The organism is Vibrio sp. 10N.222.47.A9 (assembly GCF_963872585.1).
In the GTDB taxonomy this organism is placed as follows: Bacteria; Pseudomonadota; Gammaproteobacteria; order Enterobacterales; family Vibrionaceae; genus Vibrio; species Vibrio splendidus.
The window spans coordinates 1-57,388 of record NZ_CAWNBB010000093.1 but is presented as its reverse complement, the minus strand read 5'-3'; the positions used below and the strand labels follow the sequence as shown (position 1 = coordinate 57,388).

General features: G+C 44.4%; 56 protein-coding genes and 1 riboswitch. Of the genes, 17 read left to right on the top strand and 39 right to left on the bottom strand.

Going from position 1 to position 57,388, the window contains the following annotated elements; translation table 11 throughout:
* The first annotated feature begins 494 nt into the window (after window positions 1–494).
* Window positions 495–947, top strand: coding sequence for an RNA recognition motif domain-containing protein (locus tag AACT19_RS24035; protein WP_004736687.1), 453 nt, complete (start codon window positions 495–497; stop codon window positions 945–947).
* Here AACT19_RS24035 and murI read toward each other — a convergent pair.
* Genes murI through AACT19_RS24020 form a run of 3 tightly spaced genes read right to left on the bottom strand, consistent with a single transcriptional unit; the run spans window position 910 to window position 4,329 of the window.
* Window positions 910–1,716 carry a glutamate racemase gene (murI, locus tag AACT19_RS24030; protein ID WP_076649121.1) on the bottom strand — a complete coding sequence of 269 codons (807 nt, stop codon included), beginning with the start codon at window positions 1,714–1,716 and terminating at the stop codon, window positions 910–912. The two genes, AACT19_RS24035 and murI, sit on opposite strands and share 38 nt — an antisense overlap.
* Window positions 1,717–1,776: 60 nt before the next feature.
* Window positions 1,777–2,442, bottom strand: a complete 666-nt coding sequence (locus AACT19_RS24025; RefSeq protein ID WP_076649117.1) for an ATPase — start codon at window positions 2,440–2,442, stop codon at window positions 1,777–1,779.
* A gap of 48 nt (window positions 2,443–2,490) precedes the next feature.
* Entirely contained in the window at window positions 2,491–4,329 is a 1,839-nt protein-coding gene (locus AACT19_RS24020; protein WP_017091172.1) for a TonB-dependent receptor domain-containing protein, read from the bottom strand.
* 40 nt (window positions 4,330–4,369) lie between these two features.
* Window positions 4,370–4,573, bottom strand: a riboswitch (cobalamin riboswitch).
* A 155-nt stretch (window positions 4,574–4,728) separates the two neighbouring features.
* Between AACT19_RS24020 and trmA the strand changes: the two genes are divergently transcribed.
* Window positions 4,729–5,838: a tRNA (uridine(54)-C5)-methyltransferase TrmA gene (gene trmA, locus AACT19_RS24015; protein ID WP_004736694.1), complete on the top strand. Its 1,110-nt coding sequence runs from the start codon at window positions 4,729–4,731 to the stop codon at window positions 5,836–5,838.
* Between the two features lie 86 nt (window positions 5,839–5,924).
* Here the strand turns inward: trmA and AACT19_RS24010 are convergent, their stop codons facing one another.
* The 3 genes from AACT19_RS24010 to AACT19_RS24000 are packed head-to-tail and all read right to left on the bottom strand — an operon-like array spanning window position 5,925 to window position 7,125.
* Window positions 5,925–6,296 (bottom strand): YijD family membrane protein, encoded by a 372-nt coding sequence (locus AACT19_RS24010; RefSeq protein WP_004736696.1) that lies wholly within the window; start codon window positions 6,294–6,296, stop codon window positions 5,925–5,927.
* Window positions 6,296–6,937 carry an HTH-type transcriptional repressor FabR gene (fabR, locus tag AACT19_RS24005; protein ID WP_004736697.1) on the bottom strand — a complete coding sequence of 214 codons (642 nt, stop codon included), beginning with the start codon at window positions 6,935–6,937 and terminating at the stop codon, window positions 6,296–6,298. Before fabR ends, AACT19_RS24010 begins: the two co-directional genes overlap by 1 nt.
* A complete protein-coding gene (locus tag AACT19_RS24000; RefSeq protein ID WP_076649115.1) occupies window positions 6,934–7,125 on the bottom strand; it encodes a pyridine nucleotide transhydrogenase in 192 nt (63 codons plus the stop codon). Before AACT19_RS24000 ends, fabR begins: the two co-directional genes overlap by 4 nt.
* Before the next feature lie 139 nt (window positions 7,126–7,264).
* Here AACT19_RS24000 and sthA point away from each other — a divergent pair, with 139 nt between their 5' ends.
* Window positions 7,265–8,665 carry a Si-specific NAD(P)(+) transhydrogenase gene (sthA, locus tag AACT19_RS23995; RefSeq protein ID WP_004736699.1) on the top strand — a complete coding sequence of 467 codons (1,401 nt, stop codon included), beginning with the start codon at window positions 7,265–7,267 and terminating at the stop codon, window positions 8,663–8,665.
* A 184-nt stretch (window positions 8,666–8,849) separates the two neighbouring features.
* On the opposite strand, the gene dinF is transcribed toward sthA, so the two are convergent.
* The 4 genes from dinF to AACT19_RS23975 form a co-directional block, all read right to left on the bottom strand.
* A complete protein-coding gene (gene dinF, locus AACT19_RS23990; protein WP_207551978.1) occupies window positions 8,850–10,205 on the bottom strand; it encodes an MATE family efflux transporter DinF in 1,356 nt (451 codons plus the stop codon).
* Window positions 10,206–10,322: 117 nt separating this feature from the next.
* Window positions 10,323–11,201: a class I SAM-dependent methyltransferase gene (locus AACT19_RS23985; RefSeq protein WP_076649113.1), complete on the bottom strand. Its 879-nt coding sequence runs from the start codon at window positions 11,199–11,201 to the stop codon at window positions 10,323–10,325.
* A 97-nt stretch (window positions 11,202–11,298) separates the two neighbouring features.
* On the bottom strand, window positions 11,299–11,919 hold the full coding sequence (lexA, locus tag AACT19_RS23980) for a transcriptional repressor LexA (protein WP_004736702.1): 621 nt from the start codon (window positions 11,917–11,919) through the stop codon (window positions 11,299–11,301).
* Between the two features lie 94 nt (window positions 11,920–12,013).
* Window positions 12,014–12,376, bottom strand: coding sequence for a diacylglycerol kinase (locus AACT19_RS23975; protein WP_076649111.1), 363 nt, complete (start codon window positions 12,374–12,376; stop codon window positions 12,014–12,016).
* A 220-nt stretch (window positions 12,377–12,596) separates the two neighbouring features.
* On the opposite strand from AACT19_RS23975, the gene plsB reads away from it, so the two are divergent.
* A complete protein-coding gene (plsB, locus tag AACT19_RS23970) occupies window positions 12,597–15,020 on the top strand; it encodes a glycerol-3-phosphate 1-O-acyltransferase PlsB (RefSeq protein ID WP_076649109.1) in 2,424 nt (807 codons plus the stop codon).
* A 103-nt stretch (window positions 15,021–15,123) separates the two neighbouring features.
* Here plsB and ubiA read toward each other — a convergent pair whose 3' ends face one another.
* The gene (ubiA, locus tag AACT19_RS23965; protein ID WP_076649107.1) at window positions 15,124–15,978 is read right to left on the bottom strand and encodes a 4-hydroxybenzoate octaprenyltransferase; all 855 of its coding nucleotides are present in this window, start codon (window positions 15,976–15,978) and stop codon (window positions 15,124–15,126) included.
* Entirely contained in the window at window positions 15,979–16,521 is a 543-nt protein-coding gene (locus AACT19_RS23960; RefSeq protein ID WP_004736706.1) for a chorismate lyase, read from the bottom strand. It lies immediately after the preceding gene.
* A gap of 162 nt (window positions 16,522–16,683) precedes the next feature.
* Between AACT19_RS23960 and AACT19_RS23955 the strand changes: the two genes are divergently transcribed.
* Window positions 16,684–17,091 (top strand): flagellar basal body-associated protein FliL, encoded by a 408-nt coding sequence (locus AACT19_RS23955; RefSeq protein WP_004736708.1) that lies wholly within the window; start codon window positions 16,684–16,686, stop codon window positions 17,089–17,091.
* A gap of 86 nt (window positions 17,092–17,177) precedes the next feature.
* Here the strand turns inward: AACT19_RS23955 and glpG are convergent, their stop codons facing one another.
* From glpG to ftsY, 6 genes are all read right to left on the bottom strand, one after another.
* Complete coding sequence (glpG, locus tag AACT19_RS23950; RefSeq protein ID WP_076649105.1) at window positions 17,178–18,023, bottom strand: rhomboid family intramembrane serine protease GlpG; 846 nt, start codon at window positions 18,021–18,023, stop codon at window positions 17,178–17,180.
* Window positions 18,024–18,082: 59 nt separating this feature from the next.
* Window positions 18,083–18,403 carry a thiosulfate sulfurtransferase GlpE gene (gene glpE, locus AACT19_RS23945; protein ID WP_017104726.1) on the bottom strand — a complete coding sequence of 107 codons (321 nt, stop codon included), beginning with the start codon at window positions 18,401–18,403 and terminating at the stop codon, window positions 18,083–18,085.
* A gap of 430 nt (window positions 18,404–18,833) precedes the next feature.
* Window positions 18,834–19,691: an RNA polymerase sigma factor RpoH gene (gene rpoH / locus AACT19_RS23940; RefSeq protein ID WP_026012297.1), complete on the bottom strand. Its 858-nt coding sequence runs from the start codon at window positions 19,689–19,691 to the stop codon at window positions 18,834–18,836.
* Window positions 19,692–19,868: 177 nt separating this feature from the next.
* Window positions 19,869–20,837, bottom strand: a complete 969-nt coding sequence (gene ftsX / locus AACT19_RS23935) for a permease-like cell division protein FtsX (RefSeq protein WP_004736584.1) — start codon at window positions 20,835–20,837, stop codon at window positions 19,869–19,871.
* Window positions 20,824–21,501, bottom strand: coding sequence for a cell division ATP-binding protein FtsE (ftsE, locus tag AACT19_RS23930; protein ID WP_004736585.1), 678 nt, complete (start codon window positions 21,499–21,501; stop codon window positions 20,824–20,826). The genes ftsX and ftsE overlap by 14 nt, the downstream gene beginning before the upstream one ends.
* A gap of 77 nt (window positions 21,502–21,578) precedes the next feature.
* The gene (gene ftsY / locus AACT19_RS23925; protein ID WP_076649101.1) at window positions 21,579–22,844 is read right to left on the bottom strand and encodes a signal recognition particle-docking protein FtsY; all 1,266 of its coding nucleotides are present in this window, start codon (window positions 22,842–22,844) and stop codon (window positions 21,579–21,581) included.
* A gap of 230 nt (window positions 22,845–23,074) precedes the next feature.
* Here ftsY and rsmD point away from each other — a divergent pair, with 230 nt between their 5' ends.
* Window positions 23,075–23,677: a 16S rRNA (guanine(966)-N(2))-methyltransferase RsmD gene (gene rsmD / locus AACT19_RS23920; RefSeq protein ID WP_076649099.1), complete on the top strand. Its 603-nt coding sequence runs from the start codon at window positions 23,075–23,077 to the stop codon at window positions 23,675–23,677.
* Window positions 23,678–23,687: 10 nt separating this feature from the next.
* On the top strand, window positions 23,688–23,954 hold the full coding sequence (locus AACT19_RS23915) for a DUF1145 domain-containing protein (protein ID WP_004736590.1): 267 nt from the start codon (window positions 23,688–23,690) through the stop codon (window positions 23,952–23,954).
* Window positions 23,955–24,071: 117 nt separating this feature from the next.
* On the opposite strand, the gene AACT19_RS23910 is transcribed toward AACT19_RS23915, so the two are convergent.
* The 4 genes from AACT19_RS23910 to AACT19_RS23895 form a co-directional block, all read right to left on the bottom strand.
* Window positions 24,072–24,656, bottom strand: a complete 585-nt coding sequence (locus AACT19_RS23910) for a YhgN family NAAT transporter (protein ID WP_009848232.1) — start codon at window positions 24,654–24,656, stop codon at window positions 24,072–24,074.
* Window positions 24,657–24,895: 239 nt separating this feature from the next.
* Window positions 24,896–25,132: a YecH family metal-binding protein gene (locus AACT19_RS23905; protein WP_017084862.1), complete on the bottom strand. Its 237-nt coding sequence runs from the start codon at window positions 25,130–25,132 to the stop codon at window positions 24,896–24,898.
* Window positions 25,133–25,222: 90 nt separating this feature from the next.
* Window positions 25,223–25,843: a lysoplasmalogenase gene (locus AACT19_RS23900; protein WP_004736594.1), complete on the bottom strand. Its 621-nt coding sequence runs from the start codon at window positions 25,841–25,843 to the stop codon at window positions 25,223–25,225.
* 927 nt (window positions 25,844–26,770) lie between these two features.
* Window positions 26,771–27,145 carry a hypothetical protein gene (locus AACT19_RS23895; RefSeq protein ID WP_004736595.1) on the bottom strand — a complete coding sequence of 125 codons (375 nt, stop codon included), beginning with the start codon at window positions 27,143–27,145 and terminating at the stop codon, window positions 26,771–26,773.
* Between the two features lie 244 nt (window positions 27,146–27,389).
* On the opposite strand from AACT19_RS23895, the gene AACT19_RS23890 reads away from it, so the two are divergent.
* Entirely contained in the window at window positions 27,390–27,719 is a 330-nt protein-coding gene (locus AACT19_RS23890; protein WP_004736596.1) for a DUF2500 domain-containing protein, read from the top strand.
* Between the two features lie 59 nt (window positions 27,720–27,778).
* Here AACT19_RS23890 and AACT19_RS23885 read toward each other — a convergent pair whose 3' ends face one another.
* From AACT19_RS23885 to rhtB, 7 genes are all read right to left on the bottom strand, one after another.
* The gene (locus AACT19_RS23885; RefSeq protein WP_076649097.1) at window positions 27,779–28,792 is read right to left on the bottom strand and encodes an acyltransferase; all 1,014 of its coding nucleotides are present in this window, start codon (window positions 28,790–28,792) and stop codon (window positions 27,779–27,781) included.
* 169 nt (window positions 28,793–28,961) lie between these two features.
* A complete protein-coding gene (arsJ, locus tag AACT19_RS23880; protein WP_076649095.1) occupies window positions 28,962–30,182 on the bottom strand; it encodes an organoarsenical effux MFS transporter ArsJ in 1,221 nt (406 codons plus the stop codon).
* A 97-nt stretch (window positions 30,183–30,279) separates the two neighbouring features.
* A complete protein-coding gene (locus AACT19_RS23875) occupies window positions 30,280–30,771 on the bottom strand; it encodes a cyclin-dependent kinase inhibitor 3 family protein (protein WP_017079829.1) in 492 nt (163 codons plus the stop codon).
* A 172-nt stretch (window positions 30,772–30,943) separates the two neighbouring features.
* A complete protein-coding gene (locus tag AACT19_RS23870; RefSeq protein ID WP_076649093.1) occupies window positions 30,944–31,945 on the bottom strand; it encodes an ArsJ-associated glyceraldehyde-3-phosphate dehydrogenase in 1,002 nt (333 codons plus the stop codon).
* Window positions 31,946–31,985: 40 nt separating this feature from the next.
* Entirely contained in the window at window positions 31,986–32,327 is a 342-nt protein-coding gene (locus AACT19_RS23865; RefSeq protein ID WP_004736602.1) for a metalloregulator ArsR/SmtB family transcription factor, read from the bottom strand.
* A gap of 99 nt (window positions 32,328–32,426) precedes the next feature.
* Complete coding sequence (locus AACT19_RS23860) at window positions 32,427–33,647, bottom strand: EAL and HDOD domain-containing protein (RefSeq protein ID WP_004736603.1); 1,221 nt, start codon at window positions 33,645–33,647, stop codon at window positions 32,427–32,429.
* A 43-nt stretch (window positions 33,648–33,690) separates the two neighbouring features.
* The gene (gene rhtB, locus AACT19_RS23855; RefSeq protein ID WP_076649092.1) at window positions 33,691–34,308 is read right to left on the bottom strand and encodes a homoserine/homoserine lactone efflux protein; all 618 of its coding nucleotides are present in this window, start codon (window positions 34,306–34,308) and stop codon (window positions 33,691–33,693) included.
* An 81-nt stretch (window positions 34,309–34,389) separates the two neighbouring features.
* On the opposite strand from rhtB, the gene AACT19_RS23850 reads away from it, so the two are divergent.
* Both AACT19_RS23850 and AACT19_RS23845 read left to right on the top strand, forming a co-directional pair.
* Entirely contained in the window at window positions 34,390–35,370 is a 981-nt protein-coding gene (locus AACT19_RS23850; RefSeq protein ID WP_054548350.1) for an alpha/beta fold hydrolase, read from the top strand.
* Window positions 35,371–35,569: 199 nt separating this feature from the next.
* Window positions 35,570–36,397 carry a Cof-type HAD-IIB family hydrolase gene (locus tag AACT19_RS23845; protein WP_004736606.1) on the top strand — a complete coding sequence of 276 codons (828 nt, stop codon included), beginning with the start codon at window positions 35,570–35,572 and terminating at the stop codon, window positions 36,395–36,397.
* Window positions 36,398–36,484: 87 nt separating this feature from the next.
* Here AACT19_RS23845 and AACT19_RS23840 read toward each other — a convergent pair whose 3' ends face one another.
* Complete coding sequence (locus tag AACT19_RS23840) at window positions 36,485–36,952, bottom strand: EVE domain-containing protein (RefSeq protein ID WP_076649090.1); 468 nt, start codon at window positions 36,950–36,952, stop codon at window positions 36,485–36,487.
* 39 nt (window positions 36,953–36,991) lie between these two features.
* Between AACT19_RS23840 and AACT19_RS23835 the strand changes: the two genes are divergently transcribed.
* Both AACT19_RS23835 and AACT19_RS23830 read left to right on the top strand, forming a co-directional pair.
* Window positions 36,992–38,536 (top strand): COG3650 family protein, encoded by a 1,545-nt coding sequence (locus AACT19_RS23835; RefSeq protein ID WP_076649088.1) that lies wholly within the window; start codon window positions 36,992–36,994, stop codon window positions 38,534–38,536.
* Window positions 38,537–38,538: 2 nt separating this feature from the next.
* Complete coding sequence (locus AACT19_RS23830) at window positions 38,539–39,135, top strand: tRNA-uridine aminocarboxypropyltransferase (RefSeq protein ID WP_076649086.1); 597 nt, start codon at window positions 38,539–38,541, stop codon at window positions 39,133–39,135.
* A 178-nt stretch (window positions 39,136–39,313) separates the two neighbouring features.
* On the opposite strand, the gene AACT19_RS23825 is transcribed toward AACT19_RS23830, so the two are convergent.
* From AACT19_RS23825 to lptM, 8 genes are all read right to left on the bottom strand, one after another.
* Window positions 39,314–41,794 carry a bifunctional diguanylate cyclase/phosphodiesterase gene (locus tag AACT19_RS23825; RefSeq protein ID WP_076649084.1) on the bottom strand — a complete coding sequence of 827 codons (2,481 nt, stop codon included), beginning with the start codon at window positions 41,792–41,794 and terminating at the stop codon, window positions 39,314–39,316.
* A 192-nt stretch (window positions 41,795–41,986) separates the two neighbouring features.
* Window positions 41,987–44,485, bottom strand: coding sequence for a bifunctional diguanylate cyclase/phosphodiesterase (locus AACT19_RS23820; RefSeq protein WP_076649082.1), 2,499 nt, complete (start codon window positions 44,483–44,485; stop codon window positions 41,987–41,989).
* A gap of 170 nt (window positions 44,486–44,655) precedes the next feature.
* The gene (yigB, locus tag AACT19_RS23815; protein ID WP_076649081.1) at window positions 44,656–45,372 is read right to left on the bottom strand and encodes a 5-amino-6-(5-phospho-D-ribitylamino)uracil phosphatase YigB; all 717 of its coding nucleotides are present in this window, start codon (window positions 45,370–45,372) and stop codon (window positions 44,656–44,658) included.
* A 15-nt stretch (window positions 45,373–45,387) separates the two neighbouring features.
* Window positions 45,388–46,320, bottom strand: coding sequence for a tyrosine recombinase XerC (xerC, locus tag AACT19_RS23810; protein WP_017079841.1), 933 nt, complete (start codon window positions 46,318–46,320; stop codon window positions 45,388–45,390).
* Window positions 46,289–46,987 carry a DUF484 family protein gene (locus AACT19_RS23805; RefSeq protein ID WP_017080895.1) on the bottom strand — a complete coding sequence of 233 codons (699 nt, stop codon included), beginning with the start codon at window positions 46,985–46,987 and terminating at the stop codon, window positions 46,289–46,291. The genes xerC and AACT19_RS23805 overlap by 32 nt, the downstream gene beginning before the upstream one ends.
* A gap of 44 nt (window positions 46,988–47,031) precedes the next feature.
* Window positions 47,032–47,862 (bottom strand): diaminopimelate epimerase, encoded by an 831-nt coding sequence (gene dapF / locus AACT19_RS23800; RefSeq protein ID WP_004736615.1) that lies wholly within the window; start codon window positions 47,860–47,862, stop codon window positions 47,032–47,034.
* A gap of 11 nt (window positions 47,863–47,873) precedes the next feature.
* Entirely contained in the window at window positions 47,874–49,127 is a 1,254-nt protein-coding gene (gene lysA, locus AACT19_RS23795; RefSeq protein ID WP_004736616.1) for a diaminopimelate decarboxylase, read from the bottom strand.
* Between the two features lie 41 nt (window positions 49,128–49,168).
* Window positions 49,169–49,285 carry an LPS translocon maturation chaperone LptM gene (gene lptM / locus AACT19_RS25545; protein ID WP_407829960.1) on the bottom strand — a complete coding sequence of 39 codons (117 nt, stop codon included), beginning with the start codon at window positions 49,283–49,285 and terminating at the stop codon, window positions 49,169–49,171.
* 75 nt (window positions 49,286–49,360) lie between these two features.
* Here lptM and cyaY point away from each other — a divergent pair, with 75 nt between their 5' ends.
* Window positions 49,361–49,675 (top strand): iron donor protein CyaY, encoded by a 315-nt coding sequence (gene cyaY / locus AACT19_RS23785; protein ID WP_010438796.1) that lies wholly within the window; start codon window positions 49,361–49,363, stop codon window positions 49,673–49,675.
* Between the two features lie 69 nt (window positions 49,676–49,744).
* Here the strand turns inward: cyaY and AACT19_RS23780 are convergent, their stop codons facing one another.
* Entirely contained in the window at window positions 49,745–52,273 is a 2,529-nt protein-coding gene (locus AACT19_RS23780; protein WP_017084846.1) for a class I adenylate cyclase, read from the bottom strand.
* A gap of 344 nt (window positions 52,274–52,617) precedes the next feature.
* Here AACT19_RS23780 and hemC point away from each other — a divergent pair, with 344 nt between their 5' ends.
* The 4 genes from hemC to AACT19_RS23760 are packed head-to-tail and all read left to right on the top strand — an operon-like array spanning window position 52,618 to window position 56,714.
* The gene (hemC, locus tag AACT19_RS23775; RefSeq protein ID WP_076649079.1) at window positions 52,618–53,556 is read left to right on the top strand and encodes a hydroxymethylbilane synthase; all 939 of its coding nucleotides are present in this window, start codon (window positions 52,618–52,620) and stop codon (window positions 53,554–53,556) included.
* A 2-nt stretch (window positions 53,557–53,558) separates the two neighbouring features.
* Window positions 53,559–54,287, top strand: coding sequence for a uroporphyrinogen-III synthase (locus AACT19_RS23770; RefSeq protein WP_004736624.1), 729 nt, complete (start codon window positions 53,559–53,561; stop codon window positions 54,285–54,287).
* Between the two features lie 19 nt (window positions 54,288–54,306).
* Window positions 54,307–55,533 (top strand): uroporphyrinogen-III C-methyltransferase, encoded by a 1,227-nt coding sequence (locus AACT19_RS23765; protein WP_017091151.1) that lies wholly within the window; start codon window positions 54,307–54,309, stop codon window positions 55,531–55,533.
* Window positions 55,533–56,714 (top strand): heme biosynthesis protein HemY, encoded by a 1,182-nt coding sequence (locus tag AACT19_RS23760; RefSeq protein ID WP_076649077.1) that lies wholly within the window; start codon window positions 55,533–55,535, stop codon window positions 56,712–56,714. The genes AACT19_RS23765 and AACT19_RS23760 overlap by 1 nt, the downstream gene beginning before the upstream one ends.
* The last annotated feature ends 674 nt before the right edge of the window (window positions 56,715–57,388 follow it).

The window sequence follows — 57,388 nt, the reverse complement described above, 5'->3', positions numbered from 1 at the left end:
TTTGTATTGGTCACTCAGTTCATTGAAATCAAGTTTGTTACCGAAGTAACGGTTACTACCTAAGTAATAACGTTTTGATATTCATCAACGAGTGCCCACACAGATTGATAGGTTTAAATTGTTAAAGAGCGCTAGCGTTTTGTGATTCATATCTCAGTCGCTAGGGGTGCGTACTATACCTGCACCACTTAGAGAGTCAAGGGTTATTTTCAACTCCTTTTTCTCTACCGATTTCGCTGTGTGACTTTCGTCTCACTCCGTGTCGGTGAGGCGGCATTATAGAGAGATCGACATAGAGCACAAGGGCTTTTTTGAATAAAAGTTTTGTTCGCCTAAAAAGCCACCAGATCCGCATTTTTCGAATAAAAACTAAACATTTGAGACGTATCACAGCAATACATTGGCAAAATGGAAACCATGAACGTAAGATTCATGTATCTATTTTGTTAAGAGTAGATGCGTCTATTTCGTTTATTAATATGTAGTATTCCGATATGAACTCAAAAAAATCGATGTTGTTAATTGTCGCACTAGCTGTTCTAGGTGGCATTGTTTTCTCTCAGGTAGATATATCGCCTGCAATTACCTTTATCCTTGGTGTCTTGGCTTCCGCTTTTGTTGTTAACTTTTCAAGCACCGACTCAAAATCAGACTCAGAACCTAAGGCATCAACAAAAACACTTTATGTAGGTAACCTTCCATACAAAGCGAATGAATCACACGTACGTGAATTATTCTCAGAGTATGGTGAAGTATTTGCAGTACGCTTAATGAAAGACAAACGTACTGGTAAAAGAAGAGGCTTTGGATTTGTCGTAATGGCTAGCAATGATGTGAATCATGCTATTTCAGAACTTAACGATAAAGATTACATGCAACGAACTTTAAAAGTGCGAGTTGCAAATGATCCTAAACATCCAGAAACGGACGAAGCTGAACTGAGCTAAATCCTAACTGCTTTAACATGCTATTTAGTGCACTTTCTTTCTTAGGAAGTGCACTACAAAAAACCTCGCGCACTCCTCCTTCTCTATTACCACTTTCCAAATCCAATAAATCTTGAACTCGCTTCGCAATCGCTTTACCGGAATCAACCAATAAAACACTCTTACCTAAGACTTGTTGAATCTCAGATTTTATCAGCGGGAAATGCGTGCATCCTAAAACGGCCACATCAATTGTATTGATCATCGGTTGAAGGATTTGCTGTAACTCTTCAAGGTTAATCGCCTCACCTCTGAGTTTATCTTCAGCCATATCCACCAGCCGTGTAGAACCTAAAAGCTCGACTCTTTTATTACTCGAGAAGTTTTTGATGAGCTCGTGTGTGTATTCACGAGTAATCGTTGCAGGTGTTGCAATAAGACCAACGGCTTTATTGGCAAGTAGGGATGCAGGCTTGATTGCCGGAACAACCCCGACAATTGGGATTGAGTTATTAGCCCGAAGAGTAGGTAACACAATTGTACTTGCTGTATTGCAGGCTATCACCACAATATCAATAGCGTGGCTAGCCACAAAACTGGTGACGATGCTTTGAACTCTGTGGATAAGGACTTGCTGGTCGAGCTCACCGTATGGGTAAGCCTCGTTATCGAATACATAAGTATAGTTATGATTCGGTAGTAACTGGCTTATCTCTTTATATACGGATAGACCACCCACCCCAGAATCAAAGACCAATATGTTTTTTTGTAGACTATCCGACACAACGATTACCTGTAATAAGTTTCGCTGCAATGATACCCCTTCGCTTAGTTTTCGCCAATCCTCACTCTATATAATGCAAGCTTGATAACGTTGATGCACAAAGCGCTCACCTTGCTCTACATTTTCTAGATCTACCTTGAGCTTTCCTTTAAAGCATGGCGCTGACGTTACTAAGGTATGGAACTCACCATCTTCGCCACATGGATCGACATGATTCGGTAAGCTGTCTATTAGGTCAAGCGTGTATTCTTTCCCGCAATAGCTCATGTCTAATGCATCGCTATCGACTGTGACGAGAAAGGTTTCAATTCCTCTGTCTATTATTTCACTCGCAAGTGCCTGACTACTCTCTCCCATTAGAGGGAACACACACTCCCAACCTGCTGGTTCTATATAGCTTCTTCGATAATCTGCAATGCCATTACAAAACATGTCTCCAAACGCGACCGCATCAATTGATAAGCCAGAACCTTTAAGTACGGAGACAATAGTACTTTGATAAATCTCATTACTAGGGAACACTTCTGGAAGCTCAATCGTAACTAATGGCAACCCGACTAACTTAGCTTGCATAGCAACCACATCAATCGGAGTCACTTGGAAAGGAACTTCATCTCCAACATACGTCGTATAGAGAGCTACAACTTCATATTCGGAGCTTTCAAGTAGACGCTCCAGCGTTAATGTCGAATCTTTCCCTGATGACCAACTTATGATGACTCTCTTTTTCATTGATATACCCAATAAGAAAAAACCGCCCGAAGGCGGTTTAGGTGTAAATTAGAATTGGTAAGAAGCACTAAAGTAATATGCTCGGCCTTCACCCAAATAATAGTTACCATTCGCACCAAGAGCCGTTTTGTATTCTTCATCAAAGATGTTGGATAGTCTCAAGTCTGTACTAAAGTTATCTGTCACTTGGTAACCTAAACCTAAGTCTGCAGTAGTGTACGCTTTGAGAGTCTCGCCACTCTTGTCTTTTCTATCACCAGTGTAATTAACGCTAAGTCCTAAATCGAAATTTTCAAACTGATATGTTGAAACCCACTTAAAGTTTTCTTTCGCTCTGCGGATCAGCTGCGAATTATCTTTTTTATCTTTTGGATCTTTCCAGTCGGCTACAAAACGATTCGAGATTGAAGCAACTTCAAAACTAATCTCAACCTCTAAGCCTTTTATTTCAACATTATCAACATTGGATGGCACCCACGGCCCTGCTGGAGTTGGCGCCCAGTCAATCATATCCTCAATATCTGACTGATAACCAACCACAGACCAATCAAGTAAGTCATGGTATCCGCGAAAACCAACTTCTTTAGACTCTGATGTTTCAGGCTTCAAATCTGGATTACCAGAACCAGGCCAGTACAGATCATTAAAAGTAGGGGCTTTAAATGCTGTACCTATACTCGCAATTGCTTCTACATTTTCTAAAACATAGTATCCAGCAGCTAAATTCCATGTGCTGTGATCGCCAAATGCACTATCGTCATCGTAACGAGCACTTGCCTCGATAGTTCCACCTTCAAGAAAAGATGCAATACCTGTAATAAATACGGCTTTATTATCCTTCGTTTCTTTATCATACGATGTGGTATTTGCTGCCCCACGATCCGCATACTCCTTGTAATAATCAATACCACCGTTTATTAAGAAGTCCGGTGAAATGACGTATGTATTGACCCAAGAAACAGATTCTCTTTTTGAAGATATTTCCGTTTTAGCTGTCGTGCCATCAGCATTGCCATCAGCCCCTACATTTTTCATCAAGCCAAATTCAAGTGAAGAAAGAATTGCCCCTTCAGAATATTTGACGCCTGAACTGAAACTATACGCATCAACTTCGCTTACTTTTTTAGGACCACTATATGTGTCTGCATATTCAGATGCGCTATTTTGGCTAAAACCGGTAAAAAACAAAGCAAACTTTTCATTTATTTGATGGTTTAAGCTACCAAGAATCACCTCTGATTCATAACCACTTTTCTCTCCTGAAGCTGCACCTTCATAAACTCGATAACCATCACTCTTCTCCTTATTATAAAAGAAGCTTCCTCGAGTACTATCTGATATATCACCAACTGAGCGCCAAGTTTGCTGCGTAGAATTATTGCTACCAGTCGCTAAGGTCGCTTCATGTACGCTCCCACTAGTAGGTACTGTGGAAATACTTATTACACCGCCTACCGCATCAGAACCATACACTGCAGCTCTTGGACCACGAACAACTTCAATTTTTTCAATTGCACTAACTGGTATTAACCCGATCGACGCACCACCAGCTGTTGCAGAATTCAACCTAACACCATCAAGTAGAACTAATGTATGTTTACTGGCTGTACCTCGAATAAAAATACTAGTTTCATTCGACTTTGAACCCAATGAATTAACTTCAACACCTGGTAATGTTTTTAAAACGTCAAAAGTACTTTGCGCCCTCAAGCTAGCAATATCTTGTCGAGTGATGACACTTACAGGAGCTAACGTTGACTTTATATCTTGCTCAAAACGGTTAGCCGTAACCACCATGGTTTCGTCAGTAGATACTTCTTGTGCGTGTAAATTGGAGATAGGTGAAAGTAGCGATGCTACAGCAACCGCTAAAAGGGATTTGTTCATGTTGTGATCCTAAATCGCGTAAAGTCCTACCAAGCCACATTGTATGGCTTAGCCGCTGGCAGGTATTCGGACTCAAGAGCACAACCTTATGGTTTACCTCATATTCGACTTCCCACAAAAAGCTATTTGCAGTGTCTTTGAATACTCGTTCTCTCTTACCGCTGCGCGTCAGTTCTGGATTTACACCAGATTCCCTCTTCAGCCATCTATACATCCAAATGGCACCAGCTTGCGGGAGATAGTATTAACCTATGAATCATTTGTCTAGTCTAAGATAGTTATAAGCTATAGTTTTCATGCTCGATTTACATTGAATAGCTCTCAACACTGGACAAGCGCCTGTGATTGAATAAAATCTGCGCTCTTGATTTAAAAGCACGACAGCAAAAAGGCATAACAATGGCGAATTTAGATGTAAACCCGCAACGCTACCAAGAACAACTAGCAGAAAAGACTGAGCGTCTTACTGAAATGTTCTCACAATACGATGTGCCTGAGTTGGAAGTGTATGAATCTCCAGAACAACACTACCGCATGCGTGCTGAATTTCGCGTGTGGCATGAAGGTGACGATATGTATTACGTCATGTTCAATCAAGAGACCAAAGAAAAATACCGTGTAGACCAGTTCCCAGCGGCTAGTCGTCTTATCAACGACTTAATGCCTCTACTAACAGATGCAATGAAAGACAACCACTCTCTACGCCATAAGCTATTCCAAGTAGATTTTCTTTCTACGTTGAGTGGTGAGATTTTGGTGTCACTGCTTTACCACCGTCAATTGGGTGAGCAATGGATTCAAGATGCTAAAGCACTGAAGCAGCAATTGAATGATGAAGGTTTTAACCTAAACCTGATTGGCCGTGCGCGTAAGATGAAAATCGTCCTTGATCGCGACTACGTAATTGAAAAGCTAGATGTGAATGGTGATAGCTATATATACCAGCAAGTAGAGAACAGCTTTACTCAACCAAACGGTAAAGTAGCAGAGAAAATGCTTGAATGGGCTGTCGACTGTACTCAAGACAGCAAAGGTGACTTATTAGAGCTTTACTGTGGTAACGGTAACTTCTCATTAGCTCTGGCACAAAACTTTGAGCGTGTACTTGCAACTGAGCTAGCGAAGCCATCTGTTGAGTCTGCTCAATACAACATTGCGGCGAACAAGATTGATAATGTTCAGATCATTCGTATGTCTGCGGAAGATTTTACCGTAGCAATGGAAGGTAAGCGTGAATTCCGCCGCCTACAACAAGCAAACATCGATCTAAAGAGCTACAACTGCAACACTATCTTTGTTGATCCACCGCGTTCAGGTATGGACGTTGATACTTGTAAGATGGTTCAAGGCTACGAGCGTATCATGTACATCTCTTGTAACCCTGAGACATTGAAAGAGAACCTAGACATTCTAAGCGAAACACACGACATCACTCGTTTTGCTCTATTTGATCAGTTCCCTTATACGCACCACATGGAAGCCGGTGTATTCCTAGAGCGTAAAGCGTAAGTCTCGCTATCTAGGTCGAAGTCGAAGCTAAACAGCAGATACAAAAAAACGAGCCAATTGGCTCGTTTTTTAATTTATACGTTGGTTTAAGCGGTTTTACCGATAAAGCCTAGTTTCTTACCTACCCAAGCGAGCAGTAGCATCGCGACGATAATCGCGAAGAAGTTTGATCCTGCATCAGGGTGTTGTGCTTTCACAAAAGCCGAATGGCCAAATGCACCGACAAAGAAACAAGCTAAACCCACTAATGGAATATCTTCAGATACTGGATTAGTTAGGTATTCTTGGTAAAGCGCTTGTACAGCCAAAACTAAAGCAATCAATGGGAAAATAGAGAAGCCCACTTCGCTCATTGTTACCCAAGATAACAGTGCATCACCACACACACCTGCAACAACAGCAAGTACGAGTGTCTTTCTTTCAGAACCACGGTTTACAGTATTATTCTCATTCGACATTATTCAATCCCGCCTTTTAATCGGTTACGTTCACGTTCTTTACGATACCAAAAAGCACCTTTGGCCATCATTCGCAATTGCATGATCAAGCGATCAGCCAATTCATCTCGCTGACGTCGATCTAAATCTAATGCTTCTGCCCCTGAGTTGAAGACCAAAATGACGGAGGCTTCAGCTTGAGTAAAAGCTTCATCTCGTGTCATGCCAGTCGTTATCAAATATTCGGTTAACTCAGCAGAGAAGTGCTGTATCTCACGAGCTACCGCAGCACGAAACTCAAAAGAGGTTCCTGAGCGCTCTCGCAATAACAGTCTGAATACGTTTGGGCTGCTTTCAATGAATTCCATAAAGGTTTCAACCGAGGTACGAATCACACTGCCTTCTTTTACTATGCGTTGCCTAGCTTGACGCATTAGCTGACGCAACAGTAAGCCACCTTCATCAACCATGGTTAAGCCAAGCTCATCCATGTCTTTGAAATGACGATAAAAGGAAGTCGGCGCTATTCCAGCCTCACGAGCAACTTCTCTCAAGCTTAGGTTGGAAAAGCTACGATCGGCACTGAGCTGGCTAAATGCTGCATCGATTAAGCTGCGACGAGTTTTTTCTTTTTGCTGCGCGCGAATGCCCATTGGTTTCATACTTTATCAAACTCTTCTTTTACAGCCAAAACAGGCATGCCTAATACTCTGTTCAATATAACGCGAATCACATATTTATATAAGGCACTCTGGTTATATAAGACACTAAACACACTTCTTTGTTCACGTACCGAAGTAAATACGTTCGAAGAAAAAATTTCAATATCCACACTGTCATTTGGAGACATACAACATACCAAATATTATTTTTTCGATAACACTGCGTGATCCCACCGACTCTCTGATGCCCTTTTCATGTACCCAAGAACAGAATCAGTTAAAATCTCGCTAAAGCAATGTTAATCAAATATAACAAGGAAGATATCTATGCCGCACTCCAACCACTTTGATGTAATCGTAATTGGTAGTGGCCCCGGAGGAGAAGGGGCAGCAATGGGATTAACCAAAGCCGGGTTGAACGTTGCAATCATTGAAAAGGAGAGCAGCGTTGGTGGTGGTTGCACCCACTGGGGAACGATTCCTTCAAAAGCGCTACGTCATGCAGTAAGCCGCATCATTGAATTCAATAGCAACCCGCTGTTTTGTCAGAATAATAAAAGCATTCACTCAACCTTCTCCAACATTCTGGGGCATGCTAAGTCAGTCATCGACAAACAGACTCGATTGCGTCAAGGCTTCTACGACCGTAACCAGTGCACATTAGTGTTTGGTACTGCGCGTTTTATCGATACTAACACTATCTCTGTCATGCAGAGCGATGGTACTGAAGAACATTACAGCGCAGACAAATTTGTTATCGCAACAGGTTCTCGCCCTTATCAGCCAGACAACGTCGACTTTCTGCATGAACGTATCTACGACAGCGACTCGATTCTTTCTCTTAAACACGACCCTCAACACATCATCATCTATGGTGCTGGCGTTATCGGTTGTGAGTACGCGTCGATCTTCCGTGGTTTAGGCGTTAAAACCGATCTTATTAATACTCGCGATCGCCTGTTGTCATTCTTAGACAATGAAACCTCAGATGCTCTGTCTTATCACTTCTGGAACAGCGGCGTTGTTATTCGTAACGATGAGACCTTTGAGAAAATTGAAGGTACTGACGATGGTGTAATCATTCACCTAGAATCAGGTAAGAAAATGCGTGCCGACTGTCTACTGTATGCCAATGGCCGAACGGGTAATACTGACAAGCTGAATCTTGGTGCCGTTGGCTTAGAAGCGGACTCTCGAGGACAAGTATCAGTCAACAGCAACTACCAAACCAGTGTTGAACATGTTTACGCTGTTGGTGATGTGATTGGTTATCCTAGCCTAGCAAGTGCTGCTTATGACCAAGGTCGATTCGTAGCCCAAGCCGTGGTGAAAGGTGAAGCAGAACGACACCTTATCGAAGACATCCCAACAGGTATCTATACCATTCCTGAGATCAGCTCTGTCGGTAAAACAGAACAAGAGCTTACTGCGGCTAAAGTACCTTATGAAGTGGGACGATCTTCATTCAAACACTTAGCTCGTGCTCAAATCGCAGGTAAAGATATTGGTAGCTTGAAGATACTTTTCCATCGTGAAACTAAAGAGATTTTAGGTATCCACGTTTTTGGTGAGCGTGCTGCTGAGATCATCCACATCGGTCAGGCAATAATGGAACAGAAAGGCGAAGCCAATACCATCGAGTACTTTGTGAATACTACCTTCAACTATCCAACAATGGCCGAAGCGTATCGCGTCGCAGCGCTGAACGGACTTAACCGTTTGTTCTAAACAAAGAACCAATAGGACTATTTGACCACCTGTAGGCCAAATACATAAACAGCAAGCCATAAGCTTGCTGTTTTTATTTAAACCACTGAATTATATAGCCATGCTAGCAATTAGATCATGATGTTCTAAATGCTACTTTACCTGCACAGATTCTCTTTTCGCTCCCTGAACTAATTTATCTAAGCTAAGCGAGAAACTCACCTTTCTTCCACTGAGAGATAAATAGAACACCAAGACCAATCCCACGCATTGCCATAAAGCTCAACATTGCTAGCCACAGTGCATGGTTCTCTAAACCTGATGCTAAGTAGAAAATCGCAAAGAAACTGCAGGTGGCCACAAACATACTATTGCGCATATCCTTGCCTTTGGTCGCGCCCACGAAAATACCGTCTAGCAAGAAGCACCACATAGAAACGAGCGGCATCGCAATCAGCCATGGCAGATACACCTCAGCCTGACTCTTAACCTCTGGAATTGTAGTAATTATATTAGTCAAACTAGACCCAGCAATCGCGAACGCTATGGTCAGTACCAAACAAATATTGAAGCTCCAGAAGAAAGTGCCAATCAAAGACTGATTTAACTCTTCTTTATCTTTCGCGCCAATCGCCTTTCCGACCATAGCTTCCATTGCGTAGGCAAAACCATCCATCCCATAAGAGATGATCATCAAGAAGCTCATCAATACCGCATTGGCCGCCACAACATCATCACCAAAACTTGCACCTTGGAAGGTCATAAAAGTGAAAGTCGCTTGCAGACACAGCGAGCGCAGAAAGATATCGCGATTCAGTTTTACGAAACGACTCAAACCTTGGCTGGTTTTCTTAAGCAGCTCCCATGGAGATGGCAGTTGCCTCTTCATCCAGATTCGATAAACACAAATTAAGCCAAACGTTAGACCCGCATAGTCCGCTATCACCGATGCCAATGCCGCACCTTCAACTTGCCAGCCGAGGCCAATCACAAATACGATATCTAAAACAATGTTGGTGATATTAGTGATAATCACCATCCACATTGGCGCTTTAGCATTTTGGGTTCCGAGCAACCAACCTAAAATTACAAAGTTAGTTAGCGCAGCAGGCGCACTCCAGGCACGGATAGAGAAGTACTGCAGGCCATAATGTTTGACTTGCTCGCTGGCACTGCTCAATGAGAAAACCGCATCCGCAACAAAGCTGTGTAAAAGCAAAAAGACACCAGCAAACCCTAAGGCCATAGTCACGCCTTGCACAAAGACTAAACCAAGCTGCTTACCATCATTCGCACCATAAGATTGCGCGGCCAATCCAGTCGTTGACATACGCAGGAAACCAAGCAACCAGAAGGTCACACTGATCATGGTGCCGCCTAATGCCACACCACCTAAATACCAAGAATGCTCTAGGTGACCGATAACCGCAGCATCGACTAAGCCCAGCAGTGGAACCGTAATATTAGAGAGAACCATCGGGATCGCGAGCAATAGCACTTTTTTGTGCATCGCCTGATTGGATAGCGTTTGAAAAATAGTTTGGGGATTAAATAGCTTCACGATCACCTCTTTAATTAGAGGCGATAGTTTAACCTAGTGGGTGGGCTTTCACTATGTTGTGGGGTTTTACTTATCTTGATACGTCTATTCAGCTACCTGCAAACAAAGTCGCTAGCACTACCACTTAACAAGCACTAACTGTGGCGTTAAGCGCTTTTTGACCTGAGAGATCTTACACAGTAATCGCTGCCACAATTTCCAACGATTGCATTGTTGATCAAGTGGAGAAAACGCTTTTACCCATTGCGCCCATGGCAGCCAATTAAGAACACTGTCTACTGGGGAAGATAAGCCATGTGCATATTTCCCTGAACCAAGCTTTTGCCCCAGAGCACTAGAGCTTTTGTCTCCAGCTAACACTAAACACGCGTGTGCATGAGTAAAGTAACGACTCAATGACTGAATAAAATATGCAGTTTGTTGTTCATTGCAATCAAGCAAAGCATGCTCGCACACCACCATCACTGAGGCTTGTTCTGGGATGTTGAGCTCATCCAACCAAGTCAGATCATCAACCGAGCCACATTCTAAACGATAGCGTTCATTTTTGTGGAACAAGCGTTGGCGCCAAACTAGGTTCTCTGTGACATCCAATTCAACCCAATGACAGCGGCCATTATCTAAACGGTAGAAACGCGTATCGAGCCCGGCACCAACATTAATGATCCAAGCATCTGGGTTATGAGATAAAAACTGCTGTACCTGAGAATCGCAAAGCTGAGTCAATGTTGCGTAGAGAAGTTGTTGTTGGTCGAGTTCACCGGTAAGACATTCCGGTGCTAGTTGGCAGCGCTTGCAGGCTTGAGCTGCAATAGGGTCATAAACTAAGCCGTCATCGGCAAGGCTTTCGCGGCTGCGAAACCAAAGATGTTGAACGAGATCCGTCGGAACTTGGAATTCCTGATGTGCAGACCCTTGATCAAAAGGAGCCTTTTGAACAGAAGAGCGCGGCTTAGGAATAAACGGCTTCATTTGAAGTTTGGTTGGATTTGGCATCATCATCTTCCTTGTATCTCGACAAAGAAGATGATAATGAATATCAATTACAATAACAAGTTATTGAGAATAAATATCAATAAGCTGTTTGTACTGATTACATCCAGTCAGTGTTGCGGATAATACCAACAGCCAGCCCTTCAATAGACAAGTGTTGAGATTCTAGATCGACATGGATTGGAGAAAACTCTTCATTTTCAGCGTGTAACAGCACCGTTGAACCTTTACGTTCTAGGCGTTTTACCGTTACATCATCATCGACACGAGCCACGACAACCTGACCATCGCGGACATCTTGTGTTTTATGAACAGCTAATAGATCACCGTCCATAATACCGATGTCTTTCATACTTTCGCCATTTACACGAAGTAAGAAGTCAGCTTGTGGTTTAAACATGCCTGGATCAACTTGATAATGCATTTCTACATGCTCTTGAGCCAAAATAGGCTCACCAGCGGCAACCTGACCGATTAGTGGCAAACCTTGCTCTTCATTCGCTGCATCTTCAAGCAAAATACGAATACCACGAGACGCACCCGGGATAATCTCAATCGCTTCTTTACGAGCAAGAGCTTTTAAATGTTCTTCTGCAGCATTAGCAGAACGGAAGCCAAGTTCGCGCGCGATTTCTGCACGTGTCGGTGGCATACCGAAATCTTCGATCTTACTTTTGATAAGGTCAAAAACTTGTTGCTGGCGGGGCGTTAACGGCTTCATGATTCACCTGTCTTTTTATACAGTTGACTGTGAGTATATCCAGTAACTGAACAAAAGCAAAGCAATTGGTTGTTTTTAGTTCATTTTTAGCGAATTACAAAAACAAGATCTCTAGCCACACGTAACCCGCTAATACTAAACAGATAAAAACTGCAGCTGAGCCAACATCTTTCGCCATCCCAGAAAGCTCATGATGTTCACTACCGATTCGGTCAACGACCGCTTCAATCGCGGTATTGATCAACTCGACAACCGTCACCAACACGACTGCTGAAATCATCAAGATTCTCTCAACTTGGCTTACATCTAAGTAAAACGCCAACGGAATAAGCACTGCGGCCATGAATACTTCTTGTCGAAATGCCGCCTCGTTTTTAAACGAACTCGTGATGCCTTGCCATGAAAAGCCCGCCGCTTTCACGATACGTTTGAATCCGGTGTTTGATTTTTTGGTCATTTTTAACCCTATACTCAATCAGTCGATGAATGATTTTCCACAAACTTAACGGCAATATGACTATTTCCATTAAAAGGTTAGACCAGTTTCTGGTATTCTTGCATCGATTAAATTTACGCCTAGGCTTATCCCTATTTCACTCACAGGATTTATCCTTTTCATCATAGAAATAGAGATACGCTTGAGCACATTGAAATAACTATTGAGGCAGTGAACCTATATGTCTTCTGGACAATCTTTTTCACGTTCATTAATGAAGCTACCTTTATCCGTATTGGTAAAGGGCACATCAATTCCTTCAAACCCTGTTGAGGATTTGAACATTGATTTGAGCAAACCGATTGTATACGCCTTACCGTTTCGCTCAAGTGTAGACATTCTTACATTGCAAAAACATGCACTTGAATTAGGGTTACCTGATCCGTTGAGCAAGCTTGAAATCAATGGTAAATCACTGCAACGCTACGTTTTTATCTCTTCTCGCAAAACCCTACTGCAAGACGATGATTATGTACCAAGCTCATCAATTGAAGTCTTCTCTGAGCTGCTTTCACTGCATGCTGAAGACTCTGAACTCGACGTTCAAGTTATCCCTGCCACTGTATTGTGGGGGCGTAAGCCTGGTAAAGAGAATAACCAGAAACCTTACCTACAAGCAATGAACGGCTTAGAGAAATCAAAAGCGGTATTACTGGCAGGTCGTGACTGCTTGGTTCGCTTTAGTCCTGTGGTTTCTCTACGTTACATGGCTAACTCACACGGCACCGACAACACCATCGCACACAAACTGGCGCGCGTGGCACGTATTCACTTTTCTCGCCAAAAACTGGCAGCATCAGGTCCTAACCTGCCAAGTCGCCAAGCTCTGTTTGACCGCCTACTAAAATCTGAAGCAATCAAGAAAGCGATTGAAGATGAAGCACAAGCAAAGAACATCTCGATCGAGAAAGCGAGTAAAGAAGCTCAAGACATCATGGACGAGATTGCTGCGAACTTCTCTTACTCGCTAATCAAACGCGGTGAGAAGATTCTTGGTTGGTTGTGGAATAAGTTGTACCAAGGCCTGCATATCAGCAACGCTTCAACAGTTCGTAAGCTGGCTCAAGATGGTCACGAGATTGTTTATGTGCCTTGTCATCGTAGTCACATGGATTACTTACTGCTTTCTTACGTGCTTTACCACGAAGGCATGGTGCCGCCGCATATCGCTGCGGGTATCAATCTGAACTTCTTCCCTGCCGGTCCTATTTTCCGTCATGGTGGTGCGTTCTTTATTCGTCGTAGCTTCAAAGGCAACAAGCTGTACTCGACTATTTTCCGTGAATATCTGGCGGAATTGTTCGCCAAAGGTTACTCGGTCGAGTATTTCAGTGAAGGTGGTCGCTCTCGTACAGGTCGCCTGCTACAAGCTAAAACCGGCATGTTGGCGATGACTATTCAGGCTATGCTGCGCGGCATGAACCGTCCAGTGACGTTAGTACCTGTGTACATTGGCTATGAGCACGTAATGGAAGTGGCGACCTACGCAAAAGAACTTCGTGGTAAGCGCAAAGAAAAAGAAAATGCGAGCCTAGTGATTCGTACGCTCCGTAAACTGCGCAACTTTGGTAAAGGCTACGTCAACTTTGGTGAGCCGATTCAGCTTAACCAATATCTGAACGAGCACGCTCCAGAGTGGACTAAAGATATCGATCCAATGGGAACCAGCAAGCCACAATGGATGAATCCAGTGGTCAATGACCTGGCAACCAAAATGATGACACACATTAACGATGCGGCAGCGACCAACGCACTAACACTTTGTGCAACGGCGTTACTGGCTTCAAGACAGCGTGCATTGTCTCGTGATTCTTTGGTTTCCCAGATCAACTGTTATCTGTCTCTGCTTAAGAACGTACCTTACTCTGATACATTTACGGTACCAAAAGACAGTGCTGAAGATCTGGTAAAACACGCTGAATCGCTGAACAAGTTCCTAATTGAATCAGACTCAATGGGCGACATCATTTCGCTAGACCGTCACCAGTCAATTCTGATGACTTACTACCGTAATAACATCATTCATTTGTTTGCTCTACCATCATTAATTGCTCAGATGACCATTCGTCAGCACGGCCTAACCATTGACACGATTCAAGAGAACGTTGCTGCTATCTACCCGTTCTTGAAGAAAGAGTTGTTCTTAAGCTACGACGAAGATCAGCTTGAAAGCGTGGTGGCGAACATCATTGAAGAGCTTGTTGGCCAAGGTATGCTTGTGGTGTCGGACAACCAAGTCACCATCAACCAGTCAAACAGCCAAGCACTGATGCTGTTAGGCCGTACGATTTCAGAAACGCTACAGCGCTACTCTATTGCTCTGAACCTATTGGCAGAAAACCCTGATCTGGATAAATCTGATCTTGAGCAGAAGAGCCAAGACATCGCACAACGACTGGGACGTCTACAAGGCATTAATGCACCAGAGTTCTTCGATAAAGGTGTGTTTGCGTCGATGTTCGCAACTTTGAAACAGCAGCTATATTTGGATAACGATGGTAACTGCGATTTAGAAAAGACTCAGCAATTCGCTAAGCTTCTTTACTCAATGCTTTACCCAGAGGTCCGTCTGACGATTCAAGAGAGTATCCACCAAGCAGAGTAATCGCTTGGTTAGCAATTGCGTTAATCACTAGACTGAACACGCTCGAAAAAGGCACCCATTGGGTGCCTTTTTATTGAGCGTTCGTTTAGCAAAAAACTCGTGCTTACCAGAAGGTAATGAATAAACCTGCTGTCACTGCCATTCCAACATAATTGTTGTTTAGGAAAGCTTGGAAACATAAATCTCGATCACGGTGGCGCATCAGATGTTGTTGATACACAAACAATCCCCCCGAAACCAGCAGTGCCCAATAAAAGGTATCTCCTAATTGGTAATGCATGCCTAACGCTATTAGCATCGCCAGTGTTACTAGCTGTAAGAAGCCAACAATAAGCTTGTCGAAACGACCAAATAGAATAGCCGTCGATTTGATGCCAATTTTTAAGTCATCATCTCGGTCAACCATTGCATATTGCGTGTCGTAGGCAATCGTCCACAGCGCATTGATAATGAAAATAAACCAGACCACACTAGGTAGCTCATTAGTTTGCGCCGCCCAAGCCATTGGAATTGCCCAACTAAACGCTAAGCCGAGGAACAACTGTGGAAGGTGCGTAAAACGCTTCATAAAAGGATAAATGAAAGCTAAGCCAACACCGATAACAGAAAGCTTAATCGTCAGCGGATTCATGGTTAGCACCAGTAAGAATGAAACCATGGCTAACACTAAAAAGAGCAGAATAGCTTCCTTACTAGAAACCAAACCGGAAGGTAATGGACGCTGCTTGGTGCGTTTTACATGGCCATCCACTTTACGGTCAGCAAAATCATTGATAACACAGCCAGCTGAACGCATCAATACCACGCCGAGTACGAAAACAACCAAGACATCAAAATCAGGCATGCCTTGCGCGGCGATAATCAGCGACCATAAGGTCGGCCAAAGGAGTAACAGGGTACCAATCGGGCGATTCATTCGCGTTAATTGCCAATACGCCTTCGCTTTGGTGGCAAACATTTACACACTCTCCTTAGAGTAAATGGGTGATGTTGGCAAAAACAGTTCTGCCACAAGCATCGGTTTATGGTTCATCCATAATCGAGAACGACGCGCGAGCAGTCGCTCATCGCCTGCGATAACCCAACCGACTTGCAGCGCATCTCGCTCCACGTTCTCAGCGCTGAACACGGTTAAACCAAGTGGGACATTACCTTGTTGAGAAAGGTCAGAGTGCTGATGATCTTCTAATGTGACTCGAGGAATCAAGGTTCGCCCTAACACCCACGGCTCATCATCACCCTTCAAAATTACTTTACGCAGCAAGCAATCAAACGATGATAAAAGAAGTTCCTCGTCCTGTTGTAGCATTGAGCGTTCTACAACTTGATTATGAAGCAACTCAACAGACAGGTGCTGACAGCTCTTGCCCAACTTGCGGGAAAGAGAACCTTGCTCCAAAAGCCACTCTCTGGTGATTTTATTAGGAAAATCAAATGTTTCTGTACTTTGCCAATCTACATTCATTAACGAATTAAGATACAGCGATATTGGCTGATTCATACTAGTATTCAATAGGTGACTTTACACGTACAATAAAGCTTCAACTTTCGAACAAAATTAAAGCGTTCTTCGAATTGTAAACGTATTTAGATTTAGACCGCTCATTGTAACAAGACTAATGCGTTTCGAATATCGCGAATAAACTAAAGAAAAGTCACAAATATGCACAAACGTTATGTAGCCCAAATATTTCTTGCGATTACCCTACTCTTTTCAGCATCAAGTTTCGCTGAAGAGGAATCGGCACCCAAACTAGCCTACTTCACGCTAGAGCCTGACCTGACCACCAATTTTTACACTAAAGGTAAAAAACTGGGCTACATTCAGGTTCGCCTCGATATTATGGTTGCGAATAGTAACGACTTGGCAGCCATTGAGCACCACCAACCACTGATTCGTGATGCTGTGATTGAATTGCTCGGTAAACAAAACGAAGAAACCATTAAGTCTCTATCTGGTCGTGAAGATTTAAGAAAAACCTTAGTTGAACATCTCAACAAGGTATTGCTTCCTGAAACAGGCAAAACCCTCATTGCTGACCTACTGTTTACCAAATACCTTTATCAGTAATAATGATGTAAAAACGAATCCAAATAAAAAAGCGGCTCATCAGGCCGCTTTTTTGTCTCTATTATTTAGCTACTGCCAAAAAGCATCTACTCGCTTCGTGCTGAACTCGGTGCTTTCATAGCATCAATCCAACCAATAATGATCCCAGCGGCTAGACCAGCCAAATGCGCGGTGTTTGCAATGGCCATGAATGGTTGCATGTACCCAAGCACTAGCCACACCAACATAAAGCCGACGATCTGTCTTGGAATACCTAAACCAAACTGAGGGGCTTTTGCACCCACCACCCATAGATAGCCAACCAAGGCATACACAACACCAGACAAACCACCGAAATTCGCCCCTTCAACCCAGTACTGCCCTGCACCTGAAAGCGCAGAAGAGACAGCAAAGATCTGAAGTAGCTTGAGGCTACCTAGTTTTTTCTCAATGTCCCCACCTAACTGCCACCACCACAAAATATTAAATGCGATATGCATAACAGAGAAGTGCAGGACAGCATGGCTTAACCAACGCCACAATTGCCATTGTTGTCCGTCAACCGCAGGGAAATGTAGGGCGTTGAAAATAGCTTGACCAAAACCGACTTGCTGCAGTGCAAAAATCACCACACACACCAACATCAGGCTGAGTGTCACGGGCCCCGCTTTGGCTTTTATCATGCCCATAAAACTTGGCGTGTGATAATGAAAGTTGCTCTTTCTGGTCTCTGCCATGTCCCAAGATGCTGCTTGATAGCGCTTATGATTGGGTTCCGACAGGAAACGATTGAGCTCGGCCTCGGTTTCAACCTGATATTGACCATCAAGAAGCCAAAGAGCAAAACGCCCTTCTCCCTCAGGTGACATCTGAATAGGGATCTGACGAGAGGCCATATAATCAATAAACGCTTGAGCAAGACGTGGATTGTCTAACACCATCAATCTAATCATTGTTACTTCCTATTCATGCTATGAGAGATGCTTGAAGCGGTTCAAGTGATAGAAGGCTATTAACCCGCGTTCACTGGAAGTTCAGCACGATGCCAAGCTTCAAATCCACCATCAACACTATATACCTCTTCAAAGCCTTGGTTCACTAAATATTGTGCCGCACCTTGGCTACTAATACCGTGATAACACATCACTAAGATTGGCTGTTCGAACTCAACCTCATCCATGAACGACACCATGGTATCGTTAGTAAGATGGTAAGCGGTTTTTGAGTGAGCTACCGCAAAAGACTGCGGGTCACGTATATCGACAAGTCGAGCTTCGCCTTGTTCAATAAGGGCTTGAGCACCTTTAACATCGATATGTTTAAACTGGTCCATGACTTTCTCTTTTATACTGATTTACTTTGCTGCCATTGTAACCTATCCCAAGGCTAACAATCACATCCACTTAATAAGGTTATCCACCAGCGATCACTTTTACACCATTTGTGGATAAACCTGTGAATTGCGTGAATAAAGTGCTTTTTTTAAAATAGATCCACAACATGTAGTAATGATCCTGATCTAGCTGTGGGTTAACTGAAACATATCCCCACTCGAAAAACCCCTTCAAAGCCTTACTACACCCTGCTTTTAGACAGCTGACGAATAAACTTCTCACAGAGTTATCCACAAAATCACTTTGCAAATTTCGATCGCAAAAATTGAGAAATCGATCCAAAACAAAAAGGCCGAGATCTCTCGATCTCGGCCTTTTCAAAAATTCAGCTATTTGTTAGCTCTACTATTAGATAGAAGCTAGATGCTATTAGAAATCGCCAACGGCTTGTTTCAATTTCTTCATCGCATTCTTTTCTAACTGGCGAACACGCTCTGCAGAAATGCTGTAGGTATCCGCTAAGTCTTGCAGTGTCGACTTATTATCATCTAACCAACGTGAGCGCACAATGTGCTGGCTGCGTTCGTCTAAGCTCTTCAATGCGAGTCCTAAACGATTATTGGTATGAGATTCCCAGTTTGCCGCTTCAACCGTTTCTGCAACGTCTGACGCTTTGTCTTCTAGGTAGTAAACTGGAGCCGTGTAAGCAGAACCACCGTCATCGTCATCCATCGGTGCTTCAAAGGTCGCATCTTGTGCCGCTAAGCGAGATTCCATCTCACGAACTTCTGAAGGCTCAACACCCAACTCACGTGCAACCGTCTCAACTTCGCCGTTATTGAACCAACCTAAACGCTTTTTAGACTTACGAAGGTTAAAGAACAATTTACGTTGTGCTTTCGTTGTTGCGATCTTAACGATACGCCAGTTACGCAAAACGTACTCATGAATCTCAGCTTTGATCCAGTGAACAGCAAAAGAGACTAGACGAACACCAACTTCTGGATTGAAGCGCTTAACAGCCTTCATCAAGCCGATGTTACCTTCTTGGACGAGATCAGCCATTGGTAGCCCGTAGCCAGAGTAGCCTCTTGCAACGTGCACCACGAATCTTAGGTGGGAAAGGATCAAGCCTTTCGCAGCGTCGATCTCACCTTTGTAATGTAATCGCTCTGCAAGTCCACGTTCCTCTTCAGGAGTCAGCATAGGGTAGCTGTTCGCTGAGCGGATATAGCTATCTAAACTATCTTGTGTGACTAAAGCCATTTGATACGCTTGGTTTGCCATTCGGTTCCTCATCAATCTCTGATCTGGAGTAATACATCTATTAAAACCCGACAATCTTGAACCTAAAATGAACAGGTTTCAAGGAGGGGGAAGTAATTATGCATAATCAATTCGTCTATACAAGGCAAAAACTGGTTAAGAACTGCCTATTTTTCGTATAAATATGACTCTATTCACCTAAACTGGTTCAATTTCTTTTAGGTGACGCTGTGCAGAAAGCTTCGCAGCCACACTACCAAGCAGAGTTCCGACGATCAAAAGTAATAAAGATTCATCCCAACTCAGGCCAATTAAGCGGAAATGGCTATCATAAAGCTGAGCCAAATCATCCACTGCGCTGTTGAGCAATACGGTAATCAATGCCGTCATTACCCAAGCACTAATCGAACCTAAAACGCCAAACCACATCCCAGCATAAAGGTATGGTCGAAGAATGTAGCTGTCGGTAGCACCAATCAGCTTCATGGTTTGAATCTCATCTTTATGCGCCAACACATTAAAGCGTAATGTATTGCCAATAATCAAAAATACCGCGCCCAACATCAATACCGTTAGGGTAATAACGATGACCGCTGCTAATGCTTTGATCGCATCTAATCGAGCTAACCAATCTTCGTCTAAACGAACATCGGTCACTAGCTCTTGCTTTTTAACGTTGCTTGCTAATTCTTTGATTAAGACATCACTGTGCACGCTTGGCGTAATCACCAACACACCTGGCAATGAATAATCATCTAGGATAGTCAGGGCATCTTCAAAACCAGAATACTGGCTTAGATCCGCAAGCCCTTGTTGCGGTGAAATGTATTCCACCAGCTCGACTTGATCCCAACTTTCAATTTCATCCTTAAGCACCATTACTCTCGGCTCAGGAATACCATCCTCTACATAAGCACTTATTTGTGACGGGCTGGTGACATCTTGAGCCACTTCACCAACGTTCTTACCCAGTAGGTACAAACAAGCTGGCATCGCCAAAGCCATTGAGATCACCGCAAGGGTCAACAAGTTGCCCAACGGACGTTGCCACATTTGCGAGAACGATGACTTAGCTTGTTTCCAATGAACAACAAAGAAACCGTCGCTTGAAGCCCGGTTTGCTGCTCGATTGGATTGAGGTTTCTTAATGCGCTTATTCGCGGCCATAGTCTTCAACCTCACTCAAAAAGCCTTGGTTTAACTCAAGATGACGGTACTGAGGGCGAGTGTTCACTAACCCGATATCGTGCGTCGCTAGGATGATCGTGACACCTGCGCGGTTGAACTCTTCAAACAAACGTAATACACGGTTAGATAATTCAGGATCGAGGTTGCCGGTCGGCTCATCCGCTAAAAGCAGAGTTGGACGGTTAACCACAGCGCGAGCGATACCCACGCGTTGCTGCTCACCACCAGAAAGCTGGCTTGGCAAACAACGGGCTTTGTCTAGCAAGCCGGTTTTATCCAACGCAGCACTGACTCGGCGTTTTATTTCATTTTCAGAAATAGATTCAATACGCATAGGCAGTGCGACGTTATCAAAGATCGAGCGATCCATCAGTAGGCGATGGTCTTGAAAGACAATCCCGATGTTACGACGTAAGAAGGGGATGTCTTTAGCTGGAATACGAGTGATATCGTGATCGTTAAACCAAACACGTCCGTCAGTTGGACGCTCGATGGCGCAGATCAACTTCAGCAAGGTACTTTTACCAGCTCCAGAGTGCCCACCCAAAAAAGCCATCTCTCCACGTTTAAGGTGAAAGTCCACTTTTTGGAGCGCTTGTCGTCCGCCTCGGTAGGCTTTGCTCACTTGCTGAAATTTGATCACCGAAAATTCCTCTTACGATCACTCATATCAAATTTAAAACGGTAGCAGGTTAAGGATAAACCACTTTGCTACTCGCGTTACTCTTCGCGGCTAAATAGTGCTTCAATAAAGTCTTTAGACTCAAATGGACGCAGGTCATCAATGCCTTCACCCACACCAATGTAGCGGATTGGAATCTGGAACTGATCAGCAATTGAGAAAATCACGCCGCCTTTCGCCGTACCATCTAGCTTAGTGAGCGTAATACCCGTTACTGGTGCCACGTCACTGAACAGCTTCGCTTGGCTGATAGCATTCTGACCGGTACCTGCATCTAGCGTTAACATGATTTCGTGCGGTGCAGAGTCATCAATCTTCTTCATTACACGAACAATCTTACGCAGCTCTTCCATCAAGTTGCTCTTGTTCTGCAAACGACCTGCAGTATCAGCAATCACAACATCAACACCACGCGCTTTCGCCGCTTCAATGGCATCGTAGATAACAGACGCGCTATCGGCACCTGTGTGCTGAGCGATCACAGGAACATTATTACGTTGGCCCCAAACCTGAAGTTGTTCAACTGCTGCCGCACGGAAGGTATCACCCGCCGCCAACATCACTTTCTTGCCTTCACTTTGGAATTGTTTAGCCAGCTTACCGATGGTGGTTGTCTTACCGACACCGTTCACGCCAACCATTAAAATAACGTAAGGTGTTTTAGTCGTATCAACAACCAATGGCTGTTCCACTTGGCTTAAGATATCTGCCATCTCTTCTTTGAGCAGACCATATAGAGCTTCACCGTCTTTTAGGTCATTGCGAGATGCTTTTTCTGTCAGATTTTCAATGATCTTAACCGTGGTATTCATACCCACGTCTGCAATCAGAAGTTGCTCTTCTAGTTCTTCAAACAGATCTTCATCGATTTGTTTACCCTTGAACAAGCCAAAGAAGCCAGCACCGATGTTTGCTTTAGTGCGGCTAAGACTACGCTTAAGGCGCGCAAAGAAACTTTCTGTCGGCTTATCTTGAACTTCTTCAACCTGAGCTTGAGGAACAGCAACTTCTTCCTGTTCTGCTTCTGCTTCTGCTTCTGCTTCTGCTTCTGCTTCTGCTTCTGCTAGGACAGGTTGCTGCTCTTCTTGAGTCTCTTCAAGCGCTTGATCTGATTCAGCAAGCTCAGATTCAACTGAATGAGGTTCAGCTGACTTAGCTACTTCAGCTTCAGCCTCGACTTGTGATTCAACTTCAGTTTGATCTTCAACGTTTTCTACGTTCGCTTCATTCTGAGTTTTTGGGCTTTGTTCTTCGTCACCAAAACCAAGCCACGATAATAATCCGCGCTTCTTTTTTTCCGTCATCAGAGGAGTTTCCTAGATCTACTAATTAGCTGTATTGACTTAATACACGTCGACTCTTTGCTATTGTTATACAATACAAGCTTGTACAAACGAATAGTAAAGAAAAATGACAAAGCAGTAATAAGTTTGCTTTTAGCTTGATACACTTTGTCATTGCAAATTTATTTAATACTCGAACCCACTTAAATTGGGCTCGGTATAGTATCACTTTATTAGCGGTCAAAAAATCTATGGTAAGACGTCGCCAGCAAAACACATCACAAAAAAAGCCATCCGGAGGCTTTGTTCGAATTATTAGTGGCTCATGGAGAGGTAGAAAGCTACCTGTTCATGATTTAGAAGGATTACGCCCAACCATTGACCGAGTAAAAGAAACACTCTTTAACTGGGTGGCTCAAGATATCCCACATTCAACTTGCTTGGATGTATTTGCAGGTTCTGGCGGTCTAGGTTTTGAAGCAGCTTCTCGCCAAGCAAAAATGGTGACACTGCTCGAAATGAATCAAAAGGCGGCCAAACAGCTTTCTGATAACGCGAAAGAGCTTAAGGCAGACAACATCAATGTCGTGAATACTGATGCTATCTCTTTCCTTAAGAAGCCAGGTACTCCTTACGATATGGTTTTCCTTGATCCACCATTTCGTAAAGGCTTACTTGCAGAAACTATACAACTGCTTGAGAGCAATGGCTGGTTGGCAGACAACGCCATCATTTACGTCGAGACAGAAAAAGAGCTGCAGCTTGAGGCTATGCCAGCGAACTGGGAATTGCATCGCGATAAGACCACTGGCCAGTCTAGCTACCGACTGTTTAATCGAACCACTGAAGAATAGGAGTTATTAAATGAAGTTCTTACTTCCACTAGCAAAAGTAGCCATCGCCTTTGTTTGGTTTATCTTAATCGTAAATATTTTCTACCCATTCCCGGGTAATGCTGCGATTGCGCTTTATATCATGACAGCGTTCTTGTTCTTCATGCACGGCCTGCAGATGCTGATTTTTATCGGTGCATTCGGCGATAAGATCGAAATGTCACGTTGGGAGAAGTGGTCAATATTGATTTTCGGAGTCTTTGCCCTCCTCGATATCCGACGCAAGCACATGATGTAATCAAGCTTAAGCTCAGATATAAAACGCTTAGCTACAGAAAACATCATGACAGAAACATTAAATACAAGAACGCCGCTCATTTGAGCGGCGTTTTTTTATTCAGCAATGATACTGATGTTAGCCCATGTAGCCTTTTACACCATCTAGGAACATTTGCGTCGACAACATAACCAGCAACAAGCCCATCAAGCGTTCGATGGCTTTAAGGCCTCGCTCACCCAGCACTCGCAGGAAGAAACCATTAAACATCAGAATAAAGAAGGTCGCGCCCCAAGCCAGCATCACCGCACCTGAAAGCTCTAACATGTTGTCAGGGTGCTGTGTCGACAACAGAATCAATGCAGCAATCACCGACGGTCCTGCAATCATAGGGATCGCCATTGGCACGATAAACGGTTCTTCACCCGCCGCTAGGCCGGTAATACTGCCCGCACTTGGGAAAATCATCTTAATCGCGATGATGAACAGAATAATACCGCCAGAAATGCTCAAGGTTTCAGGCTGCACGTGCAGGAAGTTCATGATGCTTTGACCGGCAAACAAGAACAACAGCAGGATAATCAGCGCAAACATCAGTTCACGAACAAGAACAATACGGCGACGCTTCGGATCAATATGCTTAAGGATAGAGAGCACGATTGGTAGATTGCCAAGCGGATCCATAATAAGAAACAGCATGGTCGCTGCAGATAAAATTTCCATAAGTTTGTCTCGAAAAGCGTAAGTGCGCGGAGTATAGCAGCCTCAACATTGATTTTCGAACGCAGTAATAAAAGGATTAACTTATGTAATTAGAAGGGAATTTTTCGAGAGCAAATAGAAAGCTAGAAAGCTAGAAAGGAGAAAAGTAAAAAGATAATTTAAAGAGTGAAGCCGAAACATCGCATCCACTCATCTTATATAAAAGTCAAAAGGCTCAAAAAACCAGTTGTTACTCGAGATTAGTGGTTACACACACGTTCGCGATTGGTGCAAAGTTTGTCATCAACAACCACGACCTTTTCCATCTTCAGGAAAAATTTCAGCAGGCCATCCAAATCCAGACCATTTAGCTTACAAGTATGGAAGCGAGTTTCTGCACCATATGTTTGAGCGAGCTCTTGCGTCAACTCTTCACGAGTCAGGGGCTTTTCACTCAGTAGGTTTAAAACGTTGTGTGCATGAATTTCGGTAGTCATAACTCTATCTCATGTTTAATGAAGTAGACGTAGAGTACCTACTTTCATCTTAGCTGCCTTGATGTAGCTCAGAATTAAGCGAGCTCTACCCTAAATGGTAAGGGAAGCAACAATGAGAGCGTGCGCGAGAAAGTAACTGCCCGTCACCCAAAAGTAGGCACCTTTGATTGGGCTACGATAGAAATTTAGCGCATACGCCAGTGCCGAAAGTAGTAACACGCTACAGCCAGCAAAACCAACCGCATGTGACAATTGAGGATCAAGCAACCAGAGCTCACCAGAAGCCCATGCAAGCTGAATAAGCACGATACCCATGATAACCACAGGAAAGACGAGTTTGTCTAAGCGAGGCAGAAGTAAGAAGAAAGCAACGACACAAGCCGCTAATAGGAGCGCGAACAACCACCAGACCATTTCTCCTGATAGCTGTAACCAAAATGCTTTGCTGTAACAGAGCTGAGCCAATAAGAAGCACACAAAATGCAGAGGACGTTTTTGAGTAACCGTATGAAGGACATCTGCGATTGCAGAGATCGCCAACCCAGCGACTATCCAATAGGTAAAGTCAGCAACGACAGATTGAGTTAAAGCAATGGTCGCCAATAATACAAAGGTAAATACCTTATACGACAAGGCCTGACCGATATGTCCATGTTTCGTTCCTGCTATTGCTCCGATACCAGATAAGGAAACCGCCAACCAACTCCACATACCATTTGCCCCATTGCTTTAAATCGTCGCCAGTCTAGGCACACGAGTGTTGATGTAAAGCCTCAGCCCCTCAAAATTGGATCTTGATTACGCTTCCACTAAAAAGAGCCTCTTTAGATTGAAGTCGTAACAATTACCATGATGACTATGGCTATTCTTTTAAAACTAGAGCGATTCATCGACAAACTTATTTAAATTGGCATTAGAGCGTCCAAACTTGAATTTTAGTCATTTCTAACCTATAGACTCCTTGTAAAACCCCCATATATCATCAAATACCACACTTGAAATTTAAAAAGTACCGCATTTAAGACTAATTATAACAACAACTTAAACAAACAAATCCAGAGTTAACAGGGAAACGAAAACACCACATCACTCTAGACTTATAAAGTAAGTGGCTTGCTTTCTTAAAACCCAACTTTGTCAGGTTTTTTCAAGTCCTCTGTAAAAATTCCTACAAAAACCAATCCGAAAAATTTAAAACAGAACAAAATCAAAGCCAGAAACCACCAACCCCTATTAATACAGTTTAACAACCTTTAACAATATAAATTACACAAAATGACCATTACAAAACAACAACTTAAATAAAAAATGGATAAACATGAAGCACAACGTATAAAATAAGAACACACCAAAAGACACAGTTAAACACGCCCAAACAAGCCAAAAACCAATAGTTTTCTACTACTTTTAAAGCTTTCGAAAGTAATTCTTGATCTAAACCTATAAGTAGTGCTATTCTTTAAAACATAGCGAGAGACAACCAAATTTAGGAGTAGTGTTATGATTTCATCTTCGCAAAGACAAGGACTTGTAATGATCGCGGTAGTTGTAGGTCTAATGACACTACCGATGATGTACTAAGCAAGTTACAAATAAAAAAAGGGACGCCATGAGCGTCCCTTTTTTTGTTCAATTTTTTCACTTCGAAAACAGATGCAGTGTTAGTACATCCCAGTTCGCATAATAGAAACCCGCGGCTGCTAAAGTCATTGCCATCATCAGTAAGATCGCAACTCGCCAGATAAAACGACCACTACGTGGAGTCAGCTCCTTCTCACAGTCGTTACACATCATGATGAACTTATGTTGGTCTTCCAACTTAGCCTCATGTTCATTGACTACCTTATTACGACACGTTGCGATATAACGCAGCTTGCTCACCATATCGTGCGGTAGCCTTTCTTCACAGCTTGTTACAAGCTCATGCAATCCTTCGCCTTCGGCATGATATTGAAGCCTCAATAACTTCTCTATATTGCGAGTTCTTGTCACCACTTTTTCAATATCGGTCATCTTGGCCCTCCCACTCCACACTATAATTCTAGTCGAGCATTCCCTTATTTTTATACAAATTTACTGATATTTACGTGAGAAAGAGACAATAAATAACAATGCTTTATCCCAAACAAGCCACTAAATGTGATGTCTGCCGAAAAATAATCAGCTTGGCTTACAACAGTTCACGAATAACAGCTTTAAACACATATCCCTATTGCTTGAAAGACTAGAATAACCATCACGACTACATGGAGGTTATATGCCTAATTCACTCTTTTTTGCCATCTTTGCACTTGCTGGTCTAGCGGCTTGGGTATTTATTGGTTTCTATCGAAAACACTCGCAAGGTGAAAATGCGCCAGAAAAGAAAGTGAATGTCACGGTGTTAGACAAACAATCCATCGACCTTCCTGACGCAGAACCTGGCCAAGAAGATCAAGAGTACTGGATTTACGTTCAACGTGGTGTCGTTGGTCCAAAACGAGAATTCCAAGTCGGCATCCACTACTTCCACGCCCTTAACCCTGGCGACAAAGGAACCTTAACCTACCAAGGCGATAAGTTCTTACACTTTGCGTTGAAGCGCTAACCCTAGCTGCCTCAACTGTCTCTTCTAAGCAACCCATCAAAAAGCCTTAGCACTCACCGCTAAGGCAATAACCAACTCGTTTTCTCTGACTTAGAAACCAACCAGCTCATCCATAACGCACCAGCTCCGCTGATCACGATCCATAATGGAATAACCCAAGCAGGGTGCCCTTGGTACCAACCGAACTCTTTCATTGGCCACAAGAAAATCGGGTGCAGCAGATAAATACCTAAACTGTGTTTACTGATAAAACCAACCACTTGATTGCTCTTCTCAGACAAGCCTTCACCATAGTAACGGCACACCATGAACACCATGCTCGCCGCTAATACGGTATTCAACGTCTTGTAAGATAACCAACGCCCTACCGTGTACTCTTCTGCTACCAAGCTTGCATCAACCACCATGTAAACCGTGGTCAGTAACGCTAACCCACCAAGTAACACACTCACGCCGACAGTCATCTTATTAAGTGGAACAATCTTATACAGCAAGTAACCCAATGGTAAGTACCCGGTGTACAACCACAACTCATGACTCCAAGGGCCATCGATTTTCAATAAGAACAGTAATGTTGTGAACAACCATACCGCCGTAAAGGCATAGACCGATCTATCACCGTACTTTCTGACCATGATCTGTAAAAAAGGAATCACAAAGTAGAGTGGGATAAAGTAATAAAAGAAGCCAAGGTGATAGTAGGTATAGTGATGATAGCTATTGAGTAGCACATCCCAACTGACGTCAGCATCGAAGCCCATTACCGACCAACCCGATAGGTAGGTATAGAACAGCGACCAGACAATGAAAGGGATTAGCACCTTACCCAGTCGACGCTTGAGGTAGTACTTGGCGTCAAACGGGCGCTGATCACTGAGCATCAGAGCACCAGTAATCAAGATGAACACCGGCACCGCCCAACGACTGAAACCGTTCACCGTAATGGCGGTCAGCCACTCACCGAAAGGAATAGTGCCTAATTCATTCCGATAAGGCGCCAAAACATGAATCGCGATAACTGCTATGGCCGCGACACATCGTGCTAAATCAAAAAAGAGAATTCGCTGCTTCATGTAAATGCCTGATTAATATTCAATCATTCTACTATAGCAATAAAAAAGCTGACCGGAATAAATACCAAGTCAGCTTACTGTTAAAGGAGAGGCTTATCGCGAATTTAGCTCGTGTGGTTTAAGCTTATGCGACTTTCACTCTTACAAGTGAGGCTCATGCGGCTGAAGCTTATGCCGCTGAGATTTGCGGCACTTTCGGTAAACGCAGAGAGATCACCGTCGTTATCGCTAAGAACGCAAAAGATACCCACAGACACGCAGACAAACCGGCCATTTGGAATACCAACCCTGACAAGATAGTACCAATCAAACGGCCCATCGCATTTGCCATGTAGTAGAAACCGACATCAAGAGAAACGCCATCGCCTTTCGCATAACTTACAATCAAATATGAGTGAAGTGATGAGTTCACCGCAAAGATGGCACCAAACACCATCAAGCCACCGATAATAACTAACTCGGGTTGCCAGCCAATTTGCACCGCATAGGCAATACCGGCAGTCACGATAGCCAACGCACCCGCCCATAATAGCGCCGCATGTCCATCAGGCACCTTGCCTTGTGCTTTACCAGTAATCTTAGGCGCAATGCCCTGCACAAAGCCGTATGCGATGGTCCAAGCCGCTAAGAAGCCACCCACCCATGAGTGATCCCATCCAAACACGCTGCCGAGGTAAATCGGCAAAGCAATCACAAACCACACATCACGAGCACCAAACAGGAACATACGCGCTGCAGATAGGATGTTTATGGATTCAGACTTAGAGAAGATCTGTTTGAACTTAGGCTTGGTTTTCGCTTTGCCCATGTCCGCTTCTAAGCTCACCAAGCTGCCGATGAACACCAATGTCAGTACAGCAGCCATCGCAAGCACTGCATATTGGAAGCCAATCGTTGAAAGCAGAAAACCACCAATGAAGAAGCCTGCCCCTTTAAGCGCATTCTTAGATCCGGTCAGAATCGCAATCCACTTATAAAGTGCGCCCTGTTGTTCATCAGGAACCAGAGTCTTAATCGAGCTCTTGGCACTCATCTTATTGAGGTCTTTAGCAATACCAGACAAAGCCTGCGCCGCCATTACCCAAGGAATGGTCAACATGGCTGATGGCACCGCAAGCATACCCAAGGCGACGACTTGCATCCCTAAGCCGATGTTCATGGTCTTATTGAGTCCAAGACGCGCCCCTAACCAGCCACCGATTAGGTTGGTCACCACACCAAAGAATTCATAGAAAAGGAACAGTGAGGCGATTTCTAGTGAACTGTAGCCAAGGTCGTAAAAATACAGAACCACCAGCATACGAAGTGCACCATCAGTAATGGTGAAGTTCCAGTAGTTGAAAGTCACCAACATATATTGGCGAACGCTCTTACTTAGATTTGAAAACATAACGCTATCTCTGCAATCTAAACAAAAAGAGCTTTTGGATCATGATAAGTTCAACACTCCAGATACCAAAAGCTCCTTGTATTCCAACAATGGCTTATTAGCTGTTCGCTACGCCATTAATGTATTCAACCTGAATGGGCTTAGTGAATGCGCCCGGACGCAGTGCCTGCACCTCTTGAACAATCTTGCTCATGTCCCAGCTCTTCTCTAACAGCAGGTGTGCAGCCAGCAAGCCAGTACGGCCAGAACCGCCCATACAGTGCATTGCTACCTTGCCGCCGTTATCAACCACTTGATGCAACGCAGGGCTAGCCGCTTGCCATTTCGCAGCAAAATCAGCACCCGGTGCACAGTCGTCTTCAATTTCGATCTGGAACCATTGCATGCCTAGCGCACGTGTTTTTTCGCCAAGTGCCGCCACGTCTTTACTTGCAAGCTCATGGTCATCAAGTGCTGTCACGATAGCTTCAACGCCTTGCTCTTTTAGCTGAGCCAGTGATGCATCAAGCGTTGCTTCTTTTGTGCCTGGGCACGGAGTAAGCACTAGCGCACCTTGCTCTAGGTCTAGTTGCCATGTTGGATGTGTCATTATGTATTCTCTTAAAATTCTTATAGAACCAATACTCAAAATAATTGGAGTTGCAGGTAGGCAACCTTTTCCCTAAAAAGGAATGAAGTTCAGCCCTATGAGCATAGTGGGTCTATGTGATTAGGGTGAACTTACGCAGTTAACAACGCTGCAGCTTCAAGTATGAAGAGTATTATGCAAGGCCGACAGTGCGAACTAACTCAGCTGTACGTGTCGCGTAGCCCATCTCGTTGTCATACCAAGCGTAGATCTTAACCATGCGCTTACCGACCAACATCGTTGATAGTGCATCCACGATTGTTGAGCGTTGGTCACCTTTGTAATCGATAGAAACCAGTGGACGCTCTTCAAAGCCAAGAGTGCCTTTCAGTTCATTCTCAGACGCTTCTTTCAGCATCGCGTTGACTTCTTCTGCTGTGGTGTCTTGCTTCACTTCGAAGATGATGTCTGTCAGAGAAGCATTCGCTAGTGGTACACGAACCGCGTGGCCGTTGATACGGTTTTCAAGCTCTGGGAAGATCTCAACAATCGCCTTAGCGCTGCCCGTTGTTGTTGGGATAAGGCTCATACCACATGCTCGTGCACGGCGTAAGTCTTTGTGGGGCGCATCAAGAATCGTTTGCGTGTTAGTTAGATCATGAATAGTGGTGAAAGCTGCGTTCTCGATACCAAGCTTCTCGTTGATCACCTTAACCACTGGCGCGAGACAGTTCGTTGTACAAGACGCTGCCGTTACGATTTTATGTACCGCAGGATCGAAGATATTGTCGTTCACACCGACAACAATGTTTGCGATGCCTTCTTCTTTCACAGGAGCTGATACCACAACGCGCTTCACACCTTGCTCTAGGTATTTGTTTAGGAAAGATGTCTTACGGTGAACACCTGTCGCTTCGATAACCACATCACAACCAGACCAATCGATCGCATCAATGTCGCGCTCTTTTGTGGTTTTGATGCGTTGACCATTGATGATCATCTCGTCGCCTTCAACAGCCACTTCGTGATTCCAACGACCTTGAACCGAATCGAACTCAAGAAGGTGAGCCAATGTTGCTGTGTCGCCAGCAACATCGTTAATTTGAACAAATTCTAGCTCATCCCAATCGAATGCTGCGCGAAGTGCTAGACGGCCGATACGACCAAAACCATTAATACCTACTTTAACTGTCATTGTGTGTTCTCTCAGTTAGTGGTGAAACTTAAATTAAGAATTAAACGCAACATACTGGGCGTGAGTTCATCGACTCTAAGCGCTCAATATCTTGCTGGTATTCAGTTTTCAAACAGTTCGATGCGATAAGGTCATCAATTAACTTTAGCATCCAACCTGGTAAATCTTGTGACAGGCGGTAAAACACCCACTGTCCCTGGCGAACATCAGTCAAAATGCCGTTTGAACGCAACTGCGCAAGATGGCGTGAAACCTTTGGCTGACTTTCTTGCAATGCCTGAGTCAACTCACCAACCGATAAGCACTCATTGCGAACGATCAACATTAAGCAACGCACTCGCGTTTCATCGGACAGTAATTTAAAAAATTGGTGAGGAAGCATAAGTACATACTCATATATGGATATGCATATATATTAGATATAAAAAAACGCACGTCAAGGCGTGCGTTATAATTGTCATAAAAGTTTAACGAAGATAAATCAGAGCTGATTGGTTACGTTATGACTCCAGCGTCGAGCTTCGGTGAGCTCAGTTTTAACCTGTTCCACACTCAATCCTAAATGAGCACAATGCTCATCCATCTGCTGCCAATCGGCATGTTCAAAGCTCTCTTCAAGCGCAAGCAAGGTTCCATATGGCCCTTCTCTACGTAGCAGAGCCACCTTGATACTTTTACACAAGGGCAGTTGCTCAACTAAATTCTCTAACGACAAGTCGAGCAGCGCATCAAGCAACGAGAACAAACCAATCATAAAGGCTTGCTCGGCATGCCCTTCAAATGCCTGATAACGAGACATACGTTGGCAGAACTGAGCTCGCTGAAGCGATAAGCCATATAGCTCTTTTGGCTTCTTATCAGAGACATAAGACGCCACCGCCAACGAGACAAACATTTTCAGCTTCTCTTGCCCCAGATAAACCAAAGCCTGGCGGAACGAAGAGATGGTGACCTCAAGACGAGGTGACATGGTATTCACAAAACGCAGTAACTTATACGACAAGGCAACATCTTTCGCGACGATGCTTTCGACACGTTGAAAATTGACTTCCGGCTTACACACTTCTTGGAACAACTCCATAGCAATCACTTGCTCAGGGCTAATGTACTTGGTCTTGATGATTTCAGGTTTGCTGAAGAAGTACCCTTGGAAGAACTTAAAACCCGCCTCTTTCGCTTGCTTAAACTCTTGCTCAGTTTCGACTCGTTCAGCCAGAAAGCTAAACTTCTTCCCTTGATGAGCTCTTACCAAATCACACGCCTCATCCAAGCCCATTTGCATGATATCGAGCTTAACAATATGCGTGTATTTAAGGAATCGTTCCCATTCTGGCGTAGAGGTAAAGTCATCTAGGGCAATCATGTACCCCGCTTGATAGAGCTCTTTGACCGCCTCTAACAGCTCATCCGTCGGCTGGCAGGTTTCAAGAATCTCGACCACCACCTTGTCTTTCGGCAAGCCTAAAGGAAGCCGACGAATCAAGCTTTGATGAGGGAAATTAATAAAACAGCGCGAAGATGGAATCGAAGGGTTATGCCCAACCGATAAGAAGTTCTCAACAATCAGACGATACGTTGCTCGATTAGACTCAATATGCGCTGGGTAGGCATTCCTTTCTCCGTCGCGAAACAACAGCTCATAACCAAGCGTGTTCTTGTTACGGTTTAAGATAGGTTGTCGAGCAACGTAGGTAGCGGTCATTTATCTATAACTCTATTGATTTATCTATAACTGTATTGCTTTACTAAGCTTTAGCGGCAGCAAGCAAGGCACCGCAACCCATGAACATACCACCAAATATTTTATTTATCTTACTCATTATACGATCAGAACGAATAAAACGTCCCATTTGTGAAGCTAATGAGGTGTAGCCCAACATAACAACACTATCAATGAATACGGTTGTAACTCCTAGCACTAATAACTGCGGTGCTTGCGGTTGTGTAGGATCGATGAATTGAGGAAACAAAGCCACCAAAAACACGATAGATTTTGGGTTAGTTAGATTGATAAGCACGGCATTTCTAAGCAGCTTACCACTCGATAGCGTTGAGCTTTCTTCTGAAGCCACCAAGCTAGAATTATCACGCCATTTTTGAATACCCAACCAAATAAGGTAAACCACGCCTACCCATTTGATGATGGTGAACGCCAACGCAGATTGAGCCACCAGTGCACCAATACCTGCACCCACCAACATGATGTGGAATGCAAGACCGAGCTGTAAGCCGGCGATCGACGCAAGTGACTTTTTGGTGCCATAACTTAACCCATTGCTGATTGAGTTAACGGTACCTGAGCCCGGAGCCAAACTAAACAATATCGCCGTGACGACATAAGCAAGCCAAACATGAGTATCCATTTGCATTTCCTTACTAGTTCTTTAATCTAACAACATTAGTAGCGATAAAGCTCTCACATGCATCAGTTCAGGTAATTTCCCATGGAAAACCACAGTGCCGCCCCATTTTCGTACACGCAAGAACCTGAGTTCGAGCAAGCGATTAAACACCCGATCCCTGCCCTTTGGCAACAACGTAAAGATGGGTATGTCACATCATCAGGTAAAAAGAAGCTGTACTGGTGTAGCCTAACCTCACCAACGCACACCAAAGCCATTGTTATTTCAAATGGCCGCATTGAGTGTTGCTTGAAATACCAAGAACTCTTTTATGATTTTTATCAGCAAGGCTATGACGTTTATTCATTTGACCACCAAGGTCAAGGCCAGTCGGAACGTATGGTAACAGACTCTGACATTGGTCACATTCATGAGTTTGATGATTACGCCTCAGACATGTCTGACGTCATTGCCAGTTTTGACCTAAGCCGATACGCCAATCGCTACCTACTGGCACACTCAATGGGCAGCACCATAGCCACTCGCTATCTACAAACTCATCCCGATCACCCGTTTGACAAAGTTACTCTGTGCGCTCCGATGTTTGGGATTAAGACTGAATGGTACTTCAAGCCCATCGCGATGGTCGTTGGACAAGTACTCACCGCTTTCTATGCTAAGCCGACTTATGCCCCGGGACAGCAAGCGTACTACTCTAAGCCCTTCGAAAATAACTTACTCAGCCACAGCAAGGTACGCTATCACTGGTTCCGTTGCTTGTATGACGGCTCCCCTTCTTTGCAGGTTGGTGGACCAAGCACTCGCTGGGTATGGCAAGGGTTAATGGCAGCCAAGCAGGCGATACAACAAACTCGTCAAATCAAGATCCCACTGCTATTGATTCAAGCTGGGGAGGAGAAGATTGTTAGCAACAGCGCTCAAGTGAAGTTCATAAATAAACTGAAGAAAACCAACTCAGCCTGCCAGTTTAAGGCCATTGAAGGGTCTAAGCATGAGGTGCTGTTTGAGAAAGACGAATATCGTAATCAAACACTGAATGCTATCAATCAGTTTTTTGCCTAGAGCTAATAAACGAATAAGCGAATAAGCTGAGTAACCGACCAAGAACATAAGCGCTAAAGAGGAAGAGAAGTAAGTGAGCTTTGCCCTCTTTTCTTGCATGAAATTGGCATACAATTTCTACCTAGAGATATTGTAGTTAAAACGATTCTAGCGTTGGCTAGCGTCGATATTGGTTAAGCATTTTTGCAATGAGGGTTAAATGAGTATTCCTGCACTAAAAGATTCCGTGAAAATTGTTGCTTCTGATTTAGATGGTACGCTTTTGGCTCCCAACCATCAGCTAAGCGACTTTACCAAGCTAACACTTAAGAAATTACACGACCAAGGTTATACCTTTATCTTCGCTACGGGTCGTCACCACGTCGATGTGGCGGGTATTCGTCAGATCGCAGGTATTCCGGCGTACATGATCACTTCAAACGGTGCACGCGTGCATGACCAGAACGATCAACTGATGTATAGCCAGAACGTGCCTCAGGAACTCGTTCAACCTGTTATCGATATTGTTCGCCAAGATCCAAACCTCTTTATTCACATGTACCAGAATGAAGATTGGCTACTGGACCGTGAAGACGAAATGCTGGCAAAATTCCACAGTGAGTCTGGCTTTAGCTACAAGCGCTTTGAAGCAGAAAATGCACCAAGCGAAGGCATCGCGAAAGTCTTCTTCACACATCCAGAACAAGACCACGAATATCTGGTCACGTTTGAACAAAAGCTAAGAGATGCTTTTGGCGACAAGCTGAACATCGCCTTCTCTACACCTTGGTGCCTAGAAGTAATGGCCGCTGAAGTCTCTAAAGGCCATGCCCTAGACGCTGTTGCGAAATCACTGAACCTGACACTGGATAACTGTGTTGCCTTTGGTGACGGAATGAACGATGCCGAGATGCTGGCTATGGCAGGCAAAGGCTTAGTGATGGGTACATCGCATGAGAAAGTATTTAAAGCTTTACCAGACAATGAAGTGATTGGCAGCAGCGCAGACGACGCCGTTGCTCACTACCTAGAAAAGCACCTGCTCTAACCTCGTCTCGTCGAAGAGATCTGAATAAATAAAAAGGCAGCCAATGGCTGCCTTTTTTGAACCTTACGTAAAAAGCTCTCTCTAACGCTAACGAGAACCTAGCACTTCTTTGCTTAAGATCGCCTGCCACTCTTGCTCTGTAACCGGCATGATGGATAAGCGATTGCCCCGTTTAACCAACGGCATTTCTGCTAGCTCAGGCATCGCTTTAAGCGTTGCCAAAGGAATTAAGCGCTGAGTCACTCGCACAAACTCGACATCCACCATTATCCAGCGCGGGTTGTCTGGCGAAGACTTGGCATCGTAGTAATCACTTTCTGGATCGAATTGAAAATGGTCTGGGTAGGCTTCTCTGGTTACTTTAGCGATCCCCGCTACGCCAACTTTCTTGCATGATGAATGGTATATCATCACCAGGTCTCCAAGCTTAACGTCATCGCGCATCATGTTTCGAGCCTGATAGTTGCGTACACCCTCCCAACAAGAGGTTTTTTGTACTCTCAGAGTCTGAATAGAGAAGGTGTCGGGTTCTGTTTTAAATAACCAATATGCCATAATAAATCCAATTAACGGTTGCTCCGAGGAAGATATAACATGAAGGTAATGAAAAACCCAGTGACATGGCTAGTCGCATTCGCTCTACAAGGCTGTGTTACGGCACCTGATACGCCGCAACAACCTGAACTGCCTCCAGCAACCTTGGATGAGCCACTAAGCATTCAACCGCAAACCTTCATCATGCGTGGTCAGGTAGTGGTTGGCCATGAAAGCCGAACCTTCACCCCTTGCGGTAGCCAACAACAATACTGGTTAGATTTAACGCCAGAACTCGCATTAGAAGCACAAGGGCTCTCAACGAGACCTTACCAAGCCTTATACGGCGAGCTGATTGGTCATCTAACCGTACCGAGCCAAACAGGTTATAACGCAGATTTCACGGCACGTTTCGTGGTTGATCAAGTGAATATCCTCACCGCAGAAAACCCTGATCGTTGTGACCAACCCCTGCGTTCAACACGTGTATTCGGCAATGAACCCTTCTGGTCAGCAAGCTTCGATAAAGACCAGCTCAAATACACTAAGATGGGCGAACAGCCACAGATCCTCGATATTGAATCAAGCCGCACCACACCAAGCAGTCGTGATTACCAATTAGAAGGTAAAGCAGCGCAAGGCAAACTCAACCTTACAAAAGAGAGTTGCAGCGACGGCATGAGCGATTCTATCTATGGATGGCATGCCAAGCTTAACCTCAATGACAGTAACTATAATGGCTGTGCAACGGTTTCTAACCAAGATCCAACATTGGACTGGAGCGGGCTCTACTTCGCTAGCTCAACGCAGAACACTGGATTCTCTATCAACCTTGAGCTCAACGATGACCACAGCGCCATTACGACATACTCGTACAGCAATGGAGACCCTTCTATTGTTGAACAAGGCTTCTGGCAGCAACTGAACCAAAATCAGGTACAAGTGGTTATGACTCGCCACCAGCAACAGTATTTAATCTCCGAGCGCATCTTCACGCTCGATAACGGCAAGCTGGTCGCTGAAAAAGAGAAAGTGGGCAACGTTGTCTACCCGATTGCCAATGGCGGTCTGGTGCTATTCGAAGCTAAGAATGCACAAGCGCAAGTAAACACCACCGCTAACGTTGATCTAACCGCAAAGCAGGTGAACTCCAGCGATCAACTTGATCAAAAAGTCGACCAAGCGATCCGCGAATACTTTAAGATCAATAACACCTCACCAGACAATACTAAGTACCGCTGGTTAACCTACGACTTAAATGGCGATGGTAAGGAAGAACTGTTTGCCCAGCTCGATTGGTGTGGTTCTGGTGGCTGTACACTGCTAATTTTCGAAAACCATCAAGATAACTGGCGCTTCAATAGCCGAGTGACACTGGTTAAGGGCGACATACGCTTAGGTAAATCGCAAAACCACGGCTGGCAGGATCTGATCTTCAATGTCAGTGGCGGCGGTGCAACACCTGCAAAACACACACTGTCATACTCTGGTGTGAGCTACCCACTCAACCCAAGTGTTGCTCCAATTGCAGATGATGCTGACATCAGCGATGTGGTTTTATTTGCTGATGGTGTATCACCTGCACAAAGTGGAGTTAAGCTGTAAAGATGAGTAACCAACAAGCTTGCCATGGTTGTGGCTTCACTCACCAGTGCGTTTGTCATCTAATACCGACGGTTGAAAGCCAAACCGAACTTGTCCTACTGACTCATGAGAATGAACTGTCGCGAGACACCAACACCGGAAAGTTGCTTCAGCAATCCCTTGAGCAGTGTCAGTCCATTGTGTGGCAAAGGAAAACACCACCAGCTGAGCTAATGGCGCTGCTTGAAGATGAAACACGACAACCGTTTCTTTTATTCCCGAGTGATCAAAGCATCGAGTGTCAGCAAGCAGTGATGACCCAAGCCATGAGTCGAAAACCGCTATTCATTATCTTGGATGGCACATGGCAAGAAGCGAAGAAGATGCTTAACAAGGGCTCGTGGTTACAAGCTGTCCCACAAGTTCACCTCGACATCACCAGCGAATCCTCTTACACCTTGCGCCGCAATCAAGACAGTGGCCATCTGTGTACTTGCGAAGTGGGTATTGAGTTACTCAAATCTTTAGGTGAAAGCGAACCTGCCAAGCTCATTGATGACTACTACCAACAGTATCTAAAAGTATTCCACGCCGACAAATGTGGCCACGCCCTCAAATAGACCAAACAGGCGTTCGAGAAGGCAATAAGCACATTTCAGGGCGGGACAGATACTAAAACAAAAAGGGTGAGCCATAAGCTCACCTTTTTTACATTGTACTTTCGTTATTGAACCAACCAGTGTTTCACGTGAAACGCACACTCTAGCTGTTCGTTAAAAAGAGATTTTACTCTACCTATCAGAATAAGCGCTGAGGTTGACCGAAGTAGTAACCCTGCAGGTAATCGACACCCATGTCTTCAGCAATACGACACACCTGCTCATTATGAACGAACTCAGCCACCGTTTTAGCATTCAGAATCTGACATAAGCTCACCAGCTGTTGGGCTATTTTGCGTTGCTTTTTATCCTTATCGATATTGCGAATTAAACTGCCATCAAGCTTTATCACTTGTGGTTCCAGTTTCAAGATCTCATCAATGTTCGAATAGCCTGAACCAAAGTCATCGACAATAATATTCACACCAAGATCTCGGAAGTGATTACACACCTCGATCAAGCGACCGTAATCCTGAATTTGCTCCGTTTCTAACACTTCTAAACCAATACGCTGTGGGTGACTGATTTTTTTGATGGCTTGTTCAAGGTGAAGAATGGTTTTCTCATTGCTGAAATCTTGTGGCGCCAAGTTAATTGAGAACGAATCGGTTCTCTGGCTCATAAAATCAAAGGTGCGCGTTATCATCTGGCGACTTAAACGCGTATAGAGATGAGTTCCCTCAATGATCGGCAAGAACTTACCCGGCGCAATCAACTGACCGTCCTCTTCAATTCGAACTAAGCACTCATAGCTTTCTATCTGGTGGCTATGCGCCGATACAATAGGTTGGGAGCACGCAACAATATTTTGATTGAGCACTGCGCGGCTCACACACGATAGCCAGCCGAGTTGCTCTTGGCGATGCTTCTCTAGTTGAATTAACGTCTTGGCACTCACCAGATGTTTATTCTGGCTCACCGCACTGCGTCGAGCTTCAATCGCTTTCAGTAACAAGTCATCAATCGAGGTCGCTGGAAAATCTCGACGACTCGCGACACCCGCACAGATTGAAACCGAAAGATAATCGATATCGGGTAGCCCCATCGGCTCAAAATTGACATGCTCGGTTTGGTCTGAAAATTCAGAGAAACGCTGATGAATGTGTTCTTGGCTGGCCCAACTATCAAACACCACCGCCCACTCACCAATACCAATACTGTAGAGCTGGCAACCCTCATCAAAAAACTGCCACAGCGCTTTCTGAAAGTAATCACTCAGATCATGCAGAAGTTTGTCACCTACTCGATAACCATACTTCTCATTGATTTGACCAAATGTGGTGACCTTCAAAGCCAACAAATGACTGTCAGAGCTCATTTGTGACAGCTTCTCACGCAGTACACTTCTATTGGGTAACCCAGTGCGACGATCAATTCGGTAGCTCGCCGTCAATGCGGTCGCTTGTTGCTGAATCTTACTCGCCATGCTGTTGTTCATGTCATCAACATCAAGCAGTGCATTTCGAATCAATGAAAACAGAGGTGATATATTGGTCGCGGGTTGTGTCTCTAATGGCTGTACAGCCTTGCCTTCACCTTCTCTAAGCGCGAGATAAGTGAGGCTATGATGCAGGATTCGTTGTTGGCCACGCTCTTGATAGAGTTCTCCCATGCAGTACACACCATAGGTGTCTGCGAGCTTCTGGAAGACTTCTACTTCTTGGTTACCATCAATAAAATCGATACGAGAGGTGCAGTTGTAGATAAAAAACTGCTCCGGTCTATGAGAGGCAATCTGTTGAACACCGAGTCGGATCTGCTCCAAGGTCAGTGAAGGATGGTCGTAACAAAACCTGACCTCATCACCAATCTGAAAATGACCACTAAATTCTATCTCTCCACATTCTCTCACCTTGAGTGGCAAGTGAATGTTTTGCTCTTTCGGGTCACCGACCATCAAGGGGAAATTATGCAGTTGCTCGAAAGGTACTTCGAGGCCATCAGCAAGGTAGCGATTATAAAGATCGCGAACAGGCATACCATCCAATTCAGCCAACCGGTTATCTTGAGCACCAGTGACACGGAAAGTGCGGCCAATAGGGTTCCACTCGGTGTAATAACCCTTGGTAGTTGCGAGCTCAACGCTGTGCAACGCCAACATCACATAGGCATTCTCATAGCAAGTGCCATCTAGCATTACCCATCGCCCATTATCTGTGATGGTCGATGCACCGCCACAAATAGGCAATGAATATCTCGATTGTTCAAACGCTGAAAATAAGTCGCGGTTGTTTATCTGCAAACGATCGGCGAAACAGATGATACTTTGAGTATTGGTATTGCACTCAAGCTGCTGCCACATCGATTGACTATCTAATAGTGGTTGCTTGCTGTATTCGACAACGCCACAAGTGTAAGAGGTCGCATCGAAGCGAGTGACAATAAGATAGAGACCTTGATGCAGGATGACGCCTTGGCTGATGTAGTGGTTTGCACTACAGCCAATCAGCCTAGCATTAGGGAAAGTCGCTTGAATCACTTGGCAGGCAGCCAAAACCGAACCTTTCTCGAAAGAAGAAAACACCTGAATCAGTAGGTCTTCATGTTGATGAAAATCTATCTTTTGCAATTCACGCTGGGTTTGTTCTATGTCTTGTATCAGGAGAGAGGTCGATTGCATATTCACATTAATCGTTACGTTAATGATTGGTTATTGTGCTTATTATAGATAAGGCTTGCACGGAATACTTACGATCGTCTTATAAATATTGTGACGTTAGTTAGACATCATTGATTCCACCCAAAACAGTCACCAATAGCGGCAGAACAATTTTTAAAGCAAGTAACAATAGGATACGGAAAGCTTTAACAACTAAAACAGTCGCTTAGGCTCACCAAAGTAATAACCTTGCAGATAATCGACACCCATTTGCTCTGCTATCTCACAAACCTGTTGGTTATGGACAAATTCAGCGACGGTTTGCGCATTAAACACCTGACATAAGCGAACCAACTGAGAGGCGATATTTCTTTGCTTTTGGTCTTTGTCGATGTTGCGAATCAGACTACCGTCGAGTTTGATAATCTGCGGCTCAAGCTTAATGATCTCATCAATATTGGAATAGCCAGACCCAAAGTCATCAACAATGATTCTCGCCCCGAGAGCACGGAAGTGATCACACACCTCAATCATGCGACCGTAATCTTTAATCTGCTCAGACTCGAGAACCTCTAGGCCAAGTCGAGTGGGATCGTTCATAGCACTGATGGCGGTCTCGAGCACCTCAAGCGTCTTGTCGCTCAACAAATCTTGCGGGGATAGGTTGATAGAAAATGGGCTTTGCTTATCCGCCATATAACCTATGGTGTTCTTAATCATGTGTCGGCTGAGGCGAGTGTAAAGGTGCGTGTCGGCAATGATAGGTAAGAACTTACCTGGTGGCACAATGGTACCGTCTGACTCCATGATTCTGACCAAGCACTCTTGGCCAATCATTTCGTGAGTACCGGACGCCACAATTGGCTGGGAATAAGTGATGATGTTCTGATCTAAAATCGCACGACTTACACAGCTCAGCCAGCCTAGTTGCTCTTTACGATCTTCTTCACTCACCTGAATGTCTTTAGCATTGGTGATGTGAGTGTTATTCCTGACCCCATAACGTCGAGCTTCGATCGCTTTCAATAAGATCTCATCACCACTATCGGTTAGGAAATCGCAACGACTAGCGAAGCCGCCACACAGAGAAACTGACAGATAATCAATATCAGCCAAGCCATACGGCTCAAAATTGATGTGCTCAATATCATCAGCAAATTCAACGAAACGTTGCTCTATTTTATCGCAACCAACATTGGCGTTAAAAATGATCGCCCATTCGCCGACACCAATGCTGAACAGCTCTACTTTCACCTGAGCTTCCTTAGCCACACTAAGGTGTAATCGCTCGACAAAATGATTAGACAGATCAAGTAACAGCTGGTCACCCACTTGGTAACCATATTTCTCGTTAACTTGATGGAAATTAGTCAGCTTTAACGTCAGTAAGTGCTCACTGAAGAGAATCGTATTGAGGCGCTCTTTTAATACGATACGGTTGGGTAGCCCGGTGCGAGAATCAATGCGGTAACTTTCGGTTAAACGGCGCGCCTGTTGATGAAGTTTTTTCTCCATCTGCGTGTTCATACTGTCGAGATCAGCCACCGCATTTCTGACGAGATTAAGCAGTGGCGATACCGTTGAGTCACGCTGGAAATCTTCACAAAGAAACTCATTAATCTCGTCCGACTCTCTCATCGCAATATAGGTGAGGCTGTGATGCAGTATCTCTTGGCGATCGTCGTTGCGGTATAGCTCACCCATGCAGTATGCGCCGCACGCATTTACTATCCCCTCAAATGGCTTGAGTTCAAGTTTACTGTCGATGAATTCAAGTCGAGAGACGCAGTTATAGATGATCACCGATTCCGGCTGATGCATGGCAAGCATCTCAGCGCCGTGACGCACTTTTTCTGCGGTCAAAGAAGGATGGTTATAACAAAACTGTGCCTCTTCGCCGACATGCCAAGGACTATCAAACTCGATACTGCCATCATCATTAATACGCAGCGGTGTCGATATGCCCTTCTTTCTGCCAAGCTCTCGATAAAGCGGAAAGCTCATCAACTGACTGAAAGGGAGATCTTTACCATCAGCAAGATAATGTTTGAATACGTCGATAGCCGGCTTGTCATTCAACGCATATAAACGGTTACCCACTGCGTGAGTCACTCGCAGCTTCATCCCGATCGGGTTCCACTCAGAATAGGCATCTGACCAAACCTTCAATCTTGGGTTAGTCAGAGCCACCGCCACGCAAGCGTGTTGGTAGGTCTGTTCGTTATGCATAACCCAACGCCCGTATTCATTCTCATGACACAAGCCACCAGCAACAGGCAATGTATAGGGTAGGTTTTCAAAGGCGCTATAGATAGGGTAATCACGACCTTCAACCTGATCACATAGGCTGATGACCGTTTTGGCATCTTTCGAGAGATCTAGTTGAGAAGCGAGCTCTTGGCTGTCTTGGTTTGGGTTGCCAGTAAAAGGCTGAACCGCGGAGGTTAAACGGGTTTCATTAAACTCACTGATAATGATTAAGGTACAACTACTCTCAAGACAATTGTCACAGATAACATGACGAGCACTCTGGCCAATTAGGGTGGCATTGCTTAGGCGATTGAGAGCAATACTCGCGATTCGACGAGCCACATCAGAAGATTGGGCAGAGAAAAGTTGAATAAGATATTGTTTGCTGTCACACCACTCTCGCTGATCAAATTGAGATTTAAATAGCTCCTCAGTATTTGCGAGAAATGTAAATGTTTGCATGCCAACCCTTGATCGAAATAGAGTGAAGTGAAGAACCCGCAACCACTGCTATGACTGAAACGAATCGATAAAAAGTAGTCGCCAATTATCCTAGCCTAAACAGGCATTTAATTGCGACTAATGTAACAATTCAATATCATAAATGCGACACAATAAGCTTACAGAAGTCTTTAAATTAGTCGCATAAGATCGCTAAGTTGCTCTATTTCAACATCAGGCAGCACACTCGCCTTCGAAGAGAGGTATAAATTGGAACCAATGTCATTAAACCAGCATGCTTGGAAGCCATTTTGCTTAGCCCCATAGACATCTGTTTTGAGGTGATCACCAACATGAAGAATATTCGCAGCGTCGCAATCTAGGTGTTGCTGAGCTTTTTCAAACATATCTGGGTAAGGTTTTGCTCTACCATCAGGGCCGGCTTTAAGGATTAATTGAAAGTACTGCCCTAAGCCAATTTTATGTGGATCGACATTGCCATTGGTAATCGCAACCAAAGGAATGCGTTGGCTAAGTTCTGCCATCACCCGATGCGTTTCTTGAGGAACATCGACTTGATTGCGCAACCACAAAGCATGTTCTATCCCCTCACGAGCCGCCTGTTCAGCTTGCTGCTGAGAGTAGCCCAACTGCAGTAAGCCACTCTTAATCTGTGTTTCACGCCAAACGGTAACATCATGCTTTAAAGCTGGGTTTTCAGAGGCGACTTGCTGCTTAATGCCCTGCCACTCTTCAAGCGATAAAGAAGCCGACACTGGGTGCTTTTGGTAAAGCCACTGCGCCATCTCTTTTTCTACCTTTATGATCACAGGCCAGTTGTCATACAGGGTGTCATCCAAGTCAAAGGTCATGGCTTTGATGGGCTTCAACCCTCGATAAATTCGCATAGTAAAACCTTTAATCTAATCTTTATTCTTCTTACGCGCTCGAGGGTGAGCCTCATCGTACGCTTGAGCTAAGTGTTGGAAGTCCAAGTGAGTATAAATTTGGGTTGTCGAGATGTTTTCATGCCCCAACAACTCTTGGACAGCACGAAGATTCTGGCTCGATTCAAGCACGTGTGTTGCAAAGGAGTGACGCAGTTTATGCGGGCTAATATGACTCGCGACGGATTGCTTCTTACCCCACTCTTCCATGCGCTTTTGCACACTGCGATGAGAGATCCGGGTCCCTAACTTGGACACAAACAGGGCCTTTTCTCCCGGAGAAGCAAGATCACCGCGTACTTTGAGCCATTTATCGACCCACTCTTTGGCCAGTCCTGAAAACGGCGCTTTGCGTTCTTTGTCGCCCTTACCAATCACTCGGATTTCGCCTTGCCGGCCCAGCACATCTTTAAGATTGATGCCAACCAGTTCAGCGAGACGTAAACCTGCACCATACATCACCTCCATCATCGCTCGATCACGAATCGATAATGGGTCGTCTTCATTCACGTCAAGCAACTGTCCGACTTCATCGACATCGAGATTTTTAGGTAAAGGACGTTGTTTGCGAGGTGCAGAAACCCCTTTGGCTGGGTTTGCGGTCATTTCGCCACGTAACACAAGGAAATCAAAGAAGCTGCGTAATGAAGATAAGCGCGTCGCAATACTGCTCGCTTTCATTCCTTCACGCATGCCTTTACTGGCAAGTTGTCTTACCCACGCCGCGTCTACTTGGCCCCAATCTTTCAGTCCAAGTGTGACCAAATGAGCGGCCATAGTTTCAAGTTGTTGTTTGTAATTACGTTGGGTGTGTAAGCTGAGTCCCTTCTCGCTTCTGAGATATTCATAGAAGCGAGAAAGTGGCTTTTGAAGGCTGTTAGGAAGAGGTACTTTGGGCTCTAGGCTCATTATTTATCTGCCAAGGTAAGGTGTCCGCCAAATGAGACACAACAAGTGCTAAATGGCGTAAAAATAGCGTATCCATATGAGGTTGGAAATGTCCGCCATCTTCACTAGAAAAGGCAAGCAAACCCAATGGAGACTGCTTAGCAAGTGGTAGTACTACATAAGAGCCTAGCTCTGGAACTTGGAAATCACCAAACAAATCGTGTCTGTCGGCTTTTCTCAAGCGCCCTAGATAAGCATCTTTACCATTGAAATGGTTGAGCGAAAACTTCGAATAGCGCTCTTCACTCAGCTTATAAAAGCCAGGTTGCGAGAGAATTCGTACATGGGCCTTCAACCCTAAATCTAACGCTTTTTGTTCAACAGCCTTGATAACCTGCATAAAGTCACTGCATTTCAGCACGTGAGCTTGCAGATCCATAAATTCATAGAAGGTTTTATCGTTATTCGCTGCCAACGACATCAAGCCAGTGATTTCTTCCTCTAGCTCTTCGATTCGGTGACGTTGGCGTTTAAGCTGAACCTCCACCAGAGAAACAGCGCCCTGCTCAACATTATTGATAGCAAGGCGATCAACCAAACCTTTCCTGTCTTGGAAAAAATCTGGGTTATCACGTAAATATTCCGCGACCACTTCTGCGGTGAGTGCGTCGGCTTGAACGTAAGACAAAACCTATCCTTTATTTTTATGAATCTGTTGGTTATGAATGTTTATTAGCAAGAAAGTTGACCATCAAACACATGGGTTGCCGGGCCAGTCATAAACAGAGGTTTACCCGGACCTTGCCAACTAATCTGTAAATCACCACCAGGTAGACGAACTTTCACGTTCTCAGCCAACAAACCTTGATTGATACCAACCGCAACCGCGCCACATGCACCGCTGCCACACGCCTGAGTTTCACCCGCGCCGCGTTCATAAACACGCAAGCGAACTTCTTCACGGTTAATCACTTGCATAAAGCCAGCATTAACACGCTCAGGGAAGCGTTCATGTGATTCAAGAAGCGGACCTAAGGTCTCCACATCTGCAGTATCGACATCATCAACAACGGTAACCACATGCGGGTTACCCATGCTTACGGCACCACAGAACAAGGTATGTACATCCGTTCTCAGGATATACGTCTTCTCAGGCTGCTTTGCCTTGAATGGGATTTTGCCAGGTTCAAACTCAGGAATGCCCATGTTGACAGTGATCTGGTCATTGTCTTCAATCTTGAGAACCATTTTACCTTTCTTGGTGCTCACGTTGATGCTGTACTTATTCGTTAAGCCTTTCATGCGAACGAATCGAGCAAAACAACGCGCACCATTACCACACTGCTCCACCTCACTGCCATCCGCATTGAATATGCGGTAATGGAAGTCGGTTTCTGGATCATATGGAGCCTCGACCACAAGTAGCTGATCAAAGCCCACACCAGTGTGACGATCCGCCAAACGACGGATCAAATCTGGAGAAAAGAAAATATTTTGAGTAATGCAGTCCACGACCATGAAATCATTGCCCAAACCATGCATTTTAGAAAAGTGGAAGTGCATAACGCTTAAAATTACTCCGGAAGAATGTTTTCAAGTTCCCACAGACTCGTAAGCTCTTCACGCTGACGAACCAAATGAGTTTTATCGCCATCAACCATCACTTCAGCCGCACGCGAACGAGTGTTGTAGTTAGATGACATAGCAAAGCCATAAGCACCTGCAGAACGAACGGCCAGTAGGTCGCCTTCTTCAAGAACAAGGTCACGGTCTTTACCTAGGAAGTCACCCGTCTCACAGATAGGGCCAACCAAGTCGTAAGTCACCGCTTCACCCTGACGCGGGCTCACTGGCACAATATCCTGCCAAGCTTGGTAAAGTGCCGGGCGCATCAGATCGTTCATTGCCGCATCGATGATGGCAAAGTTTTTATGCTCTGTTGGTTTCAGGAACTCAACTTTCGTTAATAATACACCAGCGTTCGCAGCAATCGCTCTTCCAGGCTCGAAAATCAACTCTAGATCAGAATGATTGTCTAGACGAGCCAACAAAGCCTTCGCGTAATCTGAAGGTTGTGGTGGTAATTCATCTCGGTAAACCACGCCCAAACCGCCACCAACATCAAGGTGCTTGATGTTGATATCATTGGCACGTAGTTGGTCGATCAGTGCAAGCAGACGATCAGTGGCATCGATAAAAGGTTCGATATCCGTTAGTTGGGAACCGATGTGGCAATCAATCCCGTGGATAGACAAGTTATCGAGTGTTTTTGCAAACGCATAAACTGCAGGAGCACGGTCGAAGGCAATGCCGAACTTGTTATCACGCAGACCCGTAGAAATGTAAGGGTGAGTGTTCGCATCAACATCTGGGTTGATACGTAGTGAAATCGGCGCTTTAACACCAAGCTCACCAGCCACTTTATTCAGTCGCTCTAGTTCTGGCTCAGACTCTACGTTGAAACATTTTATGTTCAACTCAAGCGCACGCTTCATTTCAGCTGCTGTTTTGCCGACACCAGAAAACACAACTTTAGCCGGATCGCCACCTGCAGCAACCACACGCTCTAGCTCACCGCCAGAAACGATGTCGAAACCTGAGCCCATGCGAGCCAAAGTATTCAACACGCCAAGGTTCGAGTTAGCTTTAACGGCATAACACACCAAGTGTGGATGCTCGCCAACCGACGAATCAAACGCATTCCAGTGGCGTTCTAATGTTGCACGAGAATATACATACAGCGGTGTACCATATTGCTCTGCTAGTTGTGAAAGTGCGACGTCCTCAGCCCAAAGCTGGCCATCTTCCTGATAGTTGAAGTAATCCAAAGTTCTTATCCCTTATAAATAACGATTTCTGCGTGTTTCACTTATTGTGATTGTTCAGTCTGCTGAACTTCATCAGGATCGTACAACGGACCCGTTTGACCACAACCAGAAAGTCCAATAACGGACACCATAAACAGAGCGGTAATTAATTTTTTCATTTTGCATATCGTGATTATTAACTCAATGCCCCCTATAATCGCACCACACTCAAGAAAAGCAATAGGATAGAAAGGATGAACGATACTGAATTTCATCAGCTGGTCGATATACAGATGCAAAACATCGAAGAAGCTATCGATGAATCAGAGGCAGATGTTGATTACGAAGTGACTGGTAACGTGATGACGCTGGAGTTTGAAAACCGCAGCCAAATTATCATCAACCGCCAAGAACCAATGCGTGAGATCTGGCTAGCATCTAAATCTGGTGGCTTTCACTTCAAGCTAATTGATGACAAGTGGACATGCTCAAAGACGGGCATGGAATTGTTTGAGATGGTAAAAGAAGAATGCGTAAAGCACGCAGGTGAAGAGATCAATTGGGTCTAATTATTGGTAAAAAAACAAAAAGGAGTGAATCAATCACTCCTTTCTTAATATCAATTATCGAGAATAAGCCTAGATGTTGACTATCTTTGAGCTCCGAGAAGCTAAAGTCGCATCATTACGGTAAGGCACCACGTAAGAGTTACCTTCTTCAGGATGAACAATTTGGTAGTACTGAGGTAGATTGAAATTAATCAACTTAGATGACACCTTCGACTCATCTTTTACTGAAGTGTAGAAAGAATTCACGCTCGCGATCATCTCATCTTTTTCACCGCTGTATTGGTGATACACCTCAACTTGATTCGACTCGTCCAATACATAAATATTGAAACCTTTGTCGGTATCCTCAAAGAAAAACTGAATTAAACCTTCACTCGCAAAACCATCAACCACTTCTGGTAACTGATACTCTTGCTCTTTATCGAGCATCAGTAAAGGTGAGCCCTTCAGCTTATTCGTCGAGATACTACGATAGAAATCGACCGAGTTTTCCAGCATCTGCACCGAAACGCCACGACGTTCAAAGAACAGGCCAAACATCTTGTTTGCCAGACGAATAGCCTTGAAGCGGCGGCGCTTCTCCGGCTCAATCGGTTTCAATCGTAAGTCGATACACTCAGCAAGCAGTTGATACACCATATTACGCATCACACCACGCAGATTTTTGCTGTAACAGAACACATCGACCGATTCTGGCGGTAACGCATCTTGGTGCATTTTACCAAGTACCGTCTTCAACGCGTCGAGCATTGCAGTATCACCTTGGAAATGAAGCGTACGTACTTCATGCCAAGAGTTACGATAAACCAGATCAACACTGCCGACTAAACTCTTACCCTCTTCACCAAAACTGAAGATATCGGCGTTCTTAAGATCAACCTTCAACGCACGACCACTTAATTCAGAAGTTGGGTCACTTTCAAAGTTGATGAACATCGCCAGTTGGCTTATTTCACACGGGCTCGCCAGAGCTTGCATACTCGGGCGGCGCTTACGTAAAGAGAAGGTATTACGCAGGTCGCTCACCATTTGGTAGAACTTATCGATATCAATCTGAGCATCACGCACCACAGAGTGCAAACGCGTCGACTCGGTAATCAAGCCATTAAAAAACGACCAAGCAACCAACTTACTCAAGTACTCATGGTGTTCCAGAGAAGGCTGACCAAGAATACGATGCGCTACCAGTGGCTGCTTATACAAGTACCAACCGGCTTTATTCGACTGACCCTGACGAACTTCGATGAAGCTCAAGTCTGGTTCATGCAGATCAGGAGAGATTTGTGGGTTCAGTAGTGTCACTTTACCCGGCAACACCTCAAACGCAGCGTAAAGCTTACGAGCCAAGATACTGATATCTTGTGGGCTGATTGCCGAAGTGATGTCGTTACGACGCGCAAATTGAATCAGATTGCGGTAGCTCAGCATCAAGGCATCAAGCAGTGCATGGTGCACCACTTTAACCTGCTCAACCTTCCAGTTACGGCGGTTGTCGAGCTCAGCAATGGTTTCATGTCCCCAATTCCAAGACTTAGTCATCTCAGTTAAGGCTTCACGACGCCACGCAACAGAACCAATGCCCGCATCTCGTGACAACTTCTCGTGGGTCTTAAGGTAGAAACAGCGTCTCACCAAGTCCAATCGAGTGTGGTCGTTAATGCGTTCTAGATAGCGCGTTACCTTTTCAAGCATCAGATAGTAACTATCCATGCCATACAGATCCGGTTCATCTGCAAAGAAGCGACGCTTGGTATCAATACTAAGCAGTTGGGTGTTTGGGTATTCCCATGAATAAGCTTCTAACAGAATCGCCTTCAAAACCGATTTATACGGTGAGTCGATACTCTTATAGAGCTGCCATAGGTTTGAACCAAAGTACTCTTCAGCAGGGATGCGGTTCAGCTTGCCGAAATCGATCCACTGCGAGCAATCAAGATAACCATCCTGACACAGGCCTTGGACATACTCGTCGTAACACTCTTCCATTTCTGGCGGAATTATTTGCCACAACAAACGCTGGCCAGCCAAACGAACGGCAGAGCGATAGAACTCATCAAGCAGTAATAAGTGCTGTGAAGAACCACAGTTATCACCGGTCATCTCTTCAGAATGGTTTGAGCGGAAACGCTGTTCATCCATCAAGAAGAAGTTAGCTTCAACCCCTAAGGTTTCAGCCCAGTCGGTAATCAACAAACATTTGTTGGTCAGGCTGTCGCGAGATGCGCCATCCATATCCGGAGAAACACACACCCAGATATCGAGATCACTTGAAGTGCTTTGGCCAATAGAAGAAGTACTGCCCATGGTGTACAAGCCCAGGATTGCCGGTTCAGCAGCCTCGGTGAGTTTTCCACCCAGCGTTAATTCGGTATCAGAGACAAATTGCTTTTGGAATTCATTAGGCGTGAAGCTACGAATTCCAAAAGGAACTTGTTGGTCATAATAACCAGGCATCATGGGATGATTGAAGTGAAGTAGTGCAGGAATAAGGTTGAAAACTCGCTGGCCTTGGACATTCATCAACGCCAACGCACGATCAATGCGCTGCTGATTAAGATTGTCTAATCGTTGAATCAAAGTCTGAGTGTAAGCCTGCAAGGTAAGTCCTTGGTTTGAGATTAAATGCACTTCTGTTTAGTTACTGAACGAAAGGAGCAACAAAACGTGATCAATTTAACACTTTTACCCTTAATGGTAAAGCAAAGGAACCTGTCATACTGGCCAATACCTTGATGACAAAAAGTTAAACTCACGGCGCCGTAGTGTCCTCTTTATTACCTATTTCTAATAATAGCCCATGTTTCAAATGAGATACCAATCACACTATTTTGGTGAACTCATGAAAATCCCTCAGCTATCAAAGCATGGAATGATCAAACAGTAAGAATTTTCGCCTCACAATGGTAGGATTAGCCTATTACAGAACCTATATCGGAAACACCATGACAAATTCAGCACCAATCCGTATCGCGACCAGAAAAAGCCCTCTTGCCCTTTGGCAGGCATACTTTGTAAGGGATGCACTGCAAGCTGCTCACCCTGGTTTAGAGGTTGAGTTGGTAACTATGGTGACCAAAGGTGACATCATCCTAGATACCCCGCTGGCTAAAGTGGGTGGTAAAGGGCTGTTCGTTAAAGAACTCGAAGTCGCCATGCTAGAAGGTCGTGCTGATCTAGCCGTTCACTCAATGAAAGATGTACCGGTCGACTTCCCTGAAGGTCTAGGTCTAGTAACTATCTGTGAACGTGAAGACCCTCGCGATGCTTTCGTTTCAAACACTTACAACAACATCGACGAGCTACCACAAGGTGCTGTCGTGGGTACATGTAGCCTGCGTCGTCAATGTCAGTTGCTAGAATACCGCCCAGATCTCATCATCAAAGAACTGCGCGGCAATGTTGGTACTCGTCTAGGTAAACTCGATGATGGTCAATACGATGCGATCGTACTGGCTGCTGCGGGTCTTAAACGTCTAGAGCTAGAAGAGCGTATTCGTAGCTTCATCGAACCAGAGAAATCTCTCCCTGCTGTTGGCCAAGGCGCTGTTGGTATTGAGTGTCGCCTTGATGACGAGCGTCTGATTAAACTCCTTGAACCACTGAATCATAAAGACACGGCTGATCGTGTACTGTGCGAACGTGCAATGAACCTTACCCTAGAAGGTGGTTGTCAGGTTCCTATCGGCAGCTATTCATTATTAGATGGCGATAATATCTGGCTACGTGCACTAGTAGGCGAACCAGATGGTTCTAAAATGGTTCGTGGTGAGATCTCTGGCCTTCGCAAAGATGCAGAAGCGCTTGGCGTTACTCTGGCAAATCAATTGCTAGATGATGGTGCGAGAGAAATCTTAACCAAGCTCTACGCTGACCAAGAATAACCATGACAGTGTTGGTGACACGTCCCGGCTCAGAGGGACAATCGCTTTGCCAACAACTAGCGGATGAAGGGATTCAAGCAATCCATCATCCGCTTATTCGTATCGTTGATAATCCACACTCATCGGATTTAAGCACCCAGCTTAATAACAGCGATATCATTATTGCAGTCAGTCACCACGCTGTGACCGCTGCCCAAAACATCCTTTCGAAAACTTCATCTATTTGGCCAACTTCGCCGCTTTATCTTGGCGTTGGTCAAAAAACTGCGCACGTTTTAAGCAAAGTTAGTAAACAAAAAGTAAACTATCCCCAAGTGAGTGATAGTGAACATCTTCTCAAACTTACTGAACTTAATGGCGTAGATAATAAATCCATTTTGATACTGCGTGGAAATGGTGGGCGTGAGCTCATTCGAGATTCTTTACTCAATCGAGGTGCACAAGTCTCTTATTGTGAGACCTACCGTAGAGAATATATTCCCATTAACGATCACAATATCTATCAAACATGGATAAACAAAAAAACGTCCAAAGTTGTCATCACTAGTCAGGAACAATTGGAGTATCTCTGCTCAATTACCCCTGATGAGTATTTGGCTTGGCTTTCAACGAGACAACTATTTGTCCCAAGCCAGCGCATAGTAGAACGAGCACAACAACTCGGTTTCTCGAACGTGACCAATACTCAAAGTGCTACGAACCAAATATTACTGGCTGCTCTCCGGCCCTAGCTAGAAACAGGAAATAAGCATGACAAGCAAAAAAAATAATGAGCATATTGAACCTGAAAAGAAACAAGACACTCAGCCAGTAGTTGTTGAAAACGAAAAAGCTGAATCTACAGAGACAAAACAGCCTGAAAAAAAACTTGATGCCTCTGCGTCAAATACGGTTCAAAGTGAACAGCCTCAAGCTGAGCATAAAGAGCAAATCGAGAAAGCAGAAAAACAAGGTAAGCGCGGTGTCAAACTAGGCGCTATTGCGATCGCTATTTCTATTATTTTCAGTGGCGGCATCGCATTTCAAATGCAGCAAAAGAGCGCTGAGTACTCAACTCAAATCGCTGCTCTTCAAACACAACTGCAAAATACCCAATCTGCAGTAAATAAAGACCTGCAAACCATCAAGCAAGAGACTATCCAAGAAGCTTCTCACGCAGTGGAGAAAACTCAGGTCGTACAATCCCAGCAACAAAAGAGTATTCAAAGCCTGCAGTTAGCAGTAGCTGACGTTAAAGGCCGTCGACCAAATGACTGGTTGCTTGCTGAAGCCGATTACCTAGTAAAACTAGCAGGTCGTAAATTGTTCCTTGAGCATGATGCCGTTAGCGCAACCAAACTAATGGAAAGCGCCGATCAACGTATCGCCGCACTAAATGACCCAAGCTTAGTATCACTGCGCCAATCAATGACCAATGACATTACTAAGCTTCGCACTATCCCTCTTATCGACCGCGATGGCTTAGTTTTACGCATCACAAGCCTACAACAGCAAGTCGATACGCTACCGCTTGCCAATGCAATTCTTCCAGAAGCTGCAGTTGTTGAGAAAAAAGCGGTATCAAAAGATATTAATGATTGGCAGAACAACCTGATGACGTCGATGAAAGACTTCTCAGAAAACTTCATCACCTTCCGTAGTCGTGATGGTGAAGTCATCCCTCTACTCTCTCCTGAGCAACACTTCTACCTACGTGAGAATATCAAGGGTAAATTAGAGACCGCAATTCGTGCTGTCTACAAAGAGCAAGGTGATGTCTACAGTGCAGCACTTAATACCGCTAGCGAGTGGTCGAAAGCGTACCTGAACCAAGATAACAACTCAGTGATCGAATTTGAGAAGGCGATTAAACAGTTAAGTGAGCAGAATATCTCTGTGAAATACCCTGTAAAACTTGAGTCTCAAAATGAGTTGTCAGATGTTATACGTGAGCGCCTACGTCGTGAAGTGACCGTTATGACCACGGAGGAGAAATAATGATTCGCTGGATTTTTCTTTTTCTCGTTCTAGGTGCCGGATTAGTTGTCGGTACCCAATTCTCAGGTCAGCAAGGTTATGTCCTGATCTCGATAGCAAATAAGACCATTGAGATGAGCGTGACAACACTGGTTATTTTTGTCATTGCTCTTCTAGCTGCTCTATTCGGCTTGGAGTACCTATTCAAAAAGCTTATGTACGCAAGCTCAACGACTTGGAACTGGTTCAGTGTTCGTAAACTAAAACGTTCTCGTCGTTATACCAATGAAGGCATCATCAAACTTCTTGAAGGTGATTGGAAAGGCGCAGAGAGGAAAGTAACTCGTTGGGCTAATCATCACGACATGCCTCTGCTTTGTTATTTAGTCGCTTCTCAAGCTGCCCATGAACAAGGTAATACGAGTGAGCGTGATAAATACATCGAACTTGCTAGCCAGCAAGAGGACTCTCTACTAGCCGTTGAGCTAACTAAAGCAAAACAACAGATCAGTGAGTCGAACTACGAAGCCGCATTCGATACACTTTCGACCTTAAAAGGTACGTACCCTAATAACACCGCTGTACTTGGCCTATTAAAAGACACCTACATGCAGCTTAAACTCTGGCAACCATTACTAGAGTTAACGCCTAAGCTAGCTAAAAACAAGCTTCTTACGGCTGATGAGCAAGTTGAGTTAGAACAAAAAGCACAATGCGGCTTGCTTCACGATGTGGCACAGCAGCAAGGTAGCGAAGGTTTAATCAGCCATTGGAACAAGCTTTCAAGAAAGCAGAAACAAAGCTCTCACCTTGTTTCCTGCTTTGTGAAGCAACTGATCGCTCGTAAAGCTGACTCAGAAGCCTTCACTGTGATCAAAGAGAACATTGCGAAGAGTGGTTCAAATGAGCTCTACATGTTGCTTCCAGAGCTTAACCTTGCCGATCACCACCCAGTCGTTGTGATGCTAGAGCGCGCCATTAGTAAAGATGGTGGCAATGCCGAAGCACACAGCGCATTGGCTCAGTTCTACCTAAGAGAACAGAAGTGGGCAGAAGCACAAACCCACTTCGAGAAAGCACTAGCACTTCGCTCAAACGTATCAGATTACGGATACCTATCTGATGCACTAGAAAAGCAAAACTTAACGAAGGCAGCTCACGAAGTTTCTCGTAAGGCACTCGCTCTCGTTCAACCAGCTTAAACTGTTACAACTATCATGAAGCCGATGCCAAGCATCGGCTTTTTTGTATCTACTGTTTACCTTAGATAACGTCCTCAGTACCAATAAGCAAACACTAGAGATGGTAGTAAAAGTCTTCCATCCAGATCCCTTCTCCACACCCAGCTTATTGCTGACCGAAGCACCGTCCATTTTTAATAAGGCCTGCCTAGCTCGGAACAATCCATAAGTCACACATCTTGATCATTGGATTTCAAATGCTATTAATGTTTTATAAGTACTGATTTTAAGTCATGAGGTTAAATCTTCATGAAATCACCCGCAAGGTTTCCTAAAAAACACTGAGGGATACTTTAGAGCTATCCGTATGTAGTTTTTAGCAAATTATAAAACAAGCTGTTTAGAATCCATTTGAGCTGACTGACAACCTTTATATAGATTTTTGAAGGAATAACGATCAGATAGCTTAGTTTAAGATTGAAGAAGTGAATGTATAACAGCGGAGTTTCAGACTCTAGACGAAATCAATGCTGAGACACAACAAAACTCCGAAGTTTAAAGCGCGGCTTAATTACTCAACAGAAGTAATTAAGAAGCCACAGCCACTTAGAGAACTCCTGCTAACTTATTAATTAATATCAATTTGTCATGTTAGAGCGCAAAGCCCTGCTATTACTAATACCAATTCCATTAAA

What these genes read in the sequence shown, in the direction of transcription:
- plsB (WP_076649109.1), top strand. Translation starts at nt 12,597, where the DNA reads ATGTCTTCTGGACAATCTTTTTCACGTTCATTAATGAAGCTACCTTTA.
- AACT19_RS23765 (WP_017091151.1), top strand. Translation starts at nt 54,307, where the DNA reads ATGACAAGCAAAAAAAATAATGAGCATATTGAACCTGAAAAGAAACAA.
- AACT19_RS23835 (WP_076649088.1), top strand. Translation starts at nt 36,992, where the DNA reads ATGAAGGTAATGAAAAACCCAGTGACATGGCTAGTCGCATTCGCTCTA.
- ftsX (WP_004736584.1), bottom strand. Translation starts at nt 20,837, where the DNA reads ATGGCCGCGAATAAGCGCATTAAGAAACCTCAATCCAATCGAGCAGCA.
- AACT19_RS23895 (WP_004736595.1), bottom strand. Translation starts at nt 27,145, where the DNA reads ATGACCGATATTGAAAAAGTGGTGACAAGAACTCGCAATATAGAGAAG.
- lexA (WP_004736702.1), bottom strand. Translation starts at nt 11,919, where the DNA reads ATGAAGCCGTTAACGCCCCGCCAGCAACAAGTTTTTGACCTTATCAAA.
- AACT19_RS23870 (WP_076649093.1), bottom strand. Translation starts at nt 31,945, where the DNA reads ATGACAGTTAAAGTAGGTATTAATGGTTTTGGTCGTATCGGCCGTCTA.
- AACT19_RS23910 (WP_009848232.1), bottom strand. Translation starts at nt 24,656, where the DNA reads ATGGAAATTTTATCTGCAGCGACCATGCTGTTTCTTATTATGGATCCG.
- ubiA (WP_076649107.1), bottom strand. Translation starts at nt 15,978, where the DNA reads ATGTTTGCCACCAAAGCGAAGGCGTATTGGCAATTAACGCGAATGAAT.
- AACT19_RS24010 (WP_004736696.1), bottom strand. Translation starts at nt 6,296, where the DNA reads ATGTCGAATGAGAATAATACTGTAAACCGTGGTTCTGAAAGAAAGACA.
- AACT19_RS23875 (WP_017079829.1), bottom strand. Translation starts at nt 30,771, where the DNA reads ATGACACATCCAACATGGCAACTAGACCTAGAGCAAGGTGCGCTAGTG.
- rsmD (WP_076649099.1), top strand. Translation starts at nt 23,075, where the DNA reads ATGGTAAGACGTCGCCAGCAAAACACATCACAAAAAAAGCCATCCGGA.
- AACT19_RS23905 (WP_017084862.1), bottom strand. Translation starts at nt 25,132, where the DNA reads ATGACTACCGAAATTCATGCACACAACGTTTTAAACCTACTGAGTGAA.
- AACT19_RS24035 (WP_004736687.1), top strand. Translation starts at nt 495, where the DNA reads ATGAACTCAAAAAAATCGATGTTGTTAATTGTCGCACTAGCTGTTCTA.
- AACT19_RS23770 (WP_004736624.1), top strand. Translation starts at nt 53,559, where the DNA reads ATGACAGTGTTGGTGACACGTCCCGGCTCAGAGGGACAATCGCTTTGC.
- ftsY (WP_076649101.1), bottom strand. Translation starts at nt 22,844, where the DNA reads ATGACGGAAAAAAAGAAGCGCGGATTATTATCGTGGCTTGGTTTTGGT.
- AACT19_RS23825 (WP_076649084.1), bottom strand. Translation starts at nt 41,794, where the DNA reads ATGCAATCGACCTCTCTCCTGATACAAGACATAGAACAAACCCAGCGT.
- cyaY (WP_010438796.1), top strand. Translation starts at nt 49,361, where the DNA reads ATGAACGATACTGAATTTCATCAGCTGGTCGATATACAGATGCAAAAC.
- AACT19_RS23915 (WP_004736590.1), top strand. Translation starts at nt 23,688, where the DNA reads ATGAAGTTCTTACTTCCACTAGCAAAAGTAGCCATCGCCTTTGTTTGG.
- rpoH (WP_026012297.1), bottom strand. Translation starts at nt 19,691, where the DNA reads ATGGCAAACCAAGCGTATCAAATGGCTTTAGTCACACAAGATAGTTTA.
- glpG (WP_076649105.1), bottom strand. Translation starts at nt 18,023, where the DNA reads ATGATTAGATTGATGGTGTTAGACAATCCACGTCTTGCTCAAGCGTTT.
- yigB (WP_076649081.1), bottom strand. Translation starts at nt 45,372, where the DNA reads ATGCGAATTTATCGAGGGTTGAAGCCCATCAAAGCCATGACCTTTGAC.
- AACT19_RS23955 (WP_004736708.1), top strand. Translation starts at nt 16,684, where the DNA reads ATGCACAAACGTTATGTAGCCCAAATATTTCTTGCGATTACCCTACTC.
- AACT19_RS23830 (WP_076649086.1), top strand. Translation starts at nt 38,539, where the DNA reads ATGAGTAACCAACAAGCTTGCCATGGTTGTGGCTTCACTCACCAGTGC.
- AACT19_RS23975 (WP_076649111.1), bottom strand. Translation starts at nt 12,376, where the DNA reads ATGACCAAAAAATCAAACACCGGATTCAAACGTATCGTGAAAGCGGCG.
- AACT19_RS24000 (WP_076649115.1), bottom strand. Translation starts at nt 7,125, where the DNA reads ATGTCTCCAAATGACAGTGTGGATATTGAAATTTTTTCTTCGAACGTA.
- AACT19_RS23885 (WP_076649097.1), bottom strand. Translation starts at nt 28,792, where the DNA reads ATGAAGCAGCGAATTCTCTTTTTTGATTTAGCACGATGTGTCGCGGCC.
- AACT19_RS23890 (WP_004736596.1), top strand. Translation starts at nt 27,390, where the DNA reads ATGCCTAATTCACTCTTTTTTGCCATCTTTGCACTTGCTGGTCTAGCG.
- AACT19_RS24025 (WP_076649117.1), bottom strand. Translation starts at nt 2,442, where the DNA reads ATGAAAAAGAGAGTCATCATAAGTTGGTCATCAGGGAAAGATTCGACA.
- AACT19_RS23900 (WP_004736594.1), bottom strand. Translation starts at nt 25,843, where the DNA reads ATGTGGAGTTGGTTGGCGGTTTCCTTATCTGGTATCGGAGCAATAGCA.
- arsJ (WP_076649095.1), bottom strand. Translation starts at nt 30,182, where the DNA reads ATGTTTTCAAATCTAAGTAAGAGCGTTCGCCAATATATGTTGGTGACT.
- AACT19_RS23850 (WP_054548350.1), top strand. Translation starts at nt 34,390, where the DNA reads ATGGAAAACCACAGTGCCGCCCCATTTTCGTACACGCAAGAACCTGAG.
- dapF (WP_004736615.1), bottom strand. Translation starts at nt 47,862, where the DNA reads ATGCACTTCCACTTTTCTAAAATGCATGGTTTGGGCAATGATTTCATG.
- AACT19_RS23845 (WP_004736606.1), top strand. Translation starts at nt 35,570, where the DNA reads ATGAGTATTCCTGCACTAAAAGATTCCGTGAAAATTGTTGCTTCTGAT.
- xerC (WP_017079841.1), bottom strand. Translation starts at nt 46,320, where the DNA reads ATGAGCCTAGAGCCCAAAGTACCTCTTCCTAACAGCCTTCAAAAGCCA.
- AACT19_RS24020 (WP_017091172.1), bottom strand. Translation starts at nt 4,329, where the DNA reads ATGAACAAATCCCTTTTAGCGGTTGCTGTAGCATCGCTACTTTCACCT.
- sthA (WP_004736699.1), top strand. Translation starts at nt 7,265, where the DNA reads ATGCCGCACTCCAACCACTTTGATGTAATCGTAATTGGTAGTGGCCCC.
- trmA (WP_004736694.1), top strand. Translation starts at nt 4,729, where the DNA reads ATGGCGAATTTAGATGTAAACCCGCAACGCTACCAAGAACAACTAGCA.
- AACT19_RS23985 (WP_076649113.1), bottom strand. Translation starts at nt 11,201, where the DNA reads ATGCCAAATCCAACCAAACTTCAAATGAAGCCGTTTATTCCTAAGCCG.
- AACT19_RS23840 (WP_076649090.1), bottom strand. Translation starts at nt 36,952, where the DNA reads ATGGCATATTGGTTATTTAAAACAGAACCCGACACCTTCTCTATTCAG.
- AACT19_RS23960 (WP_004736706.1), bottom strand. Translation starts at nt 16,521, where the DNA reads ATGAATCAGCCAATATCGCTGTATCTTAATTCGTTAATGAATGTAGAT.
- hemC (WP_076649079.1), top strand. Translation starts at nt 52,618, where the DNA reads ATGACAAATTCAGCACCAATCCGTATCGCGACCAGAAAAAGCCCTCTT.
- glpE (WP_017104726.1), bottom strand. Translation starts at nt 18,403, where the DNA reads ATGGACCAGTTTAAACATATCGATGTTAAAGGTGCTCAAGCCCTTATT.
- AACT19_RS23820 (WP_076649082.1), bottom strand. Translation starts at nt 44,485, where the DNA reads ATGCAAACATTTACATTTCTCGCAAATACTGAGGAGCTATTTAAATCT.
- rhtB (WP_076649092.1), bottom strand. Translation starts at nt 34,308, where the DNA reads ATGGATACTCATGTTTGGCTTGCTTATGTCGTCACGGCGATATTGTTT.
- fabR (WP_004736697.1), bottom strand. Translation starts at nt 6,937, where the DNA reads ATGAAACCAATGGGCATTCGCGCGCAGCAAAAAGAAAAAACTCGTCGC.
- AACT19_RS23860 (WP_004736603.1), bottom strand. Translation starts at nt 33,647, where the DNA reads ATGACCGCTACCTACGTTGCTCGACAACCTATCTTAAACCGTAACAAG.
- lptM (WP_407829960.1), bottom strand. Translation starts at nt 49,285, where the DNA reads ATGAAAAAATTAATTACCGCTCTGTTTATGGTGTCCGTTATTGGACTT.
- AACT19_RS23865 (WP_004736602.1), bottom strand. Translation starts at nt 32,327, where the DNA reads ATGCTTCCTCACCAATTTTTTAAATTACTGTCCGATGAAACGCGAGTG.
- AACT19_RS23760 (WP_076649077.1), top strand. Translation starts at nt 55,533, where the DNA reads ATGATTCGCTGGATTTTTCTTTTTCTCGTTCTAGGTGCCGGATTAGTT.